At 64.8% G+C, this 57,553-nt stretch carries 48 protein-coding genes (2 of these 48 running past the window's edge); 14 read left to right on the forward strand and 34 right to left on the reverse strand.

From position 1 onward, the window contains the following. Together ACWGXF_RS04955 and ACWGXF_RS04960 are read left to right on the forward strand one after the other, a co-directional pair. On the forward strand, positions 1-648 hold the 3' portion of the coding sequence (locus ACWGXF_RS04955) for a helix-turn-helix domain-containing protein (protein WP_452101756.1). The gene continues 504 nt to the left of window position 1, outside the view; 648 of the gene's 1,152 nt are visible here — the last part of the coding sequence; its start codon lies beyond the left edge, outside the window; its stop codon occupies positions 646-648. Between the two features lie 115 nt (positions 649-763). Further along, a complete protein-coding gene (locus tag ACWGXF_RS04960) occupies positions 764-1,279 on the forward strand; it encodes an AmiS/UreI family transporter (RefSeq protein ID WP_003070509.1) in 516 nt (171 codons plus the stop codon). A gap of 129 nt (positions 1,280-1,408) precedes the next feature. Here ACWGXF_RS04960 and ACWGXF_RS04965 read toward each other — a convergent pair whose 3' ends face one another. Both ACWGXF_RS04965 and lplT read right to left on the reverse strand, forming a co-directional pair. Then, positions 1,409-2,293 (reverse strand): DMT family transporter, encoded by an 885-nt coding sequence (locus ACWGXF_RS04965; RefSeq protein ID WP_452101724.1) that lies wholly within the window; start codon positions 2,291-2,293, stop codon positions 1,409-1,411. Positions 2,294-2,380: 87 nt separating this feature from the next. Continuing rightward, the gene (gene lplT, locus ACWGXF_RS04970) at positions 2,381-3,682 is read right to left on the reverse strand and encodes a lysophospholipid transporter LplT (RefSeq protein ID WP_452101725.1); all 1,302 of its coding nucleotides are present in this window, start codon (positions 3,680-3,682) and stop codon (positions 2,381-2,383) included. Between the two features lie 133 nt (positions 3,683-3,815). Here lplT and alr point away from each other — a divergent pair, with 133 nt between their 5' ends. Further along, the gene (gene alr, locus ACWGXF_RS04975; protein WP_003070517.1) at positions 3,816-4,922 is read left to right on the forward strand and encodes an alanine racemase; all 1,107 of its coding nucleotides are present in this window, start codon (positions 3,816-3,818) and stop codon (positions 4,920-4,922) included. Positions 4,923-5,085: 163 nt separating this feature from the next. Here the strand turns inward: alr and ACWGXF_RS04980 are convergent, their stop codons facing one another. The 3 genes from ACWGXF_RS04980 to ACWGXF_RS04990 all read right to left on the reverse strand — a co-directional run bounded on the left by ACWGXF_RS04980 (position 5,086) and on the right by ACWGXF_RS04990 (position 8,562). Beyond that, positions 5,086-6,285 carry an acetylornithine/succinylornithine family transaminase gene (locus ACWGXF_RS04980; protein WP_452101726.1) on the reverse strand — a complete coding sequence of 400 codons (1,200 nt, stop codon included), beginning with the start codon at positions 6,283-6,285 and terminating at the stop codon, positions 5,086-5,088. A gap of 218 nt (positions 6,286-6,503) precedes the next feature. After that, complete coding sequence (locus ACWGXF_RS04985; protein WP_452101727.1) at positions 6,504-7,328, reverse strand: YggS family pyridoxal phosphate-dependent enzyme; 825 nt, start codon at positions 7,326-7,328, stop codon at positions 6,504-6,506. Positions 7,329-7,332: 4 nt separating this feature from the next. Further along, complete coding sequence (locus ACWGXF_RS04990) at positions 7,333-8,562, reverse strand: benzoate/H(+) symporter BenE family transporter (RefSeq protein WP_452101728.1); 1,230 nt, start codon at positions 8,560-8,562, stop codon at positions 7,333-7,335. A 108-nt stretch (positions 8,563-8,670) separates the two neighbouring features. On the opposite strand from ACWGXF_RS04990, the gene pdxR reads away from it, so the two are divergent. Then, positions 8,671-10,152: a MocR-like pyridoxine biosynthesis transcription factor PdxR gene (gene pdxR / locus ACWGXF_RS04995; protein WP_452101729.1), complete on the forward strand. Its 1,482-nt coding sequence runs from the start codon at positions 8,671-8,673 to the stop codon at positions 10,150-10,152. Positions 10,153-10,187: 35 nt separating this feature from the next. Here the strand turns inward: pdxR and bioF are convergent, their stop codons facing one another. The 11 genes from bioF to ACWGXF_RS05050 form a co-directional block, all read right to left on the reverse strand. Further along, positions 10,188-11,384, reverse strand: coding sequence for an 8-amino-7-oxononanoate synthase (gene bioF / locus ACWGXF_RS05000; protein ID WP_452101730.1), 1,197 nt, complete (start codon positions 11,382-11,384; stop codon positions 10,188-10,190). Then, positions 11,381-12,064 (reverse strand): dethiobiotin synthase, encoded by a 684-nt coding sequence (bioD, locus tag ACWGXF_RS05005; RefSeq protein ID WP_012836673.1) that lies wholly within the window; start codon positions 12,062-12,064, stop codon positions 11,381-11,383. The genes bioF and bioD overlap by 4 nt, the downstream gene beginning before the upstream one ends. Then, positions 12,061-13,404 carry an adenosylmethionine--8-amino-7-oxononanoate transaminase gene (gene bioA / locus ACWGXF_RS05010; protein ID WP_041744404.1) on the reverse strand — a complete coding sequence of 448 codons (1,344 nt, stop codon included), beginning with the start codon at positions 13,402-13,404 and terminating at the stop codon, positions 12,061-12,063. The genes bioD and bioA overlap by 4 nt, the downstream gene beginning before the upstream one ends. A 131-nt stretch (positions 13,405-13,535) precedes the next feature. Further along, positions 13,536-14,528 carry a biotin synthase BioB gene (bioB, locus tag ACWGXF_RS05015; protein WP_256631296.1) on the reverse strand — a complete coding sequence of 331 codons (993 nt, stop codon included), beginning with the start codon at positions 14,526-14,528 and terminating at the stop codon, positions 13,536-13,538. A gap of 545 nt (positions 14,529-15,073) precedes the next feature. Further along, a complete protein-coding gene (locus tag ACWGXF_RS05020) occupies positions 15,074-16,069 on the reverse strand; it encodes a porin (protein ID WP_039049393.1) in 996 nt (331 codons plus the stop codon). Positions 16,070-16,327: 258 nt separating this feature from the next. Continuing rightward, complete coding sequence (locus ACWGXF_RS05025) at positions 16,328-17,470, reverse strand: hypothetical protein (protein WP_039049392.1); 1,143 nt, start codon at positions 17,468-17,470, stop codon at positions 16,328-16,330. Positions 17,471-17,658: 188 nt separating this feature from the next. Then, complete coding sequence (locus tag ACWGXF_RS05030) at positions 17,659-18,735, reverse strand: homocysteine S-methyltransferase family protein (RefSeq protein ID WP_003071808.1); 1,077 nt, start codon at positions 18,733-18,735, stop codon at positions 17,659-17,661. 66 nt (positions 18,736-18,801) lie between these two features. Then, positions 18,802-19,476, reverse strand: coding sequence for a DNA oxidative demethylase AlkB (gene alkB / locus ACWGXF_RS05035; protein WP_256629522.1), 675 nt, complete (start codon positions 19,474-19,476; stop codon positions 18,802-18,804). Further along, positions 19,473-20,945 carry an efflux transporter outer membrane subunit gene (locus ACWGXF_RS05040; RefSeq protein WP_256629521.1) on the reverse strand — a complete coding sequence of 491 codons (1,473 nt, stop codon included), beginning with the start codon at positions 20,943-20,945 and terminating at the stop codon, positions 19,473-19,475. The genes alkB and ACWGXF_RS05040 overlap by 4 nt, the downstream gene beginning before the upstream one ends. Continuing rightward, complete coding sequence (locus tag ACWGXF_RS05045; protein ID WP_452101731.1) at positions 20,938-24,132, reverse strand: efflux RND transporter permease subunit; 3,195 nt, start codon at positions 24,130-24,132, stop codon at positions 20,938-20,940. Before ACWGXF_RS05045 ends, ACWGXF_RS05040 begins: the two co-directional genes overlap by 8 nt. 11 nt (positions 24,133-24,143) lie before the next feature. After that, the gene (locus ACWGXF_RS05050; protein WP_039049388.1) at positions 24,144-25,334 is read right to left on the reverse strand and encodes an efflux RND transporter periplasmic adaptor subunit; all 1,191 of its coding nucleotides are present in this window, start codon (positions 25,332-25,334) and stop codon (positions 24,144-24,146) included. Between the two features lie 341 nt (positions 25,335-25,675). Here ACWGXF_RS05050 and soxR point away from each other — a divergent pair, with 341 nt between their 5' ends. Continuing rightward, complete coding sequence (gene soxR / locus ACWGXF_RS05055; protein WP_452101732.1) at positions 25,676-26,146, forward strand: redox-sensitive transcriptional activator SoxR; 471 nt, start codon at positions 25,676-25,678, stop codon at positions 26,144-26,146. Positions 26,147-26,153: 7 nt separating this feature from the next. Here soxR and hutG read toward each other — a convergent pair whose 3' ends face one another. The 10 genes from hutG to ACWGXF_RS05105 form a co-directional block, all read right to left on the reverse strand. After that, a complete protein-coding gene (hutG, locus tag ACWGXF_RS05060) occupies positions 26,154-26,969 on the reverse strand; it encodes an N-formylglutamate deformylase (protein ID WP_012836664.1) in 816 nt (271 codons plus the stop codon). Between the two features lie 41 nt (positions 26,970-27,010). Continuing rightward, positions 27,011-28,438, reverse strand: coding sequence for a formimidoylglutamate deiminase (locus tag ACWGXF_RS05065; protein ID WP_452101733.1), 1,428 nt, complete (start codon positions 28,436-28,438; stop codon positions 27,011-27,013). Beyond that, positions 28,435-29,664 carry an MFS transporter gene (locus tag ACWGXF_RS05070; RefSeq protein WP_452101734.1) on the reverse strand — a complete coding sequence of 410 codons (1,230 nt, stop codon included), beginning with the start codon at positions 29,662-29,664 and terminating at the stop codon, positions 28,435-28,437. Before ACWGXF_RS05070 ends, ACWGXF_RS05065 begins: the two co-directional genes overlap by 4 nt. A 3-nt stretch (positions 29,665-29,667) precedes the next feature. After that, the gene (locus ACWGXF_RS05075; RefSeq protein ID WP_034389962.1) at positions 29,668-30,810 is read right to left on the reverse strand and encodes a histidinol-phosphate transaminase; all 1,143 of its coding nucleotides are present in this window, start codon (positions 30,808-30,810) and stop codon (positions 29,668-29,670) included. Beyond that, positions 30,807-32,195: an FAD-binding oxidoreductase gene (locus tag ACWGXF_RS05080; protein ID WP_452101735.1), complete on the reverse strand. Its 1,389-nt coding sequence runs from the start codon at positions 32,193-32,195 to the stop codon at positions 30,807-30,809. Before ACWGXF_RS05080 ends, ACWGXF_RS05075 begins: the two co-directional genes overlap by 4 nt. A 25-nt stretch (positions 32,196-32,220) precedes the next feature. Beyond that, positions 32,221-33,483 (reverse strand): imidazolonepropionase, encoded by a 1,263-nt coding sequence (hutI, locus tag ACWGXF_RS05085; protein WP_039049383.1) that lies wholly within the window; start codon positions 33,481-33,483, stop codon positions 32,221-32,223. A 139-nt stretch (positions 33,484-33,622) separates the two neighbouring features. Continuing rightward, entirely contained in the window at positions 33,623-34,189 is a 567-nt protein-coding gene (locus ACWGXF_RS05090; RefSeq protein WP_087865506.1) for a HutD/Ves family protein, read from the reverse strand. A gap of 107 nt (positions 34,190-34,296) precedes the next feature. Then, on the reverse strand, positions 34,297-35,628 hold the full coding sequence (locus ACWGXF_RS05095) for an amidohydrolase (RefSeq protein ID WP_052263523.1): 1,332 nt from the start codon (positions 35,626-35,628) through the stop codon (positions 34,297-34,299). 20 nt (positions 35,629-35,648) lie between these two features. Beyond that, the gene (hutU, locus tag ACWGXF_RS05100; RefSeq protein ID WP_003069512.1) at positions 35,649-37,346 is read right to left on the reverse strand and encodes a urocanate hydratase; all 1,698 of its coding nucleotides are present in this window, start codon (positions 37,344-37,346) and stop codon (positions 35,649-35,651) included. A gap of 42 nt (positions 37,347-37,388) precedes the next feature. After that, positions 37,389-38,858: a purine-cytosine permease family protein gene (locus tag ACWGXF_RS05105; protein ID WP_045839262.1), complete on the reverse strand. Its 1,470-nt coding sequence runs from the start codon at positions 38,856-38,858 to the stop codon at positions 37,389-37,391. Positions 38,859-39,002: 144 nt separating this feature from the next. On the opposite strand from ACWGXF_RS05105, the gene hutC (ACWGXF_RS05110) reads away from it, so the two are divergent. Next, complete coding sequence (hutC, locus tag ACWGXF_RS05110; RefSeq protein WP_202788022.1) at positions 39,003-39,719, forward strand: histidine utilization repressor; 717 nt, start codon at positions 39,003-39,005, stop codon at positions 39,717-39,719. A 93-nt stretch (positions 39,720-39,812) separates the two neighbouring features. On the opposite strand, the gene hutH is transcribed toward hutC (ACWGXF_RS05110), so the two are convergent. The 6 genes from hutH to ACWGXF_RS05140 form a co-directional block, all read right to left on the reverse strand. Next, a complete protein-coding gene (gene hutH / locus ACWGXF_RS05115) occupies positions 39,813-41,372 on the reverse strand; it encodes a histidine ammonia-lyase (protein WP_202788021.1) in 1,560 nt (519 codons plus the stop codon). A 67-nt stretch (positions 41,373-41,439) separates the two neighbouring features. Further along, positions 41,440-42,207 carry a histidine utilization repressor gene (hutC, locus tag ACWGXF_RS05120; RefSeq protein WP_003069519.1) on the reverse strand — a complete coding sequence of 256 codons (768 nt, stop codon included), beginning with the start codon at positions 42,205-42,207 and terminating at the stop codon, positions 41,440-41,442. Between the two features lie 10 nt (positions 42,208-42,217). Next, positions 42,218-42,997, reverse strand: coding sequence for an ABC transporter ATP-binding protein (locus ACWGXF_RS05125; protein ID WP_087865504.1), 780 nt, complete (start codon positions 42,995-42,997; stop codon positions 42,218-42,220). Continuing rightward, complete coding sequence (locus ACWGXF_RS05130; protein ID WP_452101736.1) at positions 42,997-43,860, reverse strand: ABC transporter permease; 864 nt, start codon at positions 43,858-43,860, stop codon at positions 42,997-42,999. The genes ACWGXF_RS05125 and ACWGXF_RS05130 overlap by 1 nt, the downstream gene beginning before the upstream one ends. Before the next feature lie 17 nt (positions 43,861-43,877). After that, positions 43,878-44,846, reverse strand: coding sequence for an ABC transporter substrate-binding protein (locus tag ACWGXF_RS05135; RefSeq protein WP_034363122.1), 969 nt, complete (start codon positions 44,844-44,846; stop codon positions 43,878-43,880). 262 nt (positions 44,847-45,108) lie between these two features. After that, complete coding sequence (locus ACWGXF_RS05140) at positions 45,109-46,041, reverse strand: LysR substrate-binding domain-containing protein (protein WP_080944432.1); 933 nt, start codon at positions 46,039-46,041, stop codon at positions 45,109-45,111. Between ACWGXF_RS05140 and ACWGXF_RS05145 the strand changes: the two genes are divergently transcribed. The 8 genes from ACWGXF_RS05145 (at position 46,020) to ACWGXF_RS05180 (ending at position 56,452) form a co-directional block, all read left to right on the forward strand. Continuing rightward, positions 46,020-47,309, forward strand: a complete 1,290-nt coding sequence (locus ACWGXF_RS05145; RefSeq protein WP_256629503.1) for a CaiB/BaiF CoA transferase family protein — start codon at positions 46,020-46,022, stop codon at positions 47,307-47,309. The two genes, ACWGXF_RS05140 and ACWGXF_RS05145, sit on opposite strands and share 22 nt — an antisense overlap. 32 nt (positions 47,310-47,341) lie before the next feature. Beyond that, positions 47,342-48,490 carry an acyl-CoA dehydrogenase family protein gene (locus ACWGXF_RS05150; RefSeq protein WP_256629501.1) on the forward strand — a complete coding sequence of 383 codons (1,149 nt, stop codon included), beginning with the start codon at positions 47,342-47,344 and terminating at the stop codon, positions 48,488-48,490. A 45-nt stretch (positions 48,491-48,535) separates the two neighbouring features. Then, a complete protein-coding gene (gene hutC, locus ACWGXF_RS05155; protein ID WP_223305653.1) occupies positions 48,536-49,270 on the forward strand; it encodes a histidine utilization repressor in 735 nt (244 codons plus the stop codon). Between the two features lie 137 nt (positions 49,271-49,407). Then, positions 49,408-51,318: a DNA helicase RecQ gene (gene recQ, locus ACWGXF_RS05160; RefSeq protein WP_256629498.1), complete on the forward strand. Its 1,911-nt coding sequence runs from the start codon at positions 49,408-49,410 to the stop codon at positions 51,316-51,318. 265 nt (positions 51,319-51,583) lie between these two features. Beyond that, positions 51,584-52,957 (forward strand): aspartate aminotransferase family protein, encoded by a 1,374-nt coding sequence (locus tag ACWGXF_RS05165; RefSeq protein ID WP_012836646.1) that lies wholly within the window; start codon positions 51,584-51,586, stop codon positions 52,955-52,957. A 188-nt stretch (positions 52,958-53,145) separates the two neighbouring features. Next, entirely contained in the window at positions 53,146-54,207 is a 1,062-nt protein-coding gene (locus ACWGXF_RS05170) for a peptidogalycan biosysnthesis protein (protein WP_256629495.1), read from the forward strand. Beyond that, positions 54,204-55,103, forward strand: a complete 900-nt coding sequence (locus tag ACWGXF_RS05175) for a hypothetical protein (RefSeq protein ID WP_452101737.1) — start codon at positions 54,204-54,206, stop codon at positions 55,101-55,103. The genes ACWGXF_RS05170 and ACWGXF_RS05175 overlap by 4 nt, the downstream gene beginning before the upstream one ends. Before the next feature lie 47 nt (positions 55,104-55,150). After that, the gene (locus ACWGXF_RS05180; RefSeq protein ID WP_039049374.1) at positions 55,151-56,452 is read left to right on the forward strand and encodes an SAM-dependent methyltransferase; all 1,302 of its coding nucleotides are present in this window, start codon (positions 55,151-55,153) and stop codon (positions 56,450-56,452) included. A gap of 27 nt (positions 56,453-56,479) precedes the next feature. Here the strand turns inward: ACWGXF_RS05180 and ACWGXF_RS05185 are convergent, their stop codons facing one another. Continuing rightward, positions 56,480-57,484 (reverse strand): ABC transporter substrate-binding protein, encoded by a 1,005-nt coding sequence (locus ACWGXF_RS05185; RefSeq protein ID WP_452101738.1) that lies wholly within the window; start codon positions 57,482-57,484, stop codon positions 56,480-56,482. A 14-nt stretch (positions 57,485-57,498) separates the two neighbouring features. Continuing rightward, positions 57,499-57,553, reverse strand: partial view of a 4Fe-4S dicluster domain-containing protein gene (locus ACWGXF_RS05190; RefSeq protein ID WP_256629491.1) — the end only. It continues 275 nt past the right edge of the window; the window shows 55 of its 330 coding nt (coding positions 276-330); its start codon lies off the right edge, out of view; it ends in the stop codon at positions 57,499-57,501.

Genomic DNA, 57,553 nt, shown 5'->3' on the forward strand with positions numbered 1-57,553 from the left:
GACGTGCACGGCCGCCTGGCCGGGGTGCTCAATCTGATGGTGGAGGAACAGCATTTCAGCTTCGATGCCGCTCCCGTGGTCGGCATGTACGCCACGACCATCGAAAACACCTTGCTGCAGGCTCAGTCGCACGAGCATCTGGTGCTGCGCTTTCAAGTGACGCCAGCCCTGCTGCACACGCCGCTGCAGGCGCTGATGGGTGTGGCTGCCGATGGCCGCGTCGCCTGGATGAACGGCACCGCCGCCCAGCTCATCGGCCAGCCCTTGGATACAGCGTGCAGCGCGCAGGAACTGCTGGGCCATGATCTATCGCGCCTGCTGCAACTGAGCGGCCAGCCCGGCCCCGCGCCGCTGCGCCTGGCCAGCGGCCTGGGCGTCTGGATACAGGCGCAGCTGCAAACCTCGAACGGCCTTGGCTCGCACCTGGACACCAGCAGCGCGGAAGACCTGGCCTGCCCCGCAACCACCGAAGCAACGCCCGTCGCCGAGGCGCAGCCTCTAGCGACGCTGCGCGAGCACAGCGCGCAGCTGATCCGGGAGACGCTGGACCAGCATGGCGGCAATGTCTCCCAGGCAGCGCGCGCCCTGGGCATCTCGCGCGGAACGCTGTACCGCCGCCTGCGCGGCGGTCGGGACGAGGGTTTCTGAGCCCATTCCCGACCCACGGCGCAAGACTCTTTTGCGTTCGTCCAGGGTTCCGCCCCGCCCCGCTCGGCCCCACAATCCTCGCCGCGCTGCACCGGCCTGCAGCCAAGGAGCGTGTATGTGGTTGGGTTTGTCGCTGTTTTATGTGGGTGCGGTGCTGTTTCTCAACGGCCTGTGGATGCTGGGCAAGATTGCCGACAAGGAAATCTGGGTCATCAATATCTTCACCGGGGTGGTGTCGCTATGCATCGGTCTGGCCAGCATCTTCGGCCCGGCGGCCGACGCGGCATCGGTCAAGAGCGGCGCTCTGACCCTGCTGTTCGCCTTCACCTATCTCTGGGTGGCTTTCAATCGCTTCAGCGGTGCCGACGGCCGAGGTCTGGGCTGGTTCAGCCTGTTCGTGGCGATCACCGCTGTTCCCGTCGCCCTCGATACGCTGACCAGCGCCAGCTCGGGGCTGGACTGGTGGATGGGCGTCAACTGGGCCGCCTGGGCCGTACTCTGGGCCTTGTTCTTTGCTCTGCTGGCCCTCAGGAAAAGCATTGAACGCCCCACGGGCTGGCTGTGCATTGCCCAGGGCGTGCTCACGGGCTGGGTACCCGGATACCTGATCCTGGCGGGGAAGCTGATGTGACCCCCTGAGGCGCTGTGCGCCTGGGCGGCCCCGCCTTCCCCCTCTCTCTTCGGGAGGGGGACGACACCTTCGGTGCGGGGCGGCGCGGCCCGCCCAGGCCCTTCCTCGGTGTCCTTGATGTGGTTTGGGCTATTTTTTCAGGGCTCTGCCCAAGGTGGCCAGCAAGGCTGCTCCCATAATGAGCGCACCGCCGGCCAGCGTGCGTGCGCTGAGCTGCTCGTGGGCGATGAGCACCGAGGAGATGCTGGCAAACACCACTTCCGACAGCATGACCACCGAGGTCACGCCCGAGGGCAGACGCGCTGCGCCAAATTGCAGAGCCCAGTTGCCAAACATCAAAACCACGGCCAAGCCAAGTGCGAGAAAGGCCCAACTGCCATCAAAAGCAGGAAAGCCCGGCACCATGCCAGCGCTGCTGGCGCTCAAGGCGGTCAGCAGGCCCATGCTCATGCAGCCGGCAAACATGGCCAGCATGCGGGCCTGGGCCGGAATGCCTTGAAAGCGGCGCAGCAACACATTGGTCAGCGCAAACATGAAGCCGCCGAACACGGCCAGCGCATCGGCCAGGGTGAGACCGGCAAACAACCCGGAGAGCGAGGCATCGGCGGGCAGCAACACCAGCACCACACCGCCAAAGGCCAGCAACAGGCGCAGCAGCGCCATGGGCGTGGGCTTTTCGCCCAGCAGCTTCCAGGCCAGCAGCACCGCCCAGGCCGGCATGAGATAGAACAAGAGGATGACGCGCACCACGTCGCCCACGGTCACGGCCCAGTTGAAAGCCACATTGTTCAGGCCCGAACTGACAGCCAGCAGCAGGAGCACCGGGTATTGCCAGGCCTGCCTGAGGCTGGCCGGGCGCAGTATCAGCAGACCGGCCAGCACCAGTGCATACATCGCTGCCGTGGCCCACAGCGGATGCAGTCCGGCCTCATGCATGAGACGAAACGGCCACCATGACAAGCCCCAGATCAGGGCATTGAGCAGCAGCGCAAATACAGGCAGTGGACTATGCATAAAAAAGGCTTCTAACGTTTGCTCTGCAAGCGTTAGAAGCTATTGATCGTGTAGTGAATGCAGCTTGTCGGCGCCAGCTGCAGAGCTTCAATGGCAGTCGCGGCGGGCGACTTCCAGCAGCTTTTCAACCTCTGCCGGGTGCCTTCTGCAATTATTCCAGTGCCAGATGCCGATCAGCACCATGCTAGCGGCAACCAGCAGACCGAATACCGTGATCGCACCAAAGGCAGTCAGCCCCATCTTGGTGGACAGGCTGTAGAAGCCGCCCATGGCCAGAATAGCCAGTTGCTCGTTGAAGTTCTGCACCGCAATAGAGCGGCCCGCTCCCATGAGATTATGGCCGCGATGCTGCAGCAGCGCATTCATGGGAACGACCAGAAAACCGCCCAAACCGCCCAGCAGAATGAGGAAGGGCACGGCCACCCAGAGATTGTCGATAAAGATCATGCAGACCACGAGCAGGCCCATGAGCACGCCCAGGGGGATCACACGCGTGGCGTTGTCCAGGCGCATGCGCATGGATGCCAGCACCGCACCGACGGCCGTACCTATTGCCACCACCCCCACCAGGGCCGAGGCCTGGGTGGTGCTGTAACCCAGGGCCGCAGCTCCCCAGGCCAGCACGATATAGCGCAAATTGCCCGAAGCCCCCCAGAACAGCGTGGTGGTGGACAGCGAAATCTGGCCCAGCTTGTCGGCCCACAGGCGCTTGCTGCACTGCCAGAAGTCGGGCAGCAGGCCCAGCAGATTGGCAACCAGGCTCTTGTTCGGGTCTTCGCGCAGCGGGCGCATGGCCACGCCCGTCAGCGGAATATGCAGATTGAACCAGGCCGCAATGACGTAGATCAGGATCAGCAGGGCAATCGCGGCCTCGGCAGGGGTGTCCACGCCGGTATTGAAATACGGGAAGTCAAAGCCCAACAGATGCTGGGAAATGGTCGGCCCCACCAGTTGGCCGCCCACCAGCACGCCCAGAATGATGGAGGTGATGGTCAGCCCCTCGATCCAGCCATTGGCCTTGACCAGTTGAGAGGCCGGCAGCAGCTCGGTCAGGATGCCGTACTTGGCCGGCGAATAGGCGGCCGCGCCCAGCCCGATGACGGCGTAGGCGATCAAGGGATGATGGCCGAAGAGCATCATCAGACAGCCCATCACCTTGATGGCATTGCTGATGAACATGACCCTGCCCTTGGGCAAGGCGTCCGCAAAGGCTCCGACAAAGGGGGCCAGGACCACATAGAACAGGGCGAACATGGGCACCAGGGCAGCACGTTGCCACTCGGGGGCACCATTGGCACGCAACAGCTCTACAGCGGTCACAAACAAGGCGTTGTCTGCCAGCGAGCTGAAAAACTGCGCTGACATGATGGTGTAGAAACCGCGCTTCATGAATTAGCTGTAACTGGCACCGGACGGACCGATGCCAAGGAAATATTAGACCCCGTGGCAAGTGACTGGCGGTTATATCACGCAGGCTCCGGCTGACAGTGCCAGAATCCCACTGGTCTGATTGAGAAAAACCATGCCTCGTCCCATTACTGCCACCATCCATCCTGAAGCCGTTCGCCACAATCTGGAGCGGGTACGGCAAGCCGTCCCTGATGCCAAATTGTGGTCCGTGATCAAAGCCAACGCTTATGGCCACGGTATCGAGAACGTGTTTGAAGGGTTGCGAGCGACGGACGGTTTTGCCATGCTGGACCTCGATGAGGCCCAGCGCGTGCGCAATCTGGGCTGGCGCGGCCCCATCCTGCTGCTCGAAGGCGTGTTCGAGCTGCGCGACCTGGAAATCTGCTCGCGCCTCGGTATCTGGCATGCCGTGCACTGCGACGAGCAGATCGACTGGCTGGCCGCCCACAAGACCCAGGTCGGCCACCGAGTTTTCCTCAAGATGAACAGCGGCATGAACCGGCTGGGCTTTACACCCGAGCGTTTTCGTGCGGCTTATGCGCGGCTGAACGCCCTGCCCCAGGTCGACGAGATCTCGTTCATGACCCACTTCAGCGATGCCGATGTGGAGCATGGCCTGGATCACCAGCTCAGGGTCTTTCACGAAACCACGCTGGACCTGCCCGGCGAGCGCAGCGTCAGCAACAGCGCTGCCACCTTGCTGCATGGTGATGAAAACAATGTGCGCTGCGACTGGGTGCGCCCCGGCATCGTGCTCTACGGCAGCTCGCCCGACTTTCCCACCCATGATGCGGCTCACTGGGGTCTTGAGCCGACCATGACGCTGTCGTCAAAAATCATCGGCACGCAGGAGCTGCATGCCGGCGACACCGTGGGCTACGGCTCGCGTTTTCAATGCGACGGACCGCTGCGCCTGGGCGTGGTGGCCTGCGGCTATGCGGACGGCTATCCGCGCGTCTGCCCCACGGGTACGCCCGTGCTGGTGGACGGTGTGCGCACCCGCACGCTGGGCCGCGTCAGCATGGACATGATGGCTGTGGACCTGAGCCCCGTTCCCAAGGCCAGACTGGGCAGCGAAGTCACGCTCTGGGGTCGCGCCAGCAATGGCGCCGTACTGCCCATCGACGAGGTCGCCGCTGCTGCCGGCACGCTGGGCTACGAGCTGATGTGTGCCGTGGCTCCCCGCGTCCCCAAGCAGGTGGAGGGTGCGGGCAAGTAGACCGGCCTGCTCCCGACGCGACGCGATGCAGGCAGGCAGGCAGGTAGGTAGGTAGGTAGGTAGGTAGGCAGGCAGGACCGCGCATCAGAGTCCGGAATGCGGCGCCAGGAACGACCTCATCGGACCAGCGACGACTTCGGCCACAGCGCTCACGCACCGGCCGCTAAACAGCGTGACGGCTTGGTGCACTGTCCTGGCACAGGCTGGCGACTCTGGCAACGATGTCGTCAATCTGTGCCTCGTCGCAGATCAGCGGCGGCAACAGCCGGATCGTGCGCTCACGGGTCACGGTAATCAGCAATCGCTGTTCGGCCAGCGCGCGGCCGACCAGCTCCTGGCAGTTCCGGTTCAACTCGATCCCGGCCATCAGGCCCAGGCCTCGGATGGCCTGCACACCCGGGTGTCCTCCCAGAGCCCGCCGCAGCCCGGCCAGCAGGCGCTCGCCCAGCTGTGCTGCCCGCTGCGCAATGCCGTCTCTTTCCATGATGTCGAGCACGGCACAGGCCACACGGCATGCCAGCGGATTGCCTCCGAAGGTGGAGCCGTGCTGGCCGGGACAGAACAGGTTCGCGGCAGAGCCACGCGCCAGACAGGCGCCAATGGGAACACCGTTGCCCAGTGCTTTGGCGAGGGTCATCACATCGGGCGTGATACCGGCGTGCCGGTGCGCGAACCAGGCCCCCGTGCGGCCCAGGCCGGTCTGGATCTCGTCGAGCATCAGCAGCCAGCCCTGGCTGTCGCAGAGCTCGCGCAGAGCGCGCAGGTAGCCGGGACTGGCGACACGGATGCCGCCTTCGCCCTGTACGGGCTCGACCAGCACGGCGACGATACCTGGTACTTCCTGGGCCGCACGGCGCACCGCATCGATGTCGTCATAGGGCACGCGCACAAAGCCGGGCATCTGCGGCTCGAAGCCCTGTTGCTTGGCCGCGTTGCCCGTGGCGGCGAGTGTCGCCAGCGTGCGGCCATGAAAAGCGTTCTCCATCACGAGAATTTGCGGCACGGCCACCTGCTTGCGATGCCCGTGCAAGCGGGCGAGCTTGAGAGCCGTCTCATTGGCCTCGGCACCCGAATTGCAGAAGAACACCTTTTCCATGTCGGCGAGCGCGCACAAGCGCTCGCCAAGCTGCTCCTGCCAGTCGATACGGAACACGTTGGAGGTATGCAGCAGCGTCGCGGCTTGCTCGGCCATGACGGCGGCGATCTCCGGATGGGCATGGCCTAGGCTGGTGACAGCCACGCCGGCGATGGCGTCCAGGTATTCCACCCCCTGCTCGTCCCAGAGGCTGGCACCGCGACCGCGCACAAAAGAAACAGGTTGGCGGGCGTATGCCCTCATCAGATGGGAGTCGGTTTGTGGCATGCAATGCTCCGGTGGGATGTAAAAGAAAACTGGCGGACATCAACCAGCTCAATTGAACTCTGCAGCGGGCCAATGCCCGGTCTCAGCGGCAAAAATCGCGCATTGCGCTTGCCGGGCATGGCGCAGCACCCGCAGGACTTGGCGGCAGATTGGCCGGCTTGCTACGGCCGCAACGCACAGCGCGGGCACAAGCCACCTGCGATTGCGCCTATGCCATATCAATCGGTAACGGACTCCGGCGTATCCGGATCAGAGCGCGTTGGCCAGTAATAGCTATCGGGTAACGGACGCGCGCCGAAGATGGCCTGCCCCACGCGCACCACGGTAGCGCCCTCCTCGATGGCGATCTCGAAATCGCCGGACATCCCCATCGACAGCGCATCCAGTTCGATACCGATGGGTGCGCTTTTCCGCAACCGATCGCGCAGCTCGCGCAGGAGGATGAAGCACCGGCGCACCCGTTCGGTCTCGGCGGAAAACAGCGCCAGCGTCATCAGACCACGCACGCGCAACGCGGAAAACACGGGCAGTTGCTGGATGAAGTCCGGAACAGCCTCGGGACTCAGGCCATATTTGCTGGCCTCGCCCGAGGTATTGACCTGCACGAACACGTCCAGCGACCGCCCCTGGGCCTGCAGATGCCTGTCCAGCGCCTCTGCCACGCGCAGGCTGTCCAAGGCCTGGAACTCGCTGGCAAAGCGAGCCACCAGCCTGGCCTTGTTGGTCTGCAGGTGGCCGATGACCGACCAGCGCAGATCGGCCAGGTCCTGCATGGACTCCCATTTCCCAAACGCTTCCTGTACCCTGTTCTCGCCCAACAGGCGGCAGCCCGCTGCATAGGCCAGACGCAGGCTGGTTTGCGGCTTGGTCTTGCTGACGGGCAGCAACCGTACGCTGGCTGGATCACGACCCACGCGCTGGCAGGCAGCTGCAATGCGCTCCTGCACGATGGCGAGATTGCGGCGGAAGTCCTCTACCGTGCCGGCCTCGGGGTACAGGCCATGTTGATCGTGACGGGTCGGGGTTTCTGAAGTCATGGGCATCACCTCATCCTTTTTCCATGGCGGCTATCGCGCCCGGCTGTGCGCTCCACGGCATCCGGCCGTTGAGGACTGCATGGGCGAGCATCCCTATGACCAGTCCCCAGAAGGCGCCGCCAATGCCCAGCAGCGTGATGTTGGCGGCTGCAGCCAGGAAGGTGATCAGCGCGGCCTCGCGCACCTTGGCATCCGCCAGGGCCGTGGCCAGGCTTGCGCCGATGGTTCCCAGCAGGGCGAGGCCCGCCAGCGTGGTGATGAAGGTGTTGGGGAAGGCCATGAAGACCGCCGCCAGCGTCACCCCGAACACGCCGACCAGGATGTAGCACACGCCTGCAGCAACGCCGGCAATCCAGCGCCTGGACGGATCTTCGTGCGCCTCCCGGCCTGTAGCGATTGCAGCCGTGATCGCGGCGATGTTGAACGCATGCGAACCAAACGGAGCCATCAGCAGCGAGCCCAGACCCGTGATCGTGACGATGGGGTTGGCGCTGGTCTTGAAGCCATCGTTGCGCAGCACCAGCATGCCGGGCATGTACTGGCCCGTCAGCGTGATGAGAAACAGCGGCAGCGCGACGCTGAGCAGGGCATTGAGCGAGAATTCCGGCCTGGTGAACACTGGGGCAGCAAGCTGCAACTCCAGCCCGGACAGATCGACCCGATTCTGCGACAGCAAAAAGACCAGCCCCAGCACCAGGATGCCGACGACGGCATAGCGTGCCGAAATCCGTTTGAGCACCACATAGGTCGCGATCAGCAGGCCCGCCAGCATGGGATCGACGCTCATGCCACCAAGCGCCTTGATACCGAATTGCAGCAGGATGCCCGCGAGCAGTCCGGCCGCAATGCCGGCAGGAATAAGCCGGATGACGCGCTCGAAATATCCCGACAGCCCCAGCACCACGAAAGCCAGCGCGGAGACCATGTAGGCCCCCACTGCTTCGGCATAGGGCGTGCTCGCAAGGGCAGTCACCAGGAATGCCGCAGCAGGTGTGGACCAGGCCGTGATGATGGGCTCGCGCGTCACCCAACTGAGCAGCAGACCTGTCAGCCCTACGCCAATCGAGATCGACCATACCCAGGAGGCCGTCAGCTCGGGGCCGAGGCCCGCCACCTTGGCCGCCTGGAACACAAGGATGAAGGTACCGCCGTAGTTGACGATGACCGAGATCAGGCCTGCCACGACGGGATGTGTGAGATCGCTCCAGCGAAGAGACGAAGGCGAGTGGGTGGTTGACATGGTCTTGCAAGGGCTCCCGGAAAAGTGATTGACCCCATGGGGTAGCAGATTTATAGAATCGAAATGGCCTGATACCACCGGCCACTTTTTTGTAGGAATACAGACCATTTGTTCAAGCACGCCCAACTCGAATCCGTCAAAGCCTGGATCGGCGACCCCGCTCATGGCGCCTTGCCGCTGCATGTCCGCATCCAACGGGCCATACGGCAGCTGATCCTCGATGGCGCGCTGGACGTGGGCCGGCGCCTGCCGGCATCGCGAGCCCTGGCCCAATCCTTGGGTGTCTCGCGCGATACGGTGGAGGCCGCCTATGGCCAGTTGCATGCCGAAGGCTTTATCGAACGACGCACGGGCAGCGGCAGCTTTGTGTCCGAGCAGGTGCAACGCCTTCCGGGGCGCGGCCTGATGCAAAGTCCTTTGGCGCGCGTTCCCGCCCTGCGTTTGAGCCAACGCGGCGCAGCCATGTTCGCGGGCGGTGGCCTGCGTGACTTCCTCGCGCCACGCGCTTTTGCGCCCGGTGTGCCCGAGACACGCAACTTCCCGCTTCAGACCTGGGAGCGCCTGCAGCGGCAGGTGCTCAAGGAGCACGGCACCCAGGCTCTGCTGCACAGTCCACCGCAGGGCACCGAGGCTTTGCGCCAGGCCATTGCCGCCTATGTCAACCTGGAGCGCGGCGCGCGCGCCACGCCCGAGCGCGTGCTGGTGCTGACCAGTTCGCAACAGGCTCTGACCCTGTGCGCCAACGTGCTGCTCGACGCCGGTGATCGCATCTTCATCGAAGACCCTGTGTATCACGGCGCACGCAAAGCCTTCGATGCGGCGGGGCTGGAATGTGTACCCGTGCCGCTGGACGGCGACGGCATGCGGGTGGACTTACTGCAGACCCTACCCGCTGCCAGGGCGGTGTTTCTGACACCCTCCCACCAGTTCCCTACGGGCACCACGCTGGCCCTGGATCGCCGGCTGGCCGCCATAGCCTGGGCGCAGCAGGAGCAGGCCTGGATCATCGAAGATGACTACGACAGCGAATTTCACTACGCCGGCAAGCCCATGGCCTGCGTACAGGGGCTGGATCAGCACGAGCGCACGATCTATGTCGGCACCTTCACCAAATCGATGTTCCCTGGGCTACGCATAGGCTATATGGTGTTGCCGGCTTCGCTGGTCGCCCCCATGACGGTGGCGCGAACCTTGCTGGATGGACACAGCGCAGCGATTGCGCAATTGACGCTGGCGCGGTTCATCGAAGGCGGGCACCTGGGTGCGCATGTGCGTACCATGCGCGCCGTCTATGCCGAGCGACGCGATGTGCTGGCGCGGCTGGTGCGCGAGCATCTGGGCGACTTCCTCGAGCCACGGGTGCCGGCGGGAGGCATGCAGATGCCGTGCACCCTGTTGCACGGCATTGCTGAACGCGCCGCCGTGGATGGCGCGCGCAGAGCGGGCATAGACCTGCTCGGCTTGACGCAGCTGCATGCATCGAGCCCGCAACAGACGGGTTTTCTCATGGGATTTGCCGCTCACGCACCGCATGAACTGGAAGTCGCCGCGAGGAAGCTGGCGCAGGTGCTGCAGGCGCTACGCCACTGACAGCGACCGGCGCGCCAGCGCAAAACGGCCAGGCCTCAGCCGGCAAGCTCCTGCAGCGCCGCCAGCAATTGCTTCACATCGGCCTCGGTATGCAGCGCCGACAAGGCAATACGCAGCCGAGCCGTGCCCACGGGCACGGTGGGAGGGCGAATCGCGGGCACCCACAGGCCATGGCGGCGCAGCCCCTCCATAAGGCCGAGCGCAGCGTCGTTGCCGCCCACCACCAGTGCCTGCACGGCCGTGTCCGATGGCAAAATCCGCCAGCCCTTGCCCTGCAACAAGGGCTGCAGACCCGCGCGCAGCTGGGCAATACGAGCCTGCAGCTGCTCGCGCAAAGCGCTCTGCTCCTCAATCAGCTGCAGACTGGTTTGCAATGCACGCGCCAGCATCGCAGGGGCGGCCGTCGCAAAGGTGTAGCTGCGCGTTTTCTGCAGCAGCCACTCGATCAGCAACTCATGACCTGCCACAAAGGCGCCCGAGACACCGGCCGCCTTGCTCAGCGTGGCCATGTAAAGCACACGCGGCGAGGCCTTGACCCCCGTCAGCCCCGCAGCCGCGAGGCTGCCACGGCCTTGCGGGCCGAGCACGCCGAAGCCGTGGGCATCGTCGAGCAGCAGCAACGCGTCGTAGCGCTCGCACAGTGCCAGCAGCCCCTCGATATCTGCCACATTGCCATCCATGCTGAAGACGGCATCGCTCACCACCAGCTTGCGCTGCACCGGGCAAGCAGCCAGCAGCTGCTCCAATGCAGCCAGATCGCCATGCTCGAAACAGTGGATCTGGCCACGCGACAGGCGACAGCCGTCGATCAGGCTGGCGTGGTTCAGAGCGTCAGAGAAAATGGCATCGCCCGCCCCCACCAGCGCCGGAATGATGCTGGCGTTGGTGGCAAACCCGGCATAGAAGTAAAGCGCACGGGGCAGCTGCACAAAGCGGGCCAGTTCCTCCTCCAGCGCGGCATTGGCCGAGCTATGGCCGTTGACCATGGGAGAGCCGCCCGAGCCCACACCGAAATCCTGCGCACCGGCGCAGGCCGCCTCAATCATGGCCGGGTGCTGTGCCAGCCCCAGATAGTCGTTGCTGCAGAACTGCAGCATGGGCTGCCCGTCGACCAGAATGCGCGCGCCTTGCAGGGGCGCCACGGTACGGCGGGTGCGGCGCAGCGCGGCGGCGTCCAGGGCTGCCAGCTGCTGTGGAATATCCTGCAGCCAGAAATTGGAAGATGCTGTCATTGCCACTCCTTGGGCAAGGAGAAACTGGTCAGGCGAGGATCGGGAGTGGCCTGCCACGGAATATCGGCCAGCAGCGGCGCGCCAAGCCGTCCCAGCTGGTTGCGCAGCCAGTCCATGTTTTCCTCGGGCACCAGCATCTGCGGCTCCACACGGCTTGCCACCCAGCCCGCCAGCGGCAAGCCGGCGGCGCGAATCGCCTCTGCGGTCAGCACCGCGTGGTTCAGACAGCCGAGCTTCAGCCCCACCACCAGCACCACCGGCAGCTGCAGCGCCACGGCCAGATCGGCAATGCACAGAGTCTCGGACAGCGGCACGCGCCAGCCGCCCGCGCCCTCGACCACCACGGCATCGGCCTGCGCCGCCAGTTGCCGGTAGGCGTCGAGAATCGGCGCCAGCCTCACCTCCACGCCCGCGCGCCGGGCCGCGATATGCGGCGACATGGGATCGGGCAGCAGCACGGGGTTGTCCAGCGCTGCCGGCACGGCCAGCGTGGAGGCCGCACGCAGGGCTACCGTGTCTTCGTTGACCCAGCCCCCATGCCCGTCGGGCTCGGCGCCTGCGGCCACGGCCTTCATGCCCACCACGCGCGCATGGTGTCCTGCCAGTGCGTGCAGCAGTGCGCAGCTGGCCAGGGTCTTGCCCACACCGGTATCGGTGCCCGTGACGAAACAGCCGATCATGCTTTTCCCTTCTGCGCGGCAAGCTCCGCTTCCTGCTGCAAGGTGGTATTCAATGCGGCCAGCGCCGCCTGACCCAGATGGGCGATATCGGTATCGTTCAGCACATAGGGCGGCATGCAGTACAGCGTGCGTCCTATGGGGCGCAGCAGCAGGCCCAGATCCAGCGCCGCCTGGTGGTAGCGCTGCGCAAAGTCCGGCAGGGAGGTATCGATGTCCCAGGCCCAGATCATTCCCTGCTGGCGCGCGTTGCTGACGCGGGGGTGAGCATTCAGCCCGGCGAATGCAGCACTGATTTTCCGGGCCAGTTGCCGATTGGCAGCCAGCTGGTCCAGCTGCTCGAACAGCTCCAGCGTGGCCACGGCAGCGCGGCAGGCCAGGGGGTTGCCGGTATAGGAATGCGAATGCAGAAAACCGCGAGCGGCATCGTCGTCATAAAAAGCGGCATAGACCGCGTCGGTGGTCAGCACGGCAGACAAGGGCAGCGTGCCGCCGGTCAGCCCTTTGGACAGGCAGATGAAGTCCGGCCTGATGCCGGCCTGCTGGTGGGCAAACAGGCTGCCGGTGCGGCCAAAGCCCACGGCGATCTCGTCCACCACCAGATGCACTGAATAGCGGTCGCACAGCGCCCGGGCCAGACGCAGGTATTCGGCGTCATGCATGGCCATGCCGGCGGCGCACTGCACCAGCGGCTCCAGAATCAGGGCAGCAGTCTCCTGGTGATGCGCCTGCAGCCAGGACTCCAGACCCTCTGCTGCGCGGCGTGCCACATCGGCAGCGGTTTCGCCAGGTCGGGCCTGGCGTGCATCGGGGCTGGGCACGGTGGCCGACAGACGCAGCAGGGGGCCATAGGCATCGCGAAACAGCGCAATATCGGTGACCGACAGCGCGCCTACCGTCTCGCCGTGGTAGCCGCCGGCCAGGCCCACGAAGCGGTGCTTGGCAGGATGCCCCTGGTTGCGCCAGTAATGGGCGCTCATCTTCAGTGCGATCTCGGTGGCCGAAGCGCCGTCACTGCCGTAGAACGCATGACCGAGGCCGGTCAGGCCGGCCAGGCGCTCGGACAGCTCGACCACGGGGGCGTGGGTGAAACCGGCCAGCATCACATGATCGAGCTTGCGCATCTGCTCGGTCAGCGCCGCCCGGATATGCGGATGCGAGTGACCGAACAGATTGACCCACCAGGAACTGATGCCGTCCAGATAACGGCGGCCCTCGGTGTCCACCAGCCAAGGCCCGGTGGCGTGGTCAATGGCAATCGGCGGCGCGGCTTCGTGCCGCTTCATCTGGGTGCAGGGATGCCAGACATGGCGCACGCTGCGGCTGGCAAGACTGTGTTCCATCAAAAACTCCTGAGGCGAATCACCCGCCTTGTCAAAACGCAGGCGCAGCGCGGCCTGGCCCGCACCAGAAGCAGGGCCATGCAATTTGCAATGAGAAAGCCCCGGCGCGATGGCCGGGGAAGATTCAGGGATCAGCTTGCGGCCGATGCCCCCAGCCCCTTGAGGCCCAGCTTGCGCATCAAGGTGGTATCGGCCTCCACATCGGGATTGCCGGTCACCAGCAGCTTGTCGCCGTAGAAGATGGAATTGGCTCCCGCCATGAAGCACAGGGTCTGCACGGCCTCGCCCAGTTGCTGGCGGCCCGCCGACAGGCGCACGCGGGCCTTGGGCATGGTGATGCGCGCCACGGCGATCACACGGACAAAGTCCAGCGGATCCACCGGCTCGCTGTCGGCCAGCGGCGTGCCGGGCACGGGCACCAGGCTGTTGATGGGCACGGACTCGGGATAGGGCTCCATGTTCGCGAGCTGGGCAATCAGGCCGGCACGGTGGACCTCGGTCTCGCCCATGCCGATGATGCCGCCGCAGCAGACGCTGATGCCCGCATCGCGCACGGCAGCCAGCGTGTCCAGCCTGTCCTGGTACTGGCGCGTGCTGACCACATCCTTGTAGTACTCGGGCGCGGTGTCGAGGTTGTGGTTGTAATAGTCGAGACCCGCATCGCGCAGCGATGCCGCCTGATGGGGCTGCAGCATGCCCAGCGTGGCGCAGGTCTGCATGCCCAGCCCCTTCACGGCACCGATCAGCTCGTTCATCTTCTCGATGTCGCGGTCCTTGGGCGCGCGCCAGGCAGCGCCCATGCAAAAGCGGGTGGCTCCGGCATCCTGGGCCGCCTTGGCGGCGCGAGTGACTTCCTCCACGCTCATCAGCTTCTCGGCCTTCACGCCCGTATCGAACTCGGCCGACTGCGGGCAATAGCCGCAATTCTCGGGGCAGCCGCCGGTCTTGACGGACAGCAGGGTCGCCAGCTCGATCTCGCCTGCAGGCCAGTTCTCACGGTGCACGCTCTGAGCACGGTGCAACAAGTCCAGAAAAGGCAGGTCCAGCAAGAACTGCACTGCCTCCACGGGCCAGCGCTGCGCTTCGGAGGCCGCGGCGGGCTTGGCCGGCGCATGCCAGTGCATGGTCTGGCTGCCGCAGGCGGCGGCTTGCTGCGCGTCGGCGGCGCGCACTGGGTTGTCTTGCTCGGGCACGGAATAGGACATCGCGGTCTCTCCTCAATCGGGGGAATGCCGCGCATTTTGGGCAAAAAAATCAAGGATTTACAGAGCCAGCATGCAAATAGTTGCCAGCCAAAGAGTTGCAGCAAGAAGCGCTATTTTTGAGCGCCATTTCAATGCATTTAACAGATTTTCAGCACTCATTAGAAACAGCCAGCCATAACTTCTGCCAAATTGAGCTCTTGTGCACTCAATTAAATGGAATACACCAGATTCAGACCTTGGATTTCAACGAGGAAGAGCGTAGATATCGGCAAAAAACACGGTTTTTGGCGATTTTTACCCGGACAAGGCCTGAATCAGGGCCAGAAACAGTGCTGTGCCGCCCGTGCAAAGGCGCACAAACACCCCAAACTGGCGGATTTAATTCCCTCAACTCTTGTTGGACATTCGCACCGGGCGCAAAAAAGCCGCAGCAAGGCTGCGGCTGTGGGGCTGGAGGCCTGGGCTTAGAAGGCGTGAGCCATGCCCACGCCGAACGAAGTTCCCGAGTCCGCGCCGTACTCGTAGCTCTTGCGCCCCAGGCTGGCATAGAGCGTGGTGCGCTTGGACAGCGCGTAGTCGGCGCCCAGGGAGTAGAAATGATTGGTCTGCTCCTGCATGCGCTGGCGTCCATAACCGGCCTTCAGCGTGGTCTGTCCCATCTGATAGGTGGCGCCCAACGTCACGGCCTTGGCCGAGAGTGCCGTCTGTGCCACGCGCGAATAGTCCCAGGCGGCCATCACGGCGGCTGCGCCAAAGCGGTATTTGCCAGCCACGAAAGTGTCCTTGTCACCGCTGCCGTTGCGCTCGAAGGCCAGCATCCCGCTCAGGCTGTCCGAGTCGTAGTTGAGAGAAGCCGAATAACCGCGCCCTTCGCGGCGCAAGGTCAGCGGTACCTCGGTGCGCTCCGGCGAGGCACTCAGATGCAGGGTGAAGCCGGCCACCGTGGGCGAGTCGTAGAAGATGCCATTGGCCATGCGCCCATACTCGGCGGTGCCGTTGTTGCTGTAGCGGTCGGTAGGCGTGAGGTAGTGCCACTGATACCAGGCGGGCGAGGAAATGCGGTTGAAATTGGCCCAGGGGTCGAACTTCCAGTCCTGCGACCACATGGCCGACAGGGCGCGGCCCAGGCGCAAGTGGCCAAAGCCGCCCTGCAAGCCCACCGTGGACTCGTCGTGCCAGAACGGCTTGCGGCCCTGATCCTCCAGGCGCCCGGTATCGATATCGAAACGTGCGCTCAGGCGGAAGGTGGCCTTGAGGCCACCGCCCAGGTCCTCCCAGCCGGCAATCGCAAGATTGCTGCGCTGAATCGTGCCGGCCTGCGCCGTGCCATCAAAGCCGCGATAGATGCCGCCGTCGATCAGACCGCCAATGCTGACGTTGGACGACTGGGCCGCCGCAGGCAGCACGGCAGACAAAAGAGTGAAACATGTGGAACAAGCAATGCCAGTACGCAAGCGCATGCCGGTGGTTCTCCTTGAATTGTGAAGTCACTGCCCCCGCAGCCAGCTCTTGGCACAGCAGAAGACAGAGAAGGTCGAAGACCTGTGAGATGAGGTGATGACAGGCAGTCAGGCCCTGCCTGATGCACTGAAGACAGCCGGAACATCGCTGGCAGCCTGGCTGCCAATTCCGACCCGAGAAGCCTGCTCAAAAAGCAGGCAACGAGAAGCATTATGAAAGTGCGGCCCGCGCAGAGTCCAGCCCTGCGTCAGCTTGGTTCAGCCGCTGCGCGCCACGCCGGAGGCTGCCCAGATGCGATTCATCTCGCTGCAAAACGGCTGGGCACAGGGTGCCAGGCCCTGGTACTGGCAGCCTTCGGTCATGCACAGATGCGAACGGTGCTCGCCGCTGCGGCGCGGCACAGGCAGGGCATTGGCAGCCTGGGCCGCGGCCATCATCAGCCAGGGATCGGACCTGTTCTGCAGCAGTTGCTGCACTTCCTGCGCCAGCGCCGGTGCAGGCATGGTCAGAGGCAGACCGGCCATCTGTGCCGGCGTCGCCTGAGCGGAACTCGCCGTGACGGGCTGCAGCTCCAGCCACAGCAATGCGCTGGTAGCAAGTGTGCTGGTCGCCACCAACGACTGCGGCTGCACCACCAGAGCCAGAGGACCGCTGCTCAAGACACCCGGCTCCGCGATGGGCAGGCGCAGGGCCGTCCCCGGCCCTTGGGCTGTCGGGATGCTTGGCGCACCCACAGCCTGCACCCAGGCGGCGGGCACCTGCAATGTCAGGGAAAAGCTGCGCTCGCCCTGCGGCGTGACCAGCGTGCCTTGCTGCACCAGCCAGTTCTGCAGCTGGGGCAGACGCGGTGCGGCAGCACCTGCAGGTGCTGCCGCCATGCCCTGCTGTGCCTGCTCCAGCGCCACGGCCGCCGTGGGCGACAGGGCCGCAGCCGTCTGCAAAGCCGAGCTGTGAGGCTGCGCGCCAGACGCCGCGGCCTGCGCCAAGGCCTGCATCAGCGCAACCGATCCCTGCTGGCCGGCCAGCAGCTGCAAGGGCTGGGCCTGTCCCTGCAGGCTGACCTGAACCTGCGCGAGCAGGCTTTGCACAAACTGCTGCACGGCCGCCGGCAGGCCCTGACTGGGCCAGCTTGCCGCAGGCGCACCGGGTTGGGCTTGCACCTGCAGTGCCAGCTGCGCAATCAGATGCTCAAAGGCCTGGAGCTTGAGGTTCTGCAAGGTTTGCGGCGACCACTGCACCATGCTGGTCACCGGAGGCGCAGTTTGAGCGACAGGCGGTTGCTGCGCTGCGGGAAGGCCTGAGACAGCGGCTGCTGCCACATTGCCGGCCTGCGCAGCCGCCTGACCCGTGGGCACGGACACGGGCAGTACGGAGGCAACGGGTTGCAGTGGTGCAGTCATGCGGTCGTCGGTGGCGGGGCATCAAAGCCGGAATCAGGCCATTGTGCCCGCCCCTGCGGATAAGCATCGGAAAAAGAGCTGCCAATGCTTGTGGCTCAAGCACCAGGGCTGCCCGGATCGTGCCGGGGCCGCATGGTTCACGCCGGCGATCCGAAGCGCGGATCAGGGGCGAACCATTCCAGGCGGAATCAGGCCTCGGCCGGGTAGAACAGCTTGCGCGTGGCCGTGGCCTGCACGGCCTTGGCAATGGCACCGATATGGTCGGGCGTGGTGCCGCAGCAGCCGCCCACGATATTGACCAGACCTTCGGCCGCGAACTCGTGCACCAGACGGCTGGTGATCTCGGGGGTTTCGTCAAAACCGGTGTCGCTCATGGGGTTGGGCAGGCCGGCATTGGGATAGCAGCTGATGAAGGTGTCGGGAGCCGCCTTGGCCAGTTCCTGCACATAGGGACGCATCAGCGTGGCACCCAGGGCGCAGTTCAGACCCACGGACAGCGGGTTGCTGTGGCGCACGCTGTGCCAGAAGGCCGTCACGGTCTGTCCGCTCAGAATCCGGCCCGAGGCATCGGTCACCGTGCCGCTGATCATGATGGGCAGGCGCTCGCCGGTCTGCTCGAAGGCCTCGTCCACGGCAAACAGCGCGGCCTTGGCGTTGAGGGTGTCGAAGATGGTCTCGACCAGGATCACGTCGGCACCGCCTTCAATCAGCGCCAGCGTCTGCTCCAGATAGGCCTGGCGCAGCTGCTCGAAAGTGATGTTGCGCGCGGCAGGGTCGTTCACATCGGGGCTGATGGAGGCCGTCTTGGGCGTGGGGCCCAGGGCGCCGGCCACATAGCGCTTGTGATCGGGCGTGCTGTACTTGTCACAGGCCGCACGCGCCAGCTGGGCGCTCTTGAGGTTCATCTCATAGGCCAGGTCGGCCATGTGATAGTCCTCCTGCGCAATCGTGGTCGCGCCAAAGGTATTGGTCTCGATCAGATCGGCGCCGGCGGCCAGGTATTTCTCATGGATGTCGCGAATCACGTCGGGACGGGTCAGCGACAGCAGCTCGTTGTTGCCCTTGACGTCATGGGCGAAGTCCTTGAAGCGCTCGCCCGCACCTTCGGCTCCGGCATAGCCCTCGCCGCGATACTGAGCCTCGCCCAGCTTGAAACGCTGAATCATGGTGCCCATGGCGCCGTCAAGAATGACGAGGCGCTTGGCAAGCGTTGCGGGCAGCTCCTGGGCTCGGGTGTAGGCGGGGGTGGGGTGCGACTGGCTCATAGACCGCCATTGTAGGAAAGCTGGCCGGCTTTGCCGGGCAGCCGGGCATTGCCCTGCCGCCAGCGCCTATTCCGATGGCTGGCCTGCCGGGTAGCGAGCCTTGGCCATGCGGAACGTCAGATTCCAGCGCTGATTGCCAAGCAGCGGGTGCTGGCCCTCCCTGAGCGGAGCGACGCCATGGAACACCAGGCGTGAGGGCCCGCCCCAGACCAGCACATCGCCATGGGTGAGCGCAAGGCGCCGGGTGGGGCACTGGCGCATCAGCCCGCCCCAGAGGAAACGGCAGGGCAAGCCCAGCGAGACCGAGACTATGGGCGCAGCAAAGTCATGCTCGTCCTGGTCGCGGTGCAAGCCCATGCGCGCGCCCGGCTGATAGCGGTTGATCAGGCAGGCATCGGGTGCAAAACCCGGATAGCCGGCCAGCGCCGCCGCCCTGGCGGCCTGCTCGCCCAGAAAAGCCGGTATGGCAGGCCAGGGCTTGCCGGTCTGCGGATCGACGGCGCTGTAGCGATAGCCCTGCAGATCCGAAATCCAGCCCCAGCCGCCGGCGTTGGTGATCGCCACCGACATGAACTTGCCGCCGGGCACCTGCATGGTGCGAAATGCGGCCCGCGTCTGCAAGGCCGTCACCTCGGCCACCCAGCGCTGCTCCTCGGCTGCCGCAAAGCCGCGCAGCAGCACGGCACCGTCATCAATGATTTCGGCGGGCAGGGAGTCGGCAGGAAACAGCGAAAGCGTCATTGCAACGCCATCATAGGCCTGGCCGGCGACTGGCCCTCCCAGCCGCCGGCCAGCGCCTGGTACAGCGCCACGGCGGCACGCAGGCCGCGCGCGCGGCTGTCGGCCGCCGCGTCCTGGGCCGCATAGAGGTCGCGCTGCGCGTCCAGCACCTCGTACAGGCCCACGCTGCCCAGGCGGTAGCGGCGCTGCGCGAGCTGCTCGGCCCGTGCACGCTGCTCGGCTGCCTGGGCCAGATGGGCGTCCTCGCTGCGGGTGCGCGTGAGAAGCACCAGGGCGTTCTCGGTGTCCTCCAGCGCCAGCAACACGCTTTGCTGGTACTGGGCCAGCGCGACCTGGGCGCCCGCTTCGCTGGCAGCGATGCGCGCGCGTACGCGGCCCACGTCGAGGAAAGACCAGTCCACGCCCAGGAACACGCTGCGGCTGGCGCTGCCCGCCTCGAACAGCGCGCCAGTGCTGAGAGCGGAGCTGCCCAGCAGACCGCCCAGCGACAGGCGCGGGAACAGCTCGGCCGTGGTCACGCCCACCCGCGCCGTGGCCGCATGCAGACGCGCCTCGGCGGCGGCTACATCGGGGCGACGACGCAACAGCTCGGCGGGCGTGCCGGGAGCGATGGTCTCTGGCAACTGAGGCAACGCGGCCGGCGCGTTCAGCGCCGCGATCAGTGCCTCGGGCACCTGGCCGGTGAGCACGGCCAGCCGATGCTGAGCCACGGCGATCCGGGCTTGCAGCACGGGAATGCGCGAGCGCGTGGTCTCCAGCTGCGCCTGGGCGCGCGCCAGGTCGAAATCGGTGCCGCTGCCATGCGCCAGCCGCAGCTGAACCAGGCGCAGCGTGTCCTGCTGATTGGCGGCGTTGGCCTCAGCCAGCTGCAGGCGCTGCTGCCAGCCGCGCAGATCGGCGTAGCTGGCCGCGACCTGGGCCGCAATGGCGACCTGCAGCGCAGCCATATCGGCGGCACTGGCACGCAGCTCGGCGCTGCCGGCTTCGATGTTGCGGCGCACGCGACCGAACAGATCCAGCTCCCAGCTCGCATTGACTCCGGCGCTGTAGCTGCGTTGGCTGCGCGGCCCGCCCATGGCTTGGCTTTCGCTGCGTCTTTGCTGCAGCGCCTGGCCCGACAGGGTAAGCGTCGGGAACTGATCAAGACGGCTTTCGCGCAGCAGGGCCTGGGCCGCATCGAGCCGCGCCAGCGCAGCGCGCAGATCCTGGTTGGCCCGCAGGGCCTGCTCGACCAGCTGCGTGAGTTGCGCATCCTGGAACTGGCGCCAGAACGCGGCATCCGAACCGGTCTCGGGCGATGCCTGCTTCAGGACTGCAGACGGCTCGGCCCGCGCAAACTGCGCGCCGGCCTGAGGCAGCTCGGGCGTGCGGAAATCGGGGCCGACGGCGCAGCCTGCCAGCAGGGTCGCAAGGCCCACCACGGCATATGCCAAAGCATGCCGGCGCAGAGGTTGGGGGATCTCAGACATGGCGGCCCTCCAGGGATGCGGGTGCAACAGTTGAAGCGGGTTGGACAGGCGTGCGGGTCGCCAGCGACCGGCCCGACAGGCGGCGCAGCGTGACGTAGAACACCGGCGTGAGGAAGAGGCCGAACAGAGTCACGCCCAGCATTCCCGAGAACACCGTCACACCCGTGGCCGCGCGCACCTCGCTGCCTGCGCCGCCGCCGATCAGCAAGGGCACGGCGCCCGCGATGAAGGCGATGGAGGTCATGACGATGGGGCGCAGCCGCAGGCGGCAGGCCTGCAGCGCGGCATCGACTGTTGGCGAGCCGCGCATCTCCAGCTCGCGCGCAAACTCCACGATCAGGATCGCGTTCTTGCAGGCCAGGCCCATGAGCACCACCAGGCCCACCTGCACGAAGACGTTGTTGTCGCCCCCGGCCAGCCAGACGCCGAACAGCGCCGCGCAGATGCACACGGGCACGATCAGGATCACGGCCAGCGGCAGGGTCCAGCTCTCGTAGAGCGCGGCCAGCACCAGAAACACCAGCATCACGGCGATCACGAAGACCACGGCTGCGGCATGGCTCTGCTCGACCTGCTGGTAGCTCAGATCCGTCCAGGCCAGCTCGATGCCGCGCGGCAGCGTGCGCTGCGCGATCTCCTGCAGCTTGGTCAGCACCTCGGCCGAGGACAGCAGGCGCGGATCGGAGTCGCCGATCAGGTCGGCGGCCGGAAAGCCGTTGTAGCGCAGCACCGGATCGGGTCCGTAGCTGGGCACCACGGTAACCATGGAGCCTATGGGCACCATCTCGCCGCGCGCGTTGCGCGTGCGCAGCTGGGCAATGTCCTCCACGGCCTGGCGGTAGTCGGCATCGGCCTGCAGCATCACGCGCCAGACGCGACCGAAGGCGTTGAAGTCATTGACGTAGACCGAGCCCAGATAGGCCTGCAGGGTCTGGAACAGATCGGTCAGCGCCACGCCCTGGGCCTTGGCCTTGATGCGATCCACCTTCACTTCCAGCTGCGGAATGTTGGATTGGTAGCTGCTGACCGGGTAGGTCATGCCCGGCGTCTTGGCAATCTCGGCCTGAAAGGCCTCAAGCGCCTGCTGCAGCGCTGCATAGCCCAGGCCTGCGCGGTCCTGCAGGAACAGCGAATAGCCCGATCCGTTGCCCAGGCCCTGGATGGGCGGCGGCATCAGCGCATAGGCGAAGCCGCCCTCGATCTGCGCGAACTTGGCACCCAGTTCGGCATTGATGGCCTCGGCGCTGCGTGTGCGCTCGCCGAAGGGCTTGAGCATGATGTAGGAGCTGGTCAGATTAGGCGTGGTCGTGGACTGCAGCGCATTGAAGCCCGCGAAGGCCGCGGCCATGTCCACGCCATCCACGCTCTTGGCCGTCTCCACCATCTGGCGCGTGACCGCATCAGTGCGGTTCAGCGACGCGCCCTCGGGCAGCTTGGCGCCGGCAAACAGGTAGAGCTTGTCCTGCATGGGGATGAAGCCCCCGGGCACGGCATGGAACAGCACGGCAGTGCCGGCCAGCAGCGCCGCATAGACCGCGAACACCAGGCCGCGTCGGCGCAGCGAGCGGCCCACCGAATTCTGGTAGCCGTGGGCGCTGCGATCGAAGAAGCGGTTGAAGGGCCGGAAGAACCAACCCAGGCCCTTGTCGATGACGCGCGCCAGCGCATCGCGCGGTGCGCCATGCGGCTGCAGCAGCTTGGCCGCCAGTGCCGGTGACAGGGTCAGCGAGTTGATGGCCGAGATCACCGTGGAGATGGCGATGGTCACCGCGAACTGCTGGTAGAACTGGCCCGTGACGCCGCTGAGAAAGGCCATGGGCACGAAGACCGCGCACAGCACCAGTGCGATGGCGATGATGGGCCCGGAGACCTCCTTCATGGCCAGATGGGCCGCCTCCTGCGGGCTGTGGCCTTGCTCGATGTAGCGCTCCACGTTCTCGACCACGACGATGGCGTCGTCCACCACGATGCCGATCGCCAGCACCAGGCCGAACAGCGTCAGCGTGTTGATGGAATAGCCCAGCAGGTACAGGCCCGCAAAAGTGCCGATGATGGACACGGGCACAGCCAGCAGCGGAATGATGGAGGCGCGCCAGGTCTGCAGAAAGACGATGACCATCAGCACCACCAGGATCACGGCCTCGATCAGCGTGCTCTGCACGGCCTTGATCGAGTCGCGCACAAAGACCGTGGGGTCCCAGACGGATTCGAAGGCCACGCCTTCGGGCAGGTCCTTGGAGAGCCGGTCCATGGCCGCGTAGACCTGCTCGGCCACGCCCAGCGCATTCGCGCCCGGCGACAGGAAGATGCCAACGGCCGCCATGTTCTTGGTGTCGCTCCACGAGCGCAGCGTGTAGTCGCTGGCGCCCAGCTCGATGCGCGCCACGTCGGCCAGACGCACGACCTGACCGCCTTCGCCGCTCTTGAGCACGATGTCGCCGAACTCCTCGGTCGTCTTCAGCCGCCCGCGCACATTGATGGACAGCAGCTTGTCGGACTTCTGCGCACTGGGCTCGGCGCCCAGCTGGCCGGCCGAGACCTGGATGTTCTGCTCGCGGATGGCGGCGATCACCTCGCCTGCCGTGAGCTGGCGTGCCGCCACCTTGTGCGGGTCCAGCCAGACGCGCATCGCATAGTCGCCCGCGCCATAGATGCCCACGTCGCCCACGCCGGGAATGCGCGCCAGCACATCCTTGATCTTGAGCGTGACATGGTTGCGCAGATACAGCGCATCATGCGCGCCGTCGCGGGACACCAGGCCCACGTACATCAGCGGCGTGGACGCCTGCTTCTGCGTGGTCACGCCGAACTGCCGCACCTCCTCGGGCAGCCGGCTCTGGGCCTGGCTGACGCGGTTCTGCACGCGCACGGCGGCGGTGTCGGGGTCGATTTCGGGACGAAAGGTGGCAACCACCTGCAGACTGCCGTCCGAAGCCGCGACCGACTTCATGTACATCAGGCCTTCGACCCCGTTGATGGCTTCCTCCAGCGGCACGGCCACCGACTCGGCGACCTCCTTGGGATTGGCTCCCGGATAGGTGGCGCGCACCACCACGCTGGGCGGCACGACCTCGGGATATTCGCCCACCGGCAATTGCGGAATGGCCACCAGGCCGACGGCAAACATGATGATGGAGAGCACGACCGCGAAGATGGGCCGGTCTATGAAGAATTTGGAGAAGTCCATGGCACTCCCCCTTACTGCGCAGCGGCGGGCGCAGGCTGCACGGCCGCTGCCGCCACCGGCCTGGGATTGACGGGCATGCCGGGGTAGTAGATGCGTTGCACGCCGCCCACCACCAGCCGGTCACCCGCGGTCAGGCCTTGTTCCACCAGGCGCCGGCCATCGACCATGCGACCCAGCGTGAGGTCGCGACGCTCGGCCACATTGCCTTCGCCCACCACATAGACGTACTTGCGGTCCTGGTCGGTGAGCACGGCCTTGTCGTCGATCAGCAACGCCTGGGGCTCGGCCCCCTGCGGGTCCGGGCCGCTTTGCATCTGCACGCGTGCGAACAGTCCCGGCGTCAGCACCCGATCGGGGTTGGCCAGGCGCGCGCGCAAACGCATGGTGCCCGTACCCGGCTGGAGCTGGTTGTCGCTGAAATCCAGCGTGCCCGCATGGGCAAAGCCGCTGTCGCCAACAAGGGCTACGCGCACCGCACGGCCCTGGCCGCTCAGGCCGGCCTTCTGGTAGCGCAGAAAGCTGTGCTCGTCGGCATCGAAATACGCATACACCGGGTCCTGCGAAACCAGGGTGGTCAGCACGCTCTGGTCGGCCTGGGCCATATTGCCCACGGTGAGCAAGGCGCGGCTGGCACGGCCCGTGATGGGCGCGCGCACCTCGGTGAAATCGAGCTGCAGCCGCGCGGTGGCCAGCTCGGCCTCGGCCGCGCGCACCTGGGCCGTGGCCTGGGCCAGTGTTGCGGCCCGCGTGTCGGCCTCCTCGCGCGAGACCGCATTCTCGGCCACCAGCTGGCGCGCGCGCTGGTCCTGCGTCTGCGCCAGCCCGGCAGCGGCACGCGCGCGTTCGAGCTGGGCCTGGGCGCTGGCCAGGGCCGCACGATAGGGCCGCTGGTCGATCACGAACAGCAGCTGGCCCTTCTTCACCTCCTGCCCCTCGGCGAAGGCGATGCGCTCGATATAGCCCGACACACGCGAGCGCAGCTGCACCGACTCCACGGCCTCGATGCGGCCATTGAACTCGTCCCAGGGGCGTATGGCCTGCAAGGCAACCTCGACTACCTGCACTTCGGGCGCGGGCGGCGGCCCGTTGCCGGCATGGGCATCGCCCGCGCCGGGACGGTCGCAGCCCGAAAGCAGGACCAGCGCCGCGAGGCCGCCGGCCAGCAGCAAGGGCCGCAGCGGCGGCGTGGAATGGACTGACATATGGACTCTCCCAGAATGAATGCGCCCGCCCTGCTGGCGGCAGCAGGCCTGACGGAACGGCCACCTCTGCCGATAAGACGCAGGAGCAGCCAGGCTTGTGACAAGCATTGGCAGGTGGCTGAGAGAGATTCGATAAAGATAGCTGCTACCGCACTTCACCAAACGACTTCAGGCACAAAACCATCTGAAGTCGTTTTTCATCATGCGGATACAGCTACGGTTATCAGAAGAACTCCGGCCAGCGCTTGGGCCGTTGATTGCGGCTCCACCGGCTATCGATCACAATGGCGGCATTCTTCAAGTTCAAGTTAACTTTAAGTCAAGCCCCGGAGAAAGACATCATGAAAACTGAGGATGATCCGCTGATGAGCATCAGCGACTTCGCGCAGCGCAGCGGCGTCAACGCATCGGCGCTGCGCTACTACGAGTCGCTGGGTCTGATCGAATCGGTGCGCAGCGCCGGCGGCAGGCGGCGCTACCACCGCTCGGGCCTGCGGCGCATTGCCTACATCGTGTTTGCACAGCGCGTGGGCTTCACGCTGGAGGAGATCGCCGCGCAGCTGGCACGGCTGCCGACGCGGCATGTGCCCACGGGCGGCGACTGGCAGAAGATGTCGCGCATCTGGCAGCAGCGGCTGGACGAGCGCATCACCGAGCTGCAGCGCCTGCGCGACAGCCTCAACCAGTGCATAGGCTGCGGCTGTCTGTCGCTCAAGGTCTGCAGCATGTACAACCCCGGCGACCAATGCCAGCGCGGCGGCCCAGGGCCGCGCCGCTGGCTAGGCGACGAGCTGCAGGCCGAGGGCCACTAGCCTCGGCTCAGCGGCCGCTGGCCTGGGCGAAGGCCAGCACGGCCTGCAGCAGACGCTGCATGGTGGGCTGGATACGCGCCGCGACCTCGGGCAGGTAGTCAAAAGGCATCTGCTCCTGCATATAGCTGGACTGTGTCATCTCCAGCTGCACGGCATGGAAGCCCTGCTCCGGCTGACCATAGTTGCGCGTGATGAAGCCGCCCTTGAAGCGGCCGTTGAGCACGCTGGTGTGGTCCGGTGCCTGCCGTGCAATGTCCAGCAGTTGCTGGGCCAGCGCCGGCGCGCAGCTCTTGCCGTCGGCGGTGCCCAGGTTCAGGTCGGGCAGCTTGCCCTCGAAAAAGCGCGGCAGCACCGAGCGGATGCTGTGCGCATCCCACAGCATGGCCACGCCATGCTGGCTCTTGATGCGGTCGAGCTCGGCGCGCAGCTGCGCATGATAGGGCTGCCAGTAGAGTTCGCGGCGGCGCGCGACTTCTGCCTCGTCGGGCTCCAGGTCCTTGCTGGCATACAAGGGCTTGCTGTCGAAGCCGTCAACCGGACACAGCCCGGTCACGCTCTGGCCCGGATAGAGGCTGGCACCATCGGGCGGACGGTTCAGATCGATGACATAGCGCGAATGCGTGGCAACCAGAATGGATGCGCCCAGCGCCTTGGCGAAGTCGTAGAGCTGCGGCATATGCCAGTCGGTGTCGTGGACTTCGCGCCCTTCGGGCGTGAGCCTGGCCGCAATGTCGGCCGGTACATGGGTGCCGGTATGCGGCATGGAAATCAGCAGCGGTGCCGTACCCTGGTGGAAGACAAAGGGGGCGATGGCTTGGCTCATGGAGCGTCTCTCTTCTGTCAAAAATCTGAATGCAGCCGCCCTCAGGCGCCTTGCAGCAATGCCTTGCGGGCCAGGACAAAGCCCTGTTGCGCGACCTCGTGCAGCGCATGGCGGCCTGCCTGCACGCGCTGCTGGCCGCGAACCCAGACATCGGCTACGGCCGAGGTGCGATGGCTTGCAAACACATGGGCTGCATGGCCGCTGTCGGCTGGCAGGCCGTTGAGGGCCACATGCCGGGCATCGAGCACCACGAAGTCGGCCTGCTGGCCCACGGCCAGACCGGAAATGGCGCGGCCGGATGCCTGGGCACCGCCGGCCACCGCCTGCAAGGTCATGGAGGTCGCCACCTGGGGGTGGGCACCGCCGCCGAGCACATTGCGCTGGCGCAGGTTCAGGCGCTGGCTGTATTCGAGCATCAGCAGCTCTTCGGCCGCGTTGACCGTGGCGTGGCTGTCCGAGCCAATGCCCCAGCGGCCGCCATGCCTGAGCCACGCCGGCATGTCGAAAATCCCATCACCGAGGTTGGCTTCGGTGGTGGGACAGATGCCGGCCACGGCAGCGCTGCGAGCCGCGCCCGCATATTCCTCGGGCGTCATATGCGTGGCATGAACCAGGCACCAGCGCGCATCGACAGGCGCATGCTCGAGCAGCCATTGCACGGGGCGCTGACCGCTCCAGGCCAGGCAGTCATCGACCTCCTGGGTCTGTTCGGCGATATGGATGTGCACCGGCGCCTTGGGCAGCATGGCGTGCAGGCCTGCGAGCGCGGTCTTGAGGCTGTCCGGCGGCACGGCGCGCAGCGAATGCGGAGCCAGGCCCAGGGCTGCCTGCTGCGCTCTGGTCACGGGCTCCAGCTGCTGCAGCAAGGAGAGCATGTTGTCCGTGCTGCGAATGAAGCGAGCCTGATCCTCGCGAGGCGGCAGCCCCCCGAAGCCGCTGGTCTGATAGAGCACGGGCAGCAAGGTCATGCCTATGCCGGTCTTCTGCGCCGCACGCAGCAGTGCCAGGGACAGGCTGGCATCGTTGGCATAGGGCTTGCCGCCGGCATCATGGTGCACATAGTGGAACTCGCAGACCGAGGTGTAACCTGCCTCCATCATCTCCAGGTACAGCCAGGTCGCAATCGCTTCCAGCGCCTCGGGTGTCATGCGGTTGGCAAAGCCGTACATCAGCTTGCGCCAGCTCCAGAAGCTGTCCTGCGCCTGGCCACGGAACTCGGTCAGACCGCCGAACGCACGCTGGAAGGCATGCGAGTGCAGATTGGGCATGCCCGGGATCACCGGGCCGGCGGCGCGGATGGCGGTATCGACCTCGCCGGCCTCGCCGCTTTGCGGATCCACATCGGTGAGCACCTCGGCCAGACGCCCGCTCTCATCCCAGCTGAGCAGGACATTGCGCGCCCATCCCGTGGGCAGTAAGGCGTCTTCGGCAAACAGTGTGCCGCTGGAGGAGGAAGAGTGCATGATCATTTCGAAATGCCTGAAGGAGATGAAACCAAACGCTGGCCACGGGCCGCAAGCGCCAGCGCAGCCACAGCCAGCAAGGCCAGCGCGGCGCTGACCTGGATGGCCTGGGTGTAGCCGCCAGTCTGGTCGAACACCCAGCCGGACGCGCTGGCGCCGACGACTGCCGCCAGCCCCACGCTGATGTAAAGAATGCCCAAAATGGCACCCAGCCGCAAGGTGCCGAACCACTGGGCGGCAAGGACGGGAAACAGGGCGATGCAGCCGCCATGCGCCGCGCCGAACAGCAGGGCAAACACGGCAAGCGCGGCCCAGCCATGGGCCTGCCACCACAGCAAGTGCAGCAGGGCCAGGAAAATGCTCAGACCCATGAGCAGACGCAGAGCTCCCAGCCTGTCGCCGAGACCGCCCAGCAGCGGCCGGCCCAGCACATTGCCAGCGCCTATCAGGGCGATCAGCCACTGGCTTGAAACGGCATCGATATCCAGGCCCTGGGCCATGGGAGCGATATGCACCAGGCCCGCAAACAGGCTCACCGAAGCCAGGAAAATGGCGAGGAAAAACCAGCCGAAGCTGCTGCTGCGCACGGCCTGGGACAGCTCCATGCCCTGTGCCTGGGCTGCAGCCAGGGCAGGGTGGGGATCGCCGTCGCAGCTCAGACCCAGCTGCGATGGCTGGCCGACCATGGACAGCGCGGCCGGCAGTCCCAGCAGCAAGATGGCCAGCGCAAACCACTGCATGGTGATCTGCCAGCTCTGCAACTCCAGCAGCCAGCCCGCAAACAGCGGCGCGGCGAAGGTGCCGACGCCGGTGCCGGCCGAGGCCAGGCCGGAGGCACGGCTGCGCAGCCGTATGAACCAGCGCTGCACGGCCACCAGGGCCGGTACGTAGATCAGGCCCACACCACCGCCCACGAACAGGCCGAAAACCACGAACAGCTGCGCCAGCGAACGGGTCTGGCTGGCCAGCGCAAAGCCTGTGGCCAGCAGCAAGACCCCCGCACCGGTCACGCGGCGCAGGCCTATGCGGTCGGCCAGAGGGCCGGCAACAGCGCCCACGCAGTAATACAGCAAAGCCGTCACGGCAAACAGCGAGCCCACCGAGAAACGGCCCGCATCGAACTGCGTCTGGGTGCTCTTGAAAAAAGCGCCAAAGGAATAAGCTGCACCGAAGGCCAGGGCGAGCAGGCCATGGGCCGCCGCCACAATCGTCCAGCCCCGGAACAGCTTCATGGCTCAGGCCTCGAGTGCGGCCAGCAAGGCCTGTACAAAACGCGCGTTGTCGCCTTCGGTGCCTATGGACACGCGCAGGAAATGCTCGAAGCCGGGCTCCTTCCAGGGTTTGACGATCACGCCCTGCCTGAGCAGCGCTTCGGTCACCGGGCCATTGGGACGGCCGAGGTCGAGAAACAGGAAGTTGGCTACCGAAGGCGCAATGCGCAGGCCTTGCAGCGGCCGGCCCGGCCCTGCCAGCGCCAGCAGCTGTCTGCGCAGATCTTCGCGCAGCGCCACCGTGGTCGCCACACCGCTGCGCATGTGCGCGGGATCGTTCCAGGCGGCCAGCGCCGCGCGCTGGGCCGCCATGTTCACATTGAAGGGCGAGCGCACCTTGTCCATCAGGCTCACCAGCTCGGCGCTGTCGGCCATGCCGTAGCCCACGCGCAGACCGGCCAGGCCCCAGGCCTTGGAGAAGGTGCGCAGCACGATCCAGGGCCCGACACGCGCCTCCAGCATGGCCAGCACATCGGGGTAGTCATCGTCATGCAGCGCGTATTCGTAATAGGCCTCATCCACCACCAGCACGGTGTTGGCGGGCGTGGCCTCCAGCACCTGCGCAAACTGCGCCGCATCCATCATGCAGCCCACGGGGTTGGACGGGTTGGGCAGGAAGGCGATCTTGGGGGCCTTGGCCACGGCAGCGCACCAGGCGCCCAGATCGAAGCCCAGCTCCTCGTTGAGGTCGAGGAGCTCGACCTCCGCGCCCATCATCTTTGGATAGATTTCGTGCAGGCCGAACACGGGACGCTGGGTCACCACCAGATCGCCGGGAGCGAGAAAGACCTCGCAGAGAATCTTGATCAGGTCTTCCGAGCCGTCGCCGAACACCAGACGCCCGGCGGGCAGCCCGGTGCGCTCGGCAATGGCTTCGCGCAAGGCCGTGCAGTTGGCATCGGGATAGTTACCCACATCATTGGCCACATCGGCAATCGCCCGGCGCACCGAGGCGCTGGCACCGAAGGGATTTTCATTGCTGGCCAGTCGCGCGATATCGGTCACGCCATAGCGCGCCCGCACCGCTTCGTTGGACAGGCCGGCGTTGTACGCGGGCAGCGGGCGCACCTGGGCCCGGGCCAGCGAGGCCACCAGGGAATTCGTCATAGATCAAACACCTTTCCAGGATTCATCAGGCCCAGTGGATCGAGGGCCAGCTTGATGGCCCGCATCGCCGCCAGCTCTGCGGGCGTGCGGCTGTCGCTCAGATAAGGCTTTTTGTGCAGGCCGATGCCGTGCTCCGCGGAGACGCTGCCCTGCATCTCGCCCACGATGCGGTAGAGAAGCTCCTCCACCTGCTCGCATTCGCCGTTGACGGTCTTGCCATCCACCGAGACATGGAGGTTGCCGTCGCCCACATGGCCGAAGTACAGCGCCTGGTGACCAGGCCAGCGCGCGGCGAAAGCCTGCATGCAGGCTTCGGCAAAGCGGCCGATGTCGGCCTGGGGCAGGCTCACGTCGAAGTTGATTGCGGGATGCATATTGTTGTTGAGCTCGGCCGGGGCCTCGCGCAGCTTCCACAGCTGCTGCACCTGGGCGACCGACTGGGCCACGATGGCATCGAGCACCTCGCCGGCCTCCATGGCTTCCTCAAGCACCTGCTGCAGATCGCCCTGCAGCTGCACCTCGTCCTTGCCGTCCACATTGATCAGGGCCAGCAGGGGGTAGCGCTGCTCAAAAGGCGCAGCGAGCTTGAGCCAGGCCATGGAGGCCTGCACAAAGCTGTCCCACATCAGCTCGTAGGCCGCGACGCTGTTGCCGAAGCGCGACTGCATGCGCTTGAGCACGGCCAGCGCCGAGTCGAAATCGGGCATGGCCACCAGCGTCGTGGCCGTGGCCTGGGGCGCGGGGCGCAGGCGCAGCAGCACGCGCGTGATGATGCCCAGCGTGCCTTCGGCTCCGATGAAGAACTGCTTGAGGTCGTAACCCGTGTTGTTCTTGATCATGGGACGCAGCATGGGCAGCACCGTGCCGTCGGCCAGCACCACTTCCAGGCCCAGCACCTGCTCGCGCATCATGCCGTGCTGCAGCACGCCGTTGCCGCCCGCATTGGTGGAGACGTTGCCGCCGATCTGGCAGCTGCCGCGAGCACCGAGATCCACACCGAACACCATGCCGACATCGACGGCCGCCTCCTGCACGGCTTGCAGGGTGACGCCGGCCTGCACCTGCATCAGCCCGGTCTTGGCATCGATGTCCTCGATACGGTTCATGCGATCCAGCGACAGCGCGACAGCGCCCTCCGTAGGGACCGCGGCACCGGCCAGCCCGGTCAGCCCTCCCTGCGGAACCACCGCAACCCTGTGGGCGCTGCACAGACGCATGACCGCGCTGACTTCCTCCGTGGTCCGTGGGCGCACCAGCGCCAGCGGCTGCTGGGGCGGCGTGCCGCTCCAGTCGGTGCGGCTGCGCTCGGGCGTGTCCGTGCCGCGCAGCACCACATCGGCGCCCAGGGTGGAAATCAGTTCATTGAGAAATTGTTCGTGAGACATCAGCAACCTTTCGCGCTCCCCGCATTCAGGCTTTGGCTTGCCGCGCAATCAGGCCCTGGCGCACCACCGTACAGTCAGGCTTGCTGCCGAACCAGTAGGCCAGCTCGGCAGCCTGCTTCACGGGCCAGAGCACGAAGTTGGCGGGACGGCCCACGGCAATCAGGCCTTGCTCGTCCTGCAGACCCAGAGCCTGCGCGGCATGCCGGGTGATGCCGGCCAAAGCCTCGGGAACCGTCAGACGGAACAGCGTGCAAGCCATATTGGCCATGAGCAGCAAGCTCAAGCACGGGGAGGTACCCGGATTGTGATCGGTAGAAACGGCCATCGGGACCTTGGCGGCCCTTAATTCCTCAATCGGCGGCACTTTGGTGTCGCGCAGCGTATAGAAGGCTCCGGGCAGCAGCACGGCCACGGTACCGGCCTTCTTCATCTCGTCAATGCCGTGTTCGGACAGGTGCTCGATATGGTCGCAGGACAGCGCGCCATAGCGGGCCGCGAGGGCTGCTCCCTCCATATTCGACAGCTGCTCGGCATGCAGCTTGACGGGCAGGCCCAAGGCCTTGGCCGCCTGAAAGACCTGCTCGGTCTCGGCCAGCGAGAAGGCGATGCGCTCGCAGAACACGTCGACGGCATCGATCAGGCCTTCGGCGGCCAGCGCCGGCAGCATGACCTGGCAAACCAGATCCGTGTATTCCTGGCTGCGGCCCGCGTACTCAGGCGGCAGCGCATGGGCCCCTAAAAAGGTGGTGCGCACGGTCACGGCACACAGCTCGCCCAGGCGCCTTGCGGCACGCAGCTGCTTGCGCTCGTGTTCCAGGGCCAGGCCGTAGCCCGACTTGATCTCTATGGCCGTCACGCCTTCGGCCAGCAACTGCTCGAGACGCGGCAGCGCCAGCGCCACCAGCTCGTCCTCCGACGCTTCGCGCGTGGCCCTGACGCTGGAGACGATGCCTCCGCCGGCCCTAGCCACTTCCTCGTAGCTGGCCCCGGCCAGGCGCATGGCGAACTCGTTGGCACGCTCGCCGCCATAGACCAGGTGGGTGTGGCAGTCGATCAGGCCCGGCGTGGCCAGGCGCCCTGCGCCATCATGCCGGGGCAGCGCCTGGTATTCGGCGGGCATGGCATCCTGCGGGCCCACCCAGACCATGCGGCCTTGCTGCACCACGATACAGGCCAGCGTGCCCTCGGGAATATCCGCCACTTCGGAGACATACAGCTCCGGCGCCAGACGCAGGTTGTACCAGCAGCCGTCGGCAGAGACTGCGGGATGGGAAATAACTTGCGTCATGGCGATGCTCCTAGTGTTCGATTACGGCAATTCAAACCATGAAACTACTGATTTCATAGCTTCATGCGCTTGCCACTCCTGATTTCTCATATCAATACGCATTGAAACGTCCAATTCAAGGGTGCAAGCTGCTCGTGTTTTAGCTGTGCGGCGTCAGGCTGACCAGGATCAGCCTGGCCTGCTCGTCCTGCGCCAGCAGCGGCTCGGCCTGGGGGCTGGTCCACCAGAGGCCTTGACCGGCTTGCAGTATCCGCCCGTCGGCGCATTTCCAGCCACCCTCGAGCACCATGCAAAGCCCTGCGGCGCTCAGCCCCGCCTCTGCCCGGCCGCCGAGCTGCTCCAGACTGGCCGACCACTGTCCGCGCCGGGTCATGACATTGAAGTCGCTGGACGGCCCGCCCAGCAGATCGCAATCCAGCGCCATATCGCCCGAAAAGGCGAAGGGCTGCCAGCGCTCGGTCAATGCATGCTCGAGCCCGGCCTGTGCGCTGTGCAGCCGTACCCCGTCGCCATCGAGCAGCATGATCTGGCGGTCTATGCCCGGAAATGCAGAAAACGGGCCGGCCTGGGCAATCGTGGCCACGCTCACGCGCCAGCCAAAGCTGTCCATGCCCGCACCCTGCGGCCAGCAGGCAATCTCGCGCGTGCTGCCGCCCCCGTTCTTCCACGGGCTGGGCGCAATCTGGTTCAGGTCAAAGCGTTGCATCGATCAAAAGCACAAAAATTAAAACAAAACGCCGCGCTAGAACCGGCGTGCCCCAGCGCGGAAGTACCGAGCAGGGGCCGCAGCCGTCTGGCAAGCAATAATGCGTGTCAAGGCTTGTCCAGGAAGCCCAGCGCCGCCAGGCTCATGGCCTTCACGCCGGTCTTGATGGAAGGCTCCGGCAGCGGCGCGAACTGCGGCGAGTGGTTGAACACCAGCGGCTTGCCGCCGGGGCGCTGCGAGGCAGCCACTTCCTGCGGGTCGGTGACGCCGACCAGGAAGAACATCGAGGGCACGCCCTCGGCGCCGTATTCGGCGAAGTCTTCGCTGGTGGTCAGCGGCGGCGTGCGCGTCACGTTGTCGGCCCCCAATGCGGCCTTCAGCACCGACTCGACCTTCGCCACGACGGCCGGGTTATTGACGGTGGCGGAGCTGGTGTCCGGCAGCGCGATATCGGGCTCCGGCGCGCCAGCCGCTGCGGCCGAGGCAAGCGCGACACGGCGCACGCCGTCGAGCAGTTGTGCCCGCACCGCCGGTGCGTAGCTGCGGATCGTGCCGCGCAGCACCACCCGGTCGGGGATGATGTTGCCCGAGCTGCCCGCCTGCATCGCGCCGATGGTGACGACGCCGAACTCCATCGGGTCCTTGTCACGGCTGACGACCGACTGCACGTCGACGATGAAGCGCGCGGCAATCATCACCGGATCGAGCGCCTTGTGTGGCGCCGAGCCGTGGCCGCCACGGCCCTTGAAGGTGATCTGCACCTCGTTGGCGGCCGAGGTCATCGGTCCCACCGCATAGCTGACGGTGCCGATGGGGCGCGGGTCGGTGTGCAGCGCCAGCGCCACGTCGGGCTTGGGAAAGCGGGTGAACAGGCCGTCGGCCAGCATGGCACGCGCACCGGCGCCGGTTTCTTCCGCGGGCTGGGCAACCAGCATGAGCGTGCCGCGCCACTGCGACTTCAGAGCCGACAGCGTGCGCGCCACGCCGACCCACGCCGCCATGTGAACGTCGTGGCCGCAGCTATGCGCCACGAAGGTCTCGCGGCCGTTCCAGGTGGTCTTGGCGCGGCTGGCATAGGGCAGGCCGGTCTTTTCCTCCATAGGCAGCGCGTCCATGTCGGTACGGACCATCACCGTGGGGCCCGTGCCGTTGCGCAGCAGGGCCACCACGCCGGTCTTGCCGACCTGCTCCGTCACCTCGAAACCTAGGCCGCGCAGTTCCTTCGCCAGCCGGGCGGCGGTTCGGGTCTCGGCAAAGCCCAGTTCGGGGTGGGCGTGCAGATCCTTGTACAGCGTATCCAGCTGCGGGTACATCTCGCCCAGCAGGCGATCGATCGCGGCGGGCTCCTGCGCGGCTGCCCAGCCGGGCACCAGCAGCGCCGCAGCCAGGGCAACGCCGCGCAGCAATGCGGGAGCACGGAGGATTCTCCGTTGAGTCATGTGCGCGGCGGCCATGGCGCTTACTTCACCATGGGCAGCTTCAGGCCCTGCTTGCGTGCGGTCTCGATGGCCAGCTCGTAGCCTGCGTCCGCATGGCGCATCACGCCCGAGCCGCAGTCGTTGACCAGCACGCGCGCCAGCCGCGCGGCGGCTTCATCGGTGCCGTCGGCCACGATGACCATGCCGGAGTGCTGCGAGTAGCCCATGCCCACGCCGCCGCCGTGGTGCAGGCTGACCCAGGTGGCGCCGCCGGCAGTGTTGAGCAGGGCGTTGAGCAGCGGCCAGTCGGAGACGGCATCCGTGCCGTCCTTCATGGCTTCGGTCTCACGGTTGGGGCTGGCCACGGAGCCGGTATCCAGGTGGTCGCGGCCGATGACGATGGGGGCCTTGAGTTCGCCGTTCTTGACCATTTCATTGAAGGCCAGGGCCGCCTTGTGGCGCTCGCCCAGACCCAGCCAGCAGATACGTGCGGGCAGGCCCTGGAAGGCGATGCGCTCGCGCGCCATGTCCAGCCAGCGGTGGGTGTGCTTGTTCTCGGGGAACAGTTCCTTGATCTTGGCGTCGGTCTTGTAGATGTCCTCGGGGTCGCCCGACAGCGCCACCCAGCGGAACGGGCCCTTGCCCTCGCAGAACAGCGGACGGATGTAGGCGGGCACGAAGCCGGGGAAGTCGAAGGCGTTCTTCACACCCTCGTCGAAGGCCACCTGGCGGATGTTGTTGCCGTAGTCCACCGTGGGGATGCCCATGGCCTGGAAGTCCAGCATGGCCTGCACGTGCACGGCGCAGCCCTGGGCCGCGGCCTTGGTCAGCTTGGCGTGCTGGCTGGGGTCGGCAGCGGCTGCTTCCCACTGTGCCACGGTCCAGCCCACGGGCAGGTAGCCGTTGATCAGGTCGTGGGCCGAGGTCTGGTCGGTCACGATGTCGGGCTTGGGACCGCCGGCCTTGGCGCGCTTGACCAGCTCGGGCAGGATTTCAGCGGCATTGCCCAGCAGCGCGATGGAGACCGCCTCACCCTTTTCGGTGTGATGCTTGATCAGGGCCAGCGCGTCGTCGACGTCCTTGGCCTGCTTGTCCACATAGCGGGTGCGCAGACGGAAGTCGATGCTGGACTGCTTGCATTCGATGTTCAGCGAGCAGGCGCCGGCCAGCGTGGCGGCCAGGGGCTGGGCGCCGCCCATGCCGCCCAGGCCAGCCGTGAGAATCCACTTGCCGGTCAGGTCGTTGTTGTAGTGCTGGCGACCGGCTTCGACAAAGGTCTCGAAAGTGCCCTGCACGATGCCCTGGCTGCCGATGTAAATCCAGCTGCCGGCCGTCATCTGGCCGTACATGAACAGGCCCTTGCGGTCCAGCTCGTTGAACTTCTCCCAGGTGGCCCACTTGGGCACCAGGTTGGAGTTGGCGATCAGCACACGGGGCGCGCCCGGATGGGTCTTGAACACGCCCACAGGCTTGCCCGACTGGACCAGCAGGGACTCGTCCTCATTGAGTTCCTTGAGGGAAGCCAGGATCTGGTCGTAGCACTCCCAGTTGCGGGCGGCGCGGCCGATGCCGCCGTAGACCACCAGGGCTTGCGGGTTCTCGGCGACCTCGGGGTCGAGGTTGTTCTGGATCATGCGGTAGGCCGCTTCGGTCAGCCAGTTCTTGCAGCTGAGCTGGTTGCCGCGAGGGGCGCGGATGACGCGGGTGGGGTCGATGCGCGAATCGTTAGGGGTAGTCATGGCTGCTCCTTTGACAGTAATGGAGAGAATATGGAAAAGGCGTTACGGCTCGGCTCGGAAGCGGGTTGCCTCGGCGTAGAAGTCGGGCTCGACGGCTGGGGCCGGGCTGCACTTGGGATAGATCATGGCCGCAGGCACCTTCATGGACCGCTTGGCCAGTGGGTAGTACACCAGCGATGTCACCAGCAGGCTGACGATCCAGGAGATGTCGGCACCGCCCAGCATGGAGGCGAGCGGACCCTTGTACAGCGCCTGGTTCAGAAACGGGATCTGCACCAGGATGCCCAGCACATAGCAACCCAGCGCCATGAAGTTGTAGCTGCCATAACGGCCCTGAGGGTCGTATAGCGCGGGAATGTCGACCCGCTCCTTGGACACCAGGTAGTAGTCCACCAGATTCACCGCGCTCCAGGGCACGAAGACGGCGAGCAGCAGCAGCACGAAGTTCTTGAAGTTGTTCAGGAAATCGGCGCTGGCCAGCAAGGCCACCACCAGCGACAGCAGCACGAAGCCGACGATGTAGGCGATGCGCGCGACGGGCGAGATCTGCGTCTTGTTGTTGAAGCCGCTGACCGTGGTCAGGATGGTCATGAAGCCGCCGTAGGCATTGAGGCAGTTCACCGTGAGCTTGCCCGAGACGATCACCAGGTAGATCACGATGGCGGCCGGGCCGGCCAGGTCACCGATGAAGCCGACCTGGTTCTTCAGGAACTGGCCCCCCAGCGCGGCGACCAGCACACCCAGCGTCATGGCGATCTGCGCGCCGATCACGCTGCCCATGAAGGTGGTGGTGAAGGCCCGCGACGTAGGCGTGTTGGACGGCAGGTAGCGCGAGTAGTCGGCGACGTAGGGCGCGAAGGTCATCTGCCAGCCGGCCGACAGCGCGATGGTGAGCAGGAAGCTCGCCCAGGTGAAGGGCTTCTGGCCGAAGGCGCTGGCCACGTCGTACTGCATGCCCAGGCGCACGGCCAGGTAGGCAAAGCCCAGCAGCCCGATCACCGTGGCCACGCGGCCGAGCACGTGGATGAGGCGATAGCCCACCACGGCCACGATGGCGGTCAGCGTGCCGAAGATGATCATGCCGGTCTGCGGGGCCGAGAAATCGAACATGCGGTTGATGGCCTGGCCCGAGAGAACCGTGCCCGTGGCCGCGAAGCCCAGGTACATGAGGATCACCAGCAGCAGCGGCAGGGCCGCGCCCTTGACGCCGAACTGCACGCGGCTGGAAATCATCTGGGGCAGGCCCAGGCGCGGGCCCTGGGCCGAGTGCAGGGCCATGACGATGCCGCCGAGGATGTTGCCGATCAGCAGACCGATGATGGCCGTCATGGCCTCCGCGCCGAACACGATGGCCAGCGCTCCGTCGACAATGGCCGTGATCTGGCAATTGGCTCCGAACCAGAGGGTGAACTGGCTGGAGGGCGAGCCGTGGCGCTCGCTCTCCGGAACCATGTCTATGGTTCTGGTCTCGATGGCGCCAGAGGAACCCAGCGTTGCTGTATCAATACTCATGAATTGCTCCGTCAATCCCTCTGGATGTCTCTTATATGTCCGAACAACTTTCATTTATTTTTGCGAAGTTGTATAGACGAATTTTGTGATTTACTCCCACCCACGTCAATCATCTAGACAGCTTTTCTGATCCACACAAACCCTATGTCGCGAACCGATACCACCGCCGCCGTACCTGCGTTCCAGCGCATCAAAGACCATGTGCTGCAGCAGATTCAAAGTGGCGTATGGCAGGAAGGCCAGGCCATTCCCAGCGAGGCCGCCCTGGTCAAGCAGTTCAATGTGGCGCGCATGACCGTCAACCGCGCGCTGCGCGAGCTCAGCGACGAAAAGACACTGACGCGCGTCCAGGGCTCGGGCACTTTCGTGGCCCAGCAGAAGTACCAGGCCACCCTGGTCGAGCTGCGCAATATCGCCGACGAAATTGGTGCACGCGGCCACCGGCACCGGGGGGAGCTGCAGCGGCTCGAGCGCTGCAAGGTCGATGCCGCCCTGCTGCGCCAGTTCGAGCTGAGCGCCGCCACCCATCTGTTTCACTCCGTGGTCGTGCACTTCGAGAACGATGTCCCCATCCAGGTCGAAGACCGCTATGTGAATCCGGCCGTGGCTCCCGACTATCTGAGCCAGGACTTTGCAAGCCAGACTCCCAATGCCTACCTGGTGCGCGTGGCTCCGCTGCAGGGCGTGAATTTCTCCATCGAAGCGAGCATGCCCACGGCCGAGGTGGCGGAGCTTTTGCGCATGGAGGTCACCGAACCCTGTCTGGTATTGCGCCGCAGAACCCGCTCCCAGGGCCAGGTGGCCTCGGTTTCGGCCCTGTGGCACCCGGCTTCGCGCTATCAGTTCGCCGGCAGTTTCTGACCCGCCGCCCCGGCAAGCGCAGCCGGAACGCCGCCCCGCAACGGCAAGAACCGCTCTTGCCCGATGCTTGCGGCGTGACGGCATGGTGGCGGCTCAGACCGCGTTGCTCGGCAGAATGCTCTGCAACACCTCGGGCCAGGCGGTTTCCAGCGCCCACAGACGCATGATTTCGATATCGGGGGCCAGATAGCGGTCCTTGTCCAGGTAAGGCACCTGGCTGCGGATCAACGCGTACTGCTCCTCGATCAGCGGCGAGCTCTTGAGCCGGCGATCGAAGTCCATGCCCTGGACCGCGGCCATGGCCTCCACGCCCACGATCACGGCCGTGTTCCTGACCATGTCTGCCAGGCGACGCGCGCCATAGGTGGCCATGGAGACATGGTCTTCCTGGTTGGCCGAGGTGGGCAGGCTGGTCACGCTGCTGGGATGGGCCAAGCACTGGTTTTCCGCCGCAAGGGCAGCCGCCGTGACCTGGGCGATCATGAAGCCCGAGTTGACGCCGCTGTCCTCGATCAGAAAGGCCGGCAGGCGCGATAGTCCGGTGTCCAGCAGCAAGGCCATGCGACGCTCGGAGATGGCGCCGATTTCAGCGATCGCCAGGGCCATGATGTCGGCGGCGAAAGCCACGGGTTCTGCATGGAAGTTACCGCCCGAAATCACGTCGCCGTTGTCGAACACCAGCGGATTGTCCGAGGCGGCATTGGCTTCGATGACCAGCACGCGCGCAGCATGGCTGAGATTGTCCAGGCAGGCGCCCATGACCTGCGGCACGCAGCGGATGGAATAGGGGTCCTGCACGCGCCCGCAATTGGGGTGCGAGGGGTCGATGGCGCTGCCGTCCAGCAGCGAACGCACGGCAGCCGCCACGGCGATCTGTCCATGCTGGCCGCGTGCCGCGTGGATGCGCGCATCGAAGGGCTTGATGGAACCCTGTATGGCTTCCAGCGTCAGGCAACCGGCGACCAGTCCTGCGGCCAGCACGCTTTCGGCCTGGAACAGGCCGGCCAGCGCCAGCGAGGTGGAGACCTGGGTTCCATTGAGCAACGCCAGCCCTTCCTTGGGGCCGAGCACAAAGGGCTCCAGGCCGATATGCTGCATGGCCTCACGGCCGGAAACGAGCTTGCCGCCCACCTTGGCCTGCCCCTCGCCGATCAGCACGCAGGCCAGGTGCGACAGCGGCGCCAGATCGCCCGAAGCCCCTACCGACCCCTTGGAGGGAATCACGGGCAGGACATCGGCATTGGCCATGGCCAGCAGCGCGTCCACCAGCGCCGTGCGGGCTCCCGAATGCCCGCGGGCCAGACTCACGGCCTTGGTGGCCAGCACCAGGCGCACCACATGATCCGGCAGCGGCTCGCCCGTGCCCACGCTGTGCGAAAGCACCAGATTGCGCTGCAGCTCGGCCAGGCGCTCATGCGCGATCTTGGTCGAAGCCAGCTTGCCGAAACCGGTGTTGATCCCGTAGACCACCTGGTCTTCATCGACGATGTGCTGCACATGGGCCTCGGCCTTGCGCATGGCCGCATAGGCGGCCTGCGCCATGCTGAGCTGCACGCCGCCGTCCTGAATGCGGCGCAGCTGAGCCAGCGTGAGCTCGCCGGGATGCAGTTCCAGTTCGGAGTTCGAGAGCTCTTGGGTGGTGGTAGTGTTCATGGCTATACCTGTCTATACAGTCAAGAGAAACAAAAACGTACTGAGGGATTCAAGGGCCTGGCCGGGATCAGCCGCCGTGCACTGAATCGGTTCGGAAACGGCTACCGAGTCGGTAGCGCATGCCCGGATGCACGCAATGCACCCAGGTGATAGGGACGCCGCGCAGCCAGGTACGGCGCGTGAGCATCAGGCAAGGCTGGTCGAGAGCCATCTGCAACAGCCGGGCCTGCTCGGCCGTCGGCAAGATCGCATCGACCACATGCTCGATCTGGTCGTACTGCACATTGCGCACCAGATAGACCGAGGGTTGCACGGCAGAGAAATCCTGGTCCATGAAGTCGGGGACCAGACGGGGGTTCACATAGCGGTCTTCGATCTGAACCGGCAGCTCGTTTTCGAAGTGCACGCCATGCAGATGAAAGACCGAGGCGCCGACCGCCAGGTCCAGCGCCGCGGCGACCTCGGGCGAGGCGGACTCGCGGCGCATATCGAGCAGCTCGAAGCGATGGTCATGCCCGCGCTGGGTGATCTCTTCACCGATATTGGCGATGCGCAGCAGGGTCGATTGCGGCTTTTCCTCGGCCACGAAAGAGCCGACCCCCGCCACACGCACAATCACGCCCTGCTCTGCCAGTTCGCGCAGCGCACGGTTCACCGTCATGCGCGCCACGCCGAACTCGTTCACCAGCTCCTGCTCGGAAGGTACGCGCGCACCGGCCGCCAGAGAACCGTCGCCGATCTTGCGCAGCACATGGTCCTTGACCTGCTGATACAGCGCGAGCGGCATCTGGGCTGCAGGAGCTGTCTTGCGCTGGGCAGGGTCTCGGACATTCATGATGCAGGCCTCAGTGAGCAGCCGCAGCCAGTGACTCGGCGCGAATCTCTTCCGTCAACCGTGCCTTGAGCTCCATGAACTCGGGCGAGGTCTTGACGGTGTAATGCCGCGGGTGCGGCAGATGGACCGGAATGTCTGCCTTGATGCGGCCCGGACGCGCGCTGAACACGGCCACGCGATTGGCCATGAAGATGGCTTCATCGATATCGTGGGTCACGAACATCACCGTCTTACGCTCGGCCTCCCAGATGCCCAGCAGCAATTCCTGCATCAGAACCCGGGTCTGGTTGTCCAGCGCACCGAAGGGCTCGTCCATGAGCAGGATCTTGGGGTCGTTGGCCAGCGCACGCGCGATCGCCGTGCGTTGCTGCATGCCTCCAGACAGCTGCTTGGGGTAGTGATTCTCGAACCCGCGCAAACCCACCTTGGCAATGAAATAGTCGCTGCGCTCTTTCTGGATGGCTTCGCTCGCGCCTTTCTCGCGCAGGCCGAAGCGGATGTTCTGCGCCACGGTCAGCCAGGGGAACAAGGTGTAGCTTTGAAACACCATGCCGCGGTCAGCGCCGGGCTCCTGCACCAGTTTCCCATCCAGCAGCACCTGCCCTGTCGTCGGAAAATCCAGGCCCGCAACAATGCGCAGCATTGTCGATTTGCCGCAGCCGGAGGGCCCGAGAATGGTCACGAAATCGTTCTCGCGGACCTCGAAATCCACTGGCAAAAGAGCCTGGGTGCTGACGCCTTTGTGGCTGGTGAAGGTGCGCGAAACGCCTTGAATGGACAGCTGGTTCATCACAGGGAACTCCATTCGAACATGCGACGGTTGACGGTTTTGAAGATGAAATCCGACACCAGACCGATGAGCCCGATGATGATGATGCCGAAGATGATCTGTCCGGTGTTGAGCAGCGCCTGGCTGTCGGTGATCATGTGCCCGATGCCCGAGGACGAGCCGATCAGCTCGGCAACGATCACATAGGTCCAGGCCCAGCCCAGCACCAGGCGCAGGGTTTCCGCGATGCCCGGTGCGGCACCGGGAATCAGCACCCGCTTGACGATGCCGGTATTGCTGGCACCCAGTGTGTAGGCGGCCTCCACCAGGTCCTTGCGCGCACCGCCCACGGTCACGGCCACCATGAGGGTGATCTGGAACACGGAGCCGATGAAGATGACCAGCAGCTTCTGGGCTTCGCCCACGCCGGCCCAGAGAATCAGCAGCGGGATAAAAGCCGAGGCGGGCAGGTAGCGGCAGAACGAGACAAAGGGCTCGCAGAACGCCTCCACAGGCTTCCAGGCCCCCATGGCAATGCCCAGCGGCACGGCTACGACGCTGGCCAGGATGAAGCCCCCCATGACGCGCCATACGGTCATACCGATGTCATGGTGAAAGTCGAACTCCGTGAACAGCAAAATGCCTTCGCGCAGCATCGTCAGCGGGCTGGCGAGAAAGGTCGGCGAGACCAGTCCGCCAAAGGTGACGGCCGACCAGATCAGCAGGAACAGCACGAAGAAGCCCGTGCCCAGCAGCCATTTGGCCTTGGGGCTGACGGGCTCCAAAGGGGCCATATAGCGCCGGCGAGCCGGCCTCAAGGAAGGCGATGCCACCTGAACCGATGCGGGTGATGCAGACTTGATAGAAGGTGATACCGCTTCCATTTGCAACCTCTTTGCGCTTACTTGATGAAGCTGGCGTCGTACATGACGCCGTAGTTCTCAGGAATGCTGCGGATCACGCCAGCTTCCTTGAGGATGGCGGCAGACTCCTTCATGAAAGGCAGCAGATCGCTGGCAAAGAACTTCTGGTTGGCCTCCTTGTCCGACCATTTCAGAAAGGCTGCCGACTTGCCGAACTGCTCGCCGCTTTGCTTGACGGCCGCGCCCATGATTTCGTAGCTCTTTTCCTTGTCGGAATTGATCATGGCGATGGCATCGAAATAGGACTGGGTCAGCGCCTTGGCGGCTGCCGTGTTGGCCTTGAGCCACTTGGGATCGCAGCCCACGGTATCCATCACCATCGGGTAGTCGATGGTGGTGGCCAGAATCTTGCCGGCGCTGGGGTTGGCACGCACCGTGGACAGATAGGGCTCATAGGTCATGGCCGCATCGTTCTGACCGGAGACAAAGGCCTGTGCCGCAGGCTGAGGCTCCAGCGACACGGTCTTGATGTCCTTCATGGTCATGCCGTTCTTGTTCAGCATCCAGGCCAGCCCGAAGTAGGGAGCCGTACCCGGCGCGCTGACGGCGACGGTCTTGCCTTTCAGATCGGCAAAGTTCTTGACGTCGTTGCGCACGGCAATGCCGTCCGCGCCATAGGACTTGTCCATCTGGAAGATCTGCACGATCGGCACACCATTGGTGTTCCAGGCCACATGCGTCTCCACGGTGGTGGCGGCGCATTGCACGGCCCCCGAGGCCAGCGCCAGATGCCGGTCCTTCTGGGGAATCATCTTGATTTCGACATTGAGGCCGTTTTTCTTGAAGATCCCGGCCTTGTCCGCGAGCGTCAGCGGCGCGAAGCCTGTCCATCCCGACATGCCCAGGACGATCTTGGTCTCCTGAGCCGCTGCATGTTGTGCAGCAGACACTAGAACGGTTGCGGCTAATGCCAGTTGCCAGATTGGAACGCGACGTGTCGATTTCATGGGACTCTCCTCGGTCGATGCCAGAGCAGTTCGGTTGTTGATGCGGACTTCAAGCCTTGCACGACAGTGCAGACAGCGAAGTTTGCGATTGCTGATTGAACATGTATATACAGGCTTACCCGAGCGCCATAGTTGCCGCATTTCCCAGCTGTATAGACATGAGTCAACAATCCACAAGAGCAAGCTATGTGCCAACTCGCTCGCCCACAGACCACCACCGCCGGCTCCTGGGGTCGCGCACCAAAACAGTACCCGCGTTGCGCTAGTCGGGTGCAATCACGCTTTTTGCCACGGTCAGAAATGGTGCAATCAGCGCCGAGGCATTGCTCCTGGGCACCGACAGCACCACGGCCTGCTTGGCGACGCGGCCCTTGATTCTTTTGCAGACCAGCCGCTTGCCGTCGTGGGTTCGGTCGACCACCGGCCGCGTGGTCAGAACGCTGACGCCATGCCCGTTGGCGACCATGGAACGCACCAGTTCTATCGACGCCAGTTCATAGTTCACCGTGGGAACCACGCCCGCCTCCCGAAACAGCGAGAGAAAGTACTCTCGGCTCTGAGGCAGGTTGATCAGCAGCAACGGCGACTGGGCCAGCTCCGCCAGGCTCACGCTGGGCGCCGCAGACAGGGCGTGCCTGGCAGGCAGCAAGGCATAGGGCGGCAACGCGGCAACCGGGTGCATGGTCAGCAAAGGGCGAGCCAGGCCCAGGTCATATTGCAGTGCGGCATGGATCTCCCCTCGCTCCACTTGCCGCGTCAGGGAGGCGATGTCCCCTTCGATCAGCTCGATGTCGATGGACGGGTGGCGCTTTTGCATCTGGGTGAGCAGTTGCGGAATCCACAGCGCGCCCAGCGTGCTCAGAAAGCCCAGCCTCAGCGTGCCGGAAACCGCCTGCTTGCGTGGCTCCTGAAGCAGTTGCGCAGCCTCCAGAAGACTCAGGGCCTCCCGGCTTCTGGCCAGTCCTGCCGCGGTCAGGTCCAGCCCGACGGCATGTTTGCGCACAAAAAGCTTCTCGCCCCATTGGGCCTCCAGGTCGGCAATCGCCTTGGAGATGGAGGGCTGTGAAACATTGATGGCCAGCGCCGCCTTGGCCGTGCTGCCGTGGCGTGCCGCGGCGACAAAATATTCGAGCTGGCGCAGATTTATCTGAATCAATTTTTTGAATCCAGTGAATGGGAAATGAATATTTTCCATTGATTCATGTTTTGGGCAGCATGCAGGCATCGTTTCAGATCAACAGCAGGACTCCCATGCTTGCATCAACCGAAAAAACTGCCGCCCGTCCGCTGGACGGCATCCGCATCCTGGACTTCACCCGGGTTCTGGCGGGCCCCATGTCCACGGCCTTGCTGGCCGATCTGGGCGCGGAAGTCGTGAAGGTGGAGCCGCCCCAGGGCGACGACTACCGCGCCATCGGCCCCATGAAGAACGGGCAAAGCGCCTTGTTCACGGTCATGAATCGCAACAAGCAAAGCCTGGTGCTGGACCTCAAGCATGCGGATGCGGTCGCCGTGGTGCATGAACTGGCCCGGCAGGTCGATGTGGTGGTCGAGAACTTCAGGCCGGGCGTGGCCGAGCGCCTTGGCATCGGCCCCGAAACGCTGCGCGCCCTCAATCCCCGGCTGGTGTATGTCAGCGTCTCCGGCTTCGGCCAGACCGGCCCGCTGGCCCACCGCCCGGCCTACGACATCATTGTTCAGGCCATGAGCGGCCTGATGGAGGCCACGGGCGAGCCTCAAGGCGCGCCCACCCTGGTCGGCGAGGCGGTCAGCGATGTGGTTGCCGGCCTGTTTGCCTCCTGGGCGACACTGGCGGCCCTGTTGCAGGCGCAGAGAACCGGAGTCGGCCAGCATGTCGATGTCGCCATGTTCGACACCACGCTGAGCTTTCTGGCGACATCGATGTCGCGCTATCTGTTCACCGGCCAGCCTGCCCGGCGTGTGGGCAACCGGCATCCGCTCTCGGCGCCGTTTGGCGTCTACAGGGCACGTGACGGCCATTACGCTCTGGCCGTGCTCAACAAGAAGCTGTTCGACGCCACCGCTGCCGCGATGGACCAGCCCGAGCTGGCCAGCGATCCGCGTTTTGCCAGCGATGAAACCCGCTCGACCAACGAGCCCGCATTGCGCGCCGCGCTGGAGGGCTGGAGCACGCAGCACGACGTGGCCGATGTGGTCGCGCGGCTCGAAGCCGCAGGCGTTCCCGCAGCCCCCATCTGGAACATAGAGCAGGCCCTGAACTCCGAGCAGATCCGCTCGCGTGGCCTGCTCTGCGAGGTCGATGACGAACGCCTTCCGGGCCTTCAGCTGCCGACACAGCCCGTGCATTTCAACGGCGCTCTGCCCAATCGTGCGCAACGCGCACCGGCACTGGGCGAACACACGGAGCTGCTGCTGCAAAGCTGGCTGGGCCGCAGCACGGATGCCATTGCCGCCTTGCGCGAAGCAGGCGCTTTGGGTTGATTTTGATAGCAAGAAAACAAGGAGAGACCGCCATGTCATTGATTCGTCTGGGCGCGACCGAAGAAGATCAGGCCGTTGCCGATGCCGTTGCACGCTTTGCCGAGGAAACCCTGGCCCCCGTGGCCCAGGCCATGGACGAGGAAGCCTTTTCCGCCACGCGCCATGTGCCCGGCCTGTCCGCGCTGGGCGTGATGGGCATGAATCTGCCGGAACGCTTTGGCGGACCGGGCGTCACCCCCACCGCCATGCTGATGTCGCTGGTCGCCATCTCGCGCGCCTGCGCCGCGACCTCGTCCATGGTCGGTGCTCACTACCTGGGCACGGATGCCGTTCTCATTGGCGGCGATGACAGCCAGCGTGAGCAATGGCTGCCGCGCTGCGCCAGCGGGGAATGGCTGGCGGCCTTCGCGCTGACCGAGCCGCGCGGCGGCTCCCACCCTGCAGACATGCGTACCCGGGCCGTGCGCGACGGCGACGACTATCTGATCACGGGCGTCAAGCACTTCATCTCGAATGCGGCGGAGGCCCGCTTCATGGTGGTGTTCGCCAAGACCGATGCGGAGGCTGCGGCACGCGGGGTCAGCGCCTTCATCGTGCCGCGCGATCTGCCCGGCATACAGATTTCGTCGCCCGAGAAGCTCATGGGCATTCGCGGCGGCCATGCTTTTGAAGTTTCGCTGGACAGCGTGCGCGTTCCTGCGGCCAACCGCCTCGGTGCCGAGGGCACCGGCTTCAAGACCGCCATGAAAGTGCTGGACAACAGCCGCCTGGACGTGGCTGCGACCTCTCTGGGCATTGCCGAGGCCGCACTCAAGGCGGCGGCCGACTGGGCCAACCAGCGTCTGGTGGGCGGCGAACCGATAGCCAACAAGCAGGGCATACAGTTCAAGCTCGCCGACATGAAGCTGCGCCTGGAAGCCGCCTGGGCGCTGACCATGCAGGCCCTGGCACTGCGCCAGCAGGGCCAGCCCTTCACCCAACAGTCGGCCATGGCCAAGCTGTTCGCCTCGGAGATGGCGGGCTTCGTAACCGACGAGGCGCTGCAGATCCATGGCGGCTACGGCTATACCCGGGAAATGCCCCTGGAGCGCTATGTGCGCGATGCCCGCATCCTGCGCATCTACGAAGGATCTTCCGAGATTCAGCGCACCATCATTGCACGCTCCGTATTGAACGCTTAGAAGGCGCAGCGGCACCCGGCCGGATTTGCTGGTGTAATCCACTCCATGGACAAACACTCTTCCATGTCGCTGCACGGGAAAATTCTCACCGAGATTGAACAGAACATTCTCAGTGGCCGCTGGCCGCCCGGCTATCGCATCCCGTCGGAGATGGAGCTGACCGTCCATTACCAATGCTCGCGCATGACGGTGAGCAAGGTGCTCAACAAGCTGGCAGAAGCCGGTCTGCTGGTGCGCAAGCGCAAGGCGGGAAGCTTTGTGACGCGCCCGCAAACCAGCTCTGCCGTGCTGGAGATTCCCGATCTGCGCCAGGTGGTGCTGGGCATGGGCCAGGAGTATTCGAGCAGGCTGCTCGGCCGCACGCAGCGGCGCAGCACGCGCGAGGACATGGAGGCCATGCGCATGGCCCGGCCGGCCTCCATCGTCCATGTGCTGTGCCTGCACATGGCGGGATCGCGTCCGTTCTGCATCGAAGACCGCCTGATCAATCTCGAATCCGTGCCGGACGCCGAGCACGAGCCTTTCACCGAGCACAGTCCCAGCTCCTGGATGGTCAACCATGTGCCCTGGAGCTCGGCCGAACACCGCATTCGTGCCGAGGCGGCCAGCGAGGAAACCGCCGGCTTGCTGGAGATCAAGCCCGGCTTTCCCTGTCTCGTGATCGACCGCCGTACCTGGACCGGGCAGTTGCCCATCACCTTTGTGCGCCTGACCTATCCCGCCGATCTCTACGAGCTGGATGCGCATTTTTCACCCTCCACCATAGGGCAGGCTGGCTGATTGCGCATAACCCGGCCCGGGCAGCGCGCCGGGTCGCGGCGCACAATAGGGCCAGTTCTGATGCTTGCAACAGAGGCCAAATCGGCCTCTTCCCCATATCCAGCAAGCGCTACAAGCTATCGATTCAAGAGTACCCGGTGTCTTCCGCGCAATCCATTCTGCAAGCCGTTTTTGGCTACGAGCAATTCCGTGGCCCCCAGCAGGCCATCGTCTCGCATGTCATCAACGGCGGCGATGCGCTGGTGCTCATGCCCACGGGCGGCGGCAAATCGCTGTGCTACCAGGTTCCGGCCATTGCGCGCCAGCAGCTCGGCCATGGCGTGACGATCGTGGTCTCGCCGCTGATCGCGCTCATGCACGACCAGGTCGGGGCGCTGCATGAGGCCGGCATCAGCGCCGCCTATCTGAACTCCACCCTGAGCTACGACGAGACGCAGGAGGTGGAGCTGCGCCTGCAAAGCGGCGACATCACCCTGCTCTATGCCGCTCCCGAGCGGCTGAACACGCCACGTTTTCTGGGTCTGCTCGACGATCTGCATGCCCAGGGCAAGCTGTCGCTGTTCGCCATCGACGAAGCGCATTGCGTGAGCCAGTGGGGGCACGACTTCCGCCCCGAATACCGCGCGCTGAGCGTGCTGCACCAGCGCTATGCCGATGTGCCGCGCATCGCGCTGACGGCCACGGCCGATGCGTTGACGCGCGCCGACATCATCGAGCGCCTGCAGCTGGAAGCGGCCCAGCATTTCATCAGCAGTTTCGACCGCCCGAACATCCGCTACAAGATCGCCGAGAAAAAGGACGTCAGCAACCAGCTGCTGCGCTTTATCGAACGCGAGCACGAGGGCGAGGCCGGCGTGGTCTATTGCCAGTCGCGCAAGCGTGTCGAGGAGCTGGCCCAGACCCTGGTGCAGAACGGCATCAATGCCCTGCCTTATCACGCCGGCCTGCCCCAGGAAATGCGCCAGAATCATCAGGACCGTTTTCTGCGCGAAGAAGGCGTGGTGATGTGCGCCACGATTGCCTTCGGCATGGGCATCAACAAGCCCGATGTGCGCTTTGTGGCCCATGTGGACATGCCCAAGAACATCGAGGGCTACTACCAGGAAACCGGCCGTGCGGGCCGCGACGGCCTGCCCGCCGATGCCTGGATGGCCTACGGTCTCAGCGACGTGGTCAACCAGCGCCGCATGATCGACGAAAGCCCGGCCGAGGAACAGTTCAAGCAGGTGATGCGCGGCAAGCTCGATGCCCTGCTCGGTCTGGCCGAGGCCACGGACTGCCGACGCGTACGCCTGCTGGCCTATTTTGGCGAGCAGTATGGACAGGAGCCGAGCCTTGATGGCAAGCCACTGCAGGCCGTTGCCCGCACCCATTGCGGCAACTGCGACAACTGCCTGGAACCGCCGGCGCTATGGGATGGCACGGATGCGGCACGCAAGCTGCTGTCCACCATCTTCCGCGTGCACGAGGCCAGCGGCCTGACCTATGGTGCGGGCCACATCATGGACGTGCTGCGCGGCAAGGAGACGGACAAGGTCACGCAGTACGGGCATGACAAGGTATCCACCTTCGGCATCGGCAAGGAGTATTCGGAGCCACAGCTGCGCGCCGTGATGCGCCAGTTGCTGGCCACGGGGGCCCTGGGCCTGCACAAGGTGGTGAGCGAGAATAGCGGCCATGTGTTTGACACCTTGTGCCTGGCCGCGGGCTCGCGTGCCGTGCTCAAGGGCGAAGTACAGGTGCAGCTGCGCGAGGCCGTGGCCGCATCGCGCAGCAAGAAGCAGGGCAAGAAATCGGCCGCCAATGCAGCTGCGGTCAATCTGGGTCCCGACGCACAGGTTCGCTTCATCAATCTCAAGGCCTGGCGCGCCGAAGTGGCCAAGTCGCACAATCTGCCGGCCTATGTGATCTTCCACGACGCCACGCTGGCATCGATTGCCGAACTCAATCCCCAGAGCCTGCAGGAGCTGCAGGGCGTCAGCGGCATGGGCACCAAGAAGCTCGATGCCTATGGTGCCGAGGTGCTGCGCGTGGTGGCACTGGGCTGATCGGCCCGGATTCGGCAGCGGTCTGGACGCCGCCTCAAGGACCTGCAGCAAGCCGCGCCCCGGACCTTGAACAGGGTCGGACAAGCGGCTGCTGGCAGTTGCGCGCGCCCGGACATCTGCCGCCGCCATTTGCGGCGCTGGAAATCGCCCGACGCAGAGCTCTCCACAATTCCCACACAAATGCTCGACAGCCCGGAAATATTGCAAACGCACACTGCTGCCGCATACCGTTGACCGAATCCATTTTTGCGGAGCGCTTTCTGCTGTGATCAATACTGCCCAATTGCTGGCTGACGAAGCCAAATACTGCTCGTTTGGCGACACCGTCCACTACGTCAATCCTCCCAAGATCTTCACGGGCTGCGAAGGCAGCTATATGTACGACGATGCCGGCACGTCCTACCTCGATCTGCAGATGTGGTATTCGGCCGTCAACTTCGGCTACAAGAACAAGCGTCTTGAAGCCAAGATGATCGAGCAGCTGCAGGAGCTGCCCCAGGTGGCCAGCCAGTATCTGCACCCCACCAAGATCGAACTGGCCAAGTTCATTGCCGAAGACGCCAAGGGCAAATGGGGCCACGACGGCCGCGTGCACTTCAACGTGGGCGGCGCGCAAGCCATCGAGGACTCGCTGAAGGTCGTGCGTAACGCCAGCGGCGGCAAGAGCCTGATGTTCGCGTTCGAAGGCGGCTATCACGGCCGTACGCTGGGCGCTTCCTCGATCACCTCCAGCTACCGCTATCGCCGCCGTTTCGGCCATTTCAGCGACCGCGCACAGTTCATCCCCTTCCCCTACCCCTTCCGCCGCCCCAAGGGCATGACGGCAGAGGAGTACGCGGAATCCATCGTGGCCGACTTCCGTCGCAAGTTCGAAAACGAATACCACGCGGTCTGGGACCCCAAGACCAACCAGTGCGAATACGCAGCCTTCTACATCGAGCCCATTCAGGGCACCGGTGGCTACGTGATTCCGCCTGCCAACTTCTTTACCGGCCTGAAGAAGGTACTGGACGACCACGGCGTACTGCTGGTGGTCGATGAAATCCAGATGGGCTTCTGGCGTACCGGCAAGCTGTGGTCGGTGGAAAACTTCGGCATCCAGCCCGATGTGCTGGTGTTTGCCAAGGCCCTGACCAATGGTCTGAATGCGCTGTCCGGCCTGTGGGCTCGCGAAGAGCTGATCAACCCCACGGTGTTCCCGCCCGGCTCCACCCATTCCACCTTTGCCTCCAACCCGCTGGGTACGGCCCTGGGCCTGGAAGTCATGAAGATGACCCACGAGATGGACTTCGGTCGTCAGGTGCGCGAATCGGGTGCCTACTTCCTCGAAGGCCTCAAGGAGCTGCAAAAGCGCCACAAGGAAATCGGCGATGTGGACGGCCTGGGCCTGGCGCTGCGTGCCGAAATCTGCACCGAGGACGGCTTCACGCCCAACAAGGCGCTGCTGGACAAGATGGTGGACATCGGCCTCGAAGGCGGCCTGGAATACCAGGGCCAGAAACGCGGCCTGGTGCTGGACGTGGGCGGCTACTACAAGAACGTGATCACCTTCGCGCCTTCGCTGATGATTTCGCGCAGCGAGATCGACGAAGCCATGGTGCTGCTGGATCAGTTGCTGACCAAGGCTAAAAAGGCGTAACCCCCTGAGCGGCTTTGCCTAGGCGGCCCCGCCGCTTCCCCCTCTGTCTTCGGGAGGGGGAAGACAGCCTCGCTGTGCGGCGGCGGGGGCCGCCCAGGTCTTGCTCACTGTCTCTTGCTTGGGTTGTGCCAGTTTTCTGCGCTGCAGACACACTCAGGCGCCATCAAAACCGACTACAAAAAGGCGAAATGGCGACGGAAAATTTCCGCAACCAGCTCGAACCCAGTGGCTTGCTGCAGCAGTTCTCCAACCATCCTCCAGAAGGCTTTGCCTTGCTGAAGGAATGGCCGGCGCCAGCATTCACCGCCCCCTTCGATTTGCTGACCACCGCAGAAGACGCGCTCAAGGCGCGTCTTCTGTCGTTGCCGGGCGGGCGCTGGCTGAGCTCCAGGCTCAGGCTGAAGACGGACTTCATCGGCAGCACGGTCAGCGAGTATGCGCCCCTGCCCCAGGGCGTGGATGCGGCCACGCTGGCGCGGCAACTGCGCGCCGTGGCGGGCCGGACCATGCTCACCATCGTCAAGGATCTGCCGCAAGAATCGCCCCTGCTGAGCGCCAGCGACAATGACTTTGCCAAGGCCTTGTCCCAGGCACTGGCCGAGCAAGGCTTTGTGGCGCTCGAAGGCCAGGCACTGGCCTATGTACCTCTTGGCTTTGCCAGCACGGACGAGTATCTGGCCGGCCTGTCCAAGAACCGCCGCAGCAGCCTCAGGCGCAAACTCAAGAGCCGCGCCGGGCTTGACATCCGCCGCCTGCCGACCGGCGCCGCCTTTGCCGACGAGAACCGGATCGACGCCTACTACGCCTTGTTCGAAGCGGTGTATGAGCAAAGCGAGATCCATTTCGACAAACTCTCTCGCTCCTTCCTGGCCGGCCTGCTGCGCGATGAGGACAACGGCGGCATCGTGTTCGAGTATCGGGATCGGCAAAGCGATGCTCTGCTGGGCTGGAATCTGTGCTTCGAGCATGACGGCAGGTTGATCGACAAATACATAGGTCTGTGCTACCCCGCAGCGCGCGAAGCGAATCTCTATTTCGTGAGCTGGATGGTCAATCTCGAATACGCACTGGAGCGGGGCCTGTCCCACTATGTGGCGGGCTGGACCGACCCGGAAGTCAAGGCCCAGCTCGGCGCCAGCTTCACCATGACGCAGCATCTGGTCTTCATCCGCAATCCCGTGCTGCGCGCCTTGGGGCGACGCTTCTCCGGTCTGTTTGAAAGCGATCGCCAGTGGAGTGACAAGCCATGATGCAACAAACACCTGTGGTGCTGGATGTCGATGGATCGGTAGGCCCGCTGCTCCAGGAGAAGCGGCTTGCGCTCGCCCAGTGGCAGGAGCTGGTGCGCTTTGGCTGCGGCCTGCGCAGCTTCAGGCGCTTCAGCCTGGCCATGCAGGAGCAGCTGCCCGCGCAGCACGGTACCGTGCTCATGGGCAGCGGCGACTTTCACCATCTGAGCTGGCCGCTGATCGAGCGCTGCATCGCCCAGAAGGGCTTCAGCGCCAAGCATCCGCTGCGCGTGGTGGTGCTGGACAACCACCCGGACAATATGCGCTTTCCCTGGGGTGTGCACTGCGGCTCCTGGGTGCGACGCGTGGCCATGCACCCGGCCGTGTCGCAGGTCCATGTGGCAGGCATCACCTCGCAGGACATAGGCTCGGGCCACGCCTGGGAAAACTATCTGCGGCCGCTGCGCGCCGGCAAGCTCACCTACTGGAGCTGCGGCGTGGACACCGGGTGGGCCCGGCGTCTGGGCGCGGGCAAGGCGTTTCGCAGCTTTGCCAATATCTCGGAGCTGGTACAGGCGCTGTCCAGCCATCTACATGACTGGCCGCAGGACACCTATCTGAGCATAGACAAGGATGTGTTCGCCGCCGAAGTCGTGCGCACCAACTGGGACCAGGGCCGGATGCTGGAAGAGCAGGCCGTGCAGCTGATCGATGCGCTGCGCGGACAGATCACGGGCAGTGATATCACGGGTGACGTATCGTCATGGCACTATGGCACCTGGTGGAAACGACTGATGAGCGCGAGCGACGGCCAGGACACACAGATTGACGCCGCTACGCTGGCCGGCTGGCAGGCCGGGCAGCATGCATTGAACCAGCGGCTGATACAGCACATAGCGCTCAGCAGCACGAGTTAGAGCGATTCCACCGACCACTTTTCAACACTTCGCTTCAAGGAGCTGACATGCTGGACCGGTTGACCGAAAAATTGCTGCAACAGGTATTTGCACCTCTGGTCAAAACGGGACGGCTCGAAGTCACCACCCCTTCAGGCAAGGCGCTGATCTTCGGCGACGGCGGCCAACCCCAGGCGCGTCTGCGTTTTGCCGACAGACGCGCCGTCATTGCACTGCTGCGCGATCCCGACCTCAACTTTGGCGAGCTGTTCATGCAGCAGCGCCTGCTGGTCGAGCAAGGCACGGTCTATGACGTGCTGGAACTGGTGCTGCGCGGCGCCAGGCATGTGCCCGTCAGCGCCACGGTACGCTTGCTCGATGCCTGGCGCATGAAGCTGCGGCCCTTGCTGCAGAACAATCTGCGCGGCAAGTCGCGTGCCAACGTGGCGCATCACTACGATCTGGACGACCGGCTCTATCAGCTGTTTCTCGACAGCGAGCGCCAGTACTCCTGCGCCTATTTCGAGCAGGGCAACGAAGACCTGGAAACGGCACAGCTGGCCAAGAAGCGCCATATCGCCGCCAAGCTGCTGATCGAGCCGGGCCAGCGCGTGCTCGACATAGGCTGCGGCTGGGGCGGTCTCTCGCGCTATCTGGCCGAGGTGGGCGGTGCCGGCCATGTCACAGGCATCACGCTGTCCACGGAGCAGCTGGCCGGCGCGCAGTCCAGGGCCTCGCAATCCATCCATGGCGAGCGGCTGGAGTACCGGCTGGAAGACTACCGCGACACACAGGGGCCGTTCGAGCGCATCGTCTCTGTCGGCATGTTCGAGCATGTGGGCACGAGATTCCATGACGCCTTCTTCCGCAAATGCCATGAGCTGCTCAGCGAGGACGGCGTGATGCTGCTGCACTTCATCGGCAACAGCGATGTGCCCGACTTCAACAATCCCTGGATAGAGCGCTACATCTTTCCCGGCGGCCATATCCCGTCGATGTCGGAGTTCACGCCGGCCATAGAGCGCGCAGGGCTGGTGATCTGCGATATCGAGGTGCTGCGCCTGCACTATGCCCAGACCCTGCGCCTGTGGCGCGAGCGCTTCATGGCACGCCGTGCCGAAGCCGCCGCCCTGTATGACGAGCGCTTCTGCCGCATGTGGGAGTTCTATCTGTCCATGTCGGAGACCGCGTTCCGCTATCAGGACATCGCCATCTTCCAGGTTCAGCTGGCGCGCAGGCAGGATGCCGTACCGCTCACGCGCAGCTATATCGCCGAGCGCGAGACAGCACTGAAAGCCAGGGAGTCCGGACAGAAATGCAGAGTCTCCGCCATGACAGATCCCACTGAAGCAAGGGAAAATATCGCTTGATTCCAACGATCTTGTCAGAAGAAAAGCTCATGAAAACCCGGGAATCTTCCAGCGCTCAACGGAAAAATCCTTGCGCACCAGCTTTTCATTGAGCAGGAAGCGTTTGGCCTCGGAGATCAAATGCAAGCCTTGCTCCGGATAGGCCTGAGCGGGCAGATTACTCAATGCCACAGAGGCTTTGACCGCAGGCACCGGGAAACCGCTGGCCTCGGCATGAAACGCCAGATACGCTGCGCTGTCGCTACGAATCTCCCCCAGGGCAATGCTGCGTGCGCGACCCCAGGTAGCAGGAAATTGCGGCAACCTCGCAAGCAGTTTGGGAGAAATCACAATGACCGATGTGCCCAGCAGCGTCGGATACTGCGCAGCCTCTGCCAGAACCGGAAAGCCTTGCTGCGCCAGCAACGGCCCCATATTGATAGGTGCGGCAAACGCAGCCACATCCCCACGCTCCAGCGCCGGTGCGCCGTCGCGCGGCAGCATATGCACCACCTTGACCCTGCCGCTCAAACCATGCTGCCTGAGCAGGCCCAGCACAAAGCGGTGCATGTATGAGCCCAGAGCCACGCCAACGACTTTGCCCTTGAGCTCCTCCACCGTCTTGATGCCAGCCTTGGGCGTCAGCAGCCAGGTGTTCATGCCCACGCAATCAAAACCCAGCAACTTACCTTGAAAGCCTTGCGCATGAGCGACCACTGCGGGTGTGTCGCCATAGATGCCGATATCCAGATGGTCGGCAATGAATGCTTCGTTCAAGTCCGGTCCATTGGGAAACACACGGGTCACGACCTGGGAGAAGCCCAACGTGCTCAGTTCTCGCTGCAAGATGCCCTGCTGCAGCGCCCAGCCCGTGGCATAAGCAGGCTTCTTTCCAGGACCGATATAGCCGATACGCAAGGTCTGCGCCGCGCTTTGAGACTGCGCTTCACCCAGCATGGGAATGCTTGCCGCCAAAGCGCCAAGCAGCCATTGACGACGATTGAAAGCGGCACAAGAGCCTGCTTCCGACAAACGGATTTCATGTTCTGACATGGATGACAAAATTTCTAATGCGCACGCGCCAGCAGCTCGTAGCTGGCATCCAGTGCCGCGGTAGATTGG

This window comes from Comamonas sp. HJ-2, assembly GCF_053615495.1.

What these genes read in the sequence shown, in the direction of transcription:
- ACWGXF_RS04960 (WP_003070509.1), top strand. Translation starts at nt 764, where the DNA reads ATGTGGTTGGGTTTGTCGCTGTTTTATGTGGGTGCGGTGCTGTTTCTC.
- ACWGXF_RS04965 (WP_452101724.1), bottom strand. Translation starts at nt 2,293, where the DNA reads ATGCATAGTCCACTGCCTGTATTTGCGCTGCTGCTCAATGCCCTGATC.
- lplT (WP_452101725.1), bottom strand. Translation starts at nt 3,682, where the DNA reads ATGAAGCGCGGTTTCTACACCATCATGTCAGCGCAGTTTTTCAGCTCG.
- alr (WP_003070517.1), top strand. Translation starts at nt 3,816, where the DNA reads ATGCCTCGTCCCATTACTGCCACCATCCATCCTGAAGCCGTTCGCCAC.
- ACWGXF_RS04980 (WP_452101726.1), bottom strand. Translation starts at nt 6,285, where the DNA reads ATGCCACAAACCGACTCCCATCTGATGAGGGCATACGCCCGCCAACCT.
- ACWGXF_RS04985 (WP_452101727.1), bottom strand. Translation starts at nt 7,328, where the DNA reads ATGCCCATGACTTCAGAAACCCCGACCCGTCACGATCAACATGGCCTG.
- ACWGXF_RS04990 (WP_452101728.1), bottom strand. Translation starts at nt 8,562, where the DNA reads ATGTCAACCACCCACTCGCCTTCGTCTCTTCGCTGGAGCGATCTCACA.
- bioF (WP_452101730.1), bottom strand. Translation starts at nt 11,384, where the DNA reads ATGACAGCATCTTCCAATTTCTGGCTGCAGGATATTCCACAGCAGCTG.
- bioD (WP_012836673.1), bottom strand. Translation starts at nt 12,064, where the DNA reads ATGATCGGCTGTTTCGTCACGGGCACCGATACCGGTGTGGGCAAGACC.
- bioA (WP_041744404.1), bottom strand. Translation starts at nt 13,404, where the DNA reads ATGGAACACAGTCTTGCCAGCCGCAGCGTGCGCCATGTCTGGCATCCC.
- bioB (WP_256631296.1), bottom strand. Translation starts at nt 14,528, where the DNA reads ATGCACTGGCATGCGCCGGCCAAGCCCGCCGCGGCCTCCGAAGCGCAG.
- ACWGXF_RS05020 (WP_039049393.1), bottom strand. Translation starts at nt 16,069, where the DNA reads ATGCGCTTGCGTACTGGCATTGCTTGTTCCACATGTTTCACTCTTTTG.
- ACWGXF_RS05025 (WP_039049392.1), bottom strand. Translation starts at nt 17,470, where the DNA reads ATGACTGCACCACTGCAACCCGTTGCCTCCGTACTGCCCGTGTCCGTG.
- ACWGXF_RS05030 (WP_003071808.1), bottom strand. Translation starts at nt 18,735, where the DNA reads ATGAGCCAGTCGCACCCCACCCCCGCCTACACCCGAGCCCAGGAGCTG.
- alkB (WP_256629522.1), bottom strand. Translation starts at nt 19,476, where the DNA reads ATGACGCTTTCGCTGTTTCCTGCCGACTCCCTGCCCGCCGAAATCATT.
- ACWGXF_RS05040 (WP_256629521.1), bottom strand. Translation starts at nt 20,945, where the DNA reads ATGTCTGAGATCCCCCAACCTCTGCGCCGGCATGCTTTGGCATATGCC.
- ACWGXF_RS05045 (WP_452101731.1), bottom strand. Translation starts at nt 24,132, where the DNA reads ATGGACTTCTCCAAATTCTTCATAGACCGGCCCATCTTCGCGGTCGTG.
- ACWGXF_RS05050 (WP_039049388.1), bottom strand. Translation starts at nt 25,334, where the DNA reads ATGTCAGTCCATTCCACGCCGCCGCTGCGGCCCTTGCTGCTGGCCGGC.
- soxR (WP_452101732.1), top strand. Translation starts at nt 25,676, where the DNA reads ATGAAAACTGAGGATGATCCGCTGATGAGCATCAGCGACTTCGCGCAG.
- hutG (WP_012836664.1), bottom strand. Translation starts at nt 26,969, where the DNA reads ATGAGCCAAGCCATCGCCCCCTTTGTCTTCCACCAGGGTACGGCACCG.
- ACWGXF_RS05065 (WP_452101733.1), bottom strand. Translation starts at nt 28,438, where the DNA reads ATGATCATGCACTCTTCCTCCTCCAGCGGCACACTGTTTGCCGAAGAC.
- ACWGXF_RS05070 (WP_452101734.1), bottom strand. Translation starts at nt 29,664, where the DNA reads ATGAAGCTGTTCCGGGGCTGGACGATTGTGGCGGCGGCCCATGGCCTG.
- ACWGXF_RS05075 (WP_034389962.1), bottom strand. Translation starts at nt 30,810, where the DNA reads ATGACGAATTCCCTGGTGGCCTCGCTGGCCCGGGCCCAGGTGCGCCCG.
- ACWGXF_RS05080 (WP_452101735.1), bottom strand. Translation starts at nt 32,195, where the DNA reads ATGTCTCACGAACAATTTCTCAATGAACTGATTTCCACCCTGGGCGCC.
- hutI (WP_039049383.1), bottom strand. Translation starts at nt 33,483, where the DNA reads ATGACGCAAGTTATTTCCCATCCCGCAGTCTCTGCCGACGGCTGCTGG.
- ACWGXF_RS05090 (WP_087865506.1), bottom strand. Translation starts at nt 34,189, where the DNA reads ATGCAACGCTTTGACCTGAACCAGATTGCGCCCAGCCCGTGGAAGAAC.
- ACWGXF_RS05095 (WP_052263523.1), bottom strand. Translation starts at nt 35,628, where the DNA reads ATGACTCAACGGAGAATCCTCCGTGCTCCCGCATTGCTGCGCGGCGTT.
- hutU (WP_003069512.1), bottom strand. Translation starts at nt 37,346, where the DNA reads ATGACTACCCCTAACGATTCGCGCATCGACCCCACCCGCGTCATCCGC.
- ACWGXF_RS05105 (WP_045839262.1), bottom strand. Translation starts at nt 38,858, where the DNA reads ATGAGTATTGATACAGCAACGCTGGGTTCCTCTGGCGCCATCGAGACC.
- hutC (WP_202788022.1), top strand. Translation starts at nt 39,003, where the DNA reads ATGTCGCGAACCGATACCACCGCCGCCGTACCTGCGTTCCAGCGCATC.
- hutH (WP_202788021.1), bottom strand. Translation starts at nt 41,372, where the DNA reads ATGAACACTACCACCACCCAAGAGCTCTCGAACTCCGAACTGGAACTG.
- hutC (WP_003069519.1), bottom strand. Translation starts at nt 42,207, where the DNA reads ATGAATGTCCGAGACCCTGCCCAGCGCAAGACAGCTCCTGCAGCCCAG.
- ACWGXF_RS05125 (WP_087865504.1), bottom strand. Translation starts at nt 42,997, where the DNA reads ATGAACCAGCTGTCCATTCAAGGCGTTTCGCGCACCTTCACCAGCCAC.
- ACWGXF_RS05130 (WP_452101736.1), bottom strand. Translation starts at nt 43,860, where the DNA reads ATGGAAGCGGTATCACCTTCTATCAAGTCTGCATCACCCGCATCGGTT.
- ACWGXF_RS05135 (WP_034363122.1), bottom strand. Translation starts at nt 44,846, where the DNA reads ATGAAATCGACACGTCGCGTTCCAATCTGGCAACTGGCATTAGCCGCA.
- ACWGXF_RS05145 (WP_256629503.1), top strand. Translation starts at nt 46,020, where the DNA reads ATGGGAAATGAATATTTTCCATTGATTCATGTTTTGGGCAGCATGCAG.
- ACWGXF_RS05140 (WP_080944432.1), bottom strand. Translation starts at nt 46,041, where the DNA reads ATGGAAAATATTCATTTCCCATTCACTGGATTCAAAAAATTGATTCAG.
- ACWGXF_RS05150 (WP_256629501.1), top strand. Translation starts at nt 47,342, where the DNA reads ATGTCATTGATTCGTCTGGGCGCGACCGAAGAAGATCAGGCCGTTGCC.
- hutC (WP_223305653.1), top strand. Translation starts at nt 48,536, where the DNA reads ATGGACAAACACTCTTCCATGTCGCTGCACGGGAAAATTCTCACCGAG.
- ACWGXF_RS05170 (WP_256629495.1), top strand. Translation starts at nt 53,146, where the DNA reads ATGGCGACGGAAAATTTCCGCAACCAGCTCGAACCCAGTGGCTTGCTG.
- ACWGXF_RS05175 (WP_452101737.1), top strand. Translation starts at nt 54,204, where the DNA reads ATGATGCAACAAACACCTGTGGTGCTGGATGTCGATGGATCGGTAGGC.
- ACWGXF_RS05180 (WP_039049374.1), top strand. Translation starts at nt 55,151, where the DNA reads ATGCTGGACCGGTTGACCGAAAAATTGCTGCAACAGGTATTTGCACCT.
- ACWGXF_RS05185 (WP_452101738.1), bottom strand. Translation starts at nt 57,484, where the DNA reads ATGTCAGAACATGAAATCCGTTTGTCGGAAGCAGGCTCTTGTGCCGCT.